Here is a 56,793-nt window from a genome sequence, read left to right as displayed (position 1 = left end):
CCACCGGATGGGCAGGAGGAGGACATCCAGAAACCGAACCTCTTCCACCAGAACCCCTGAGGAACCTCGTCATGCTCTGCACCCATTGCGGCGGTGACAATCCCGCTGCCTTCCTGCTCTGCGTCCACTGCCAGCAACCCCGGCGGATCACGCCACCCGCCAGCGGCCAGACCCGGACCATCCCCTTTCAGCAGCCGCCCGCCTATCAGCCTTTTCAGCCGCCACCCGCGTTTCAGCCAGCCGTTTTCCAGTCGGCCGCGCATCCGATTCACCGGAGTTCGCCGAACTTCGCCCGGGACGCCACCCGGTACATGTGCGCAGCCGTACAACTGGACAGCGCACTGAATCGGCGCATCCTGGCCGGCACCGTCGAACAACCGTTACGCGCGATCGCCTCGTCGCCCGGTGTCGACCTCGCGACCGTACTGAAATATGGCATCCATGCCCGTCGCCGGCAGCGGATCACCGACATCCTGCTGCTGTTGTTCCTTCCGTTCTGGCTGTTCTTCGGGCTCGGCCTGCTGCTCGGCTGGCTGGTCGTCGCCATCGAACGGTTCCGCACCTCCTACCGGGTCCTCGCCCCGAAGCTGCGGCACGCCGTCTTCGACCCGGCGCAGGCGCCCGAACCCGCCTCCGACCGGATACGCCGCCGCATCGCCGACATCGCCGCCCGCGACCGCGGCAACGTGACCCTCTACTCCGGATACGACCCGTTCCCCGGCTTCGGGGTGCGACAGAACGAGTGGTCGTTCGTCGCCGACATCAGCAAACCCGCGCACGGTGAGAAGATCCGCCGATTCAGCGTCGCCGAGGTGCACGACCACGTCGCGGCGGCGGTGAGCGGCCTCGACCTGCCCGGCGTGACAGTCGACGACAGGCTCTTCGTCGCAGGTTCCGACCTGCTCGACGACTCGATGCCGGCGGTCGCGTCGGAGTTGCTGCCCGACCCGCTCCAGGCGCCCCGGCAACAGGCCGACCGCTCGACCATCCGGCAGCAGTGGGACCACCCGCACGACCAGGCCCGCCCCTACCTGGCGCTACGGGTCACCGGCTGGGGCGGCGAGCTGGTGATGACCATGTTCGTGCGATTCGTGCAGTACCGCAACGAACAGCTCTACACCGAGGCCGACTACCGGCTGCTCGGGCCGATGCGCGCCGACTACCACTCGGTCGACGACCTGCGGGAACATCCGTCGCTGCGCCAGGTCAGCCGGATCGTGACGGCCGCGCTGCCGGCCGCGATCATCAGGCAGCTCCGCGCGCCGTTCGTCGTCCTCGCCGAGATCCTCGGCCCGCTGACACTGAACTCGGAGCGCCGCCGGATCCGGCGGGAGATCACCGAGGAGCGCACGTTCAACTACGGCGCTCCGATCGCCCCGCGGGAGATGGCCATGGACGACGGCTATCACCGCCACTTCCAGCGGGCCGACAAGGACCAGTACCTGCGGATCATCGAACGGAAGGTCCTCGATTCGCTCGAACAGTTCCTGGCTGCGCACGGCATCGACTCGTCGGACGTCCGGGAACGGCAGAGCATGATCATCAACAATGGCCTGCTGGCCACCGGCAACAGTCAGATCAAGGCCGAGAACGTGGCCGTCGGAATCAACGCCAGAGCGACCGCGATGATGAGCAAGGTCGCCGGAATGGGAAAGAGCTGACCACATGTCCTACATCAACAACGGGGTGCAGCTGGGCGGCAGCGCCCGGATCCAGGCCACCAACCTGGCCGTCGGTGTCGGCGCTCAGGCGTACAGCACGGGCAGCGACGACATCGCCGGCCGGCTCGACGAGGTCCTCCGCCTGATCGAGGTGCACCGGTCCGCTCTGGAGGAGCCCGACCTGGCACGGGCCGAGGTCGAGATGGCCCGCACCGAGCTGGCCGCCCGCAAGCCCCGGGCAGACCGGATCCTGGCCGCCCTGCAACGGGCCGGCGAACACGTGACAGCGGTGGGCGCTCTCACCGCCGCAGTCCAGGCCGTGGTCACCTCCGTCGGCAGCCTCGTCTGACACTCCCCAAGACCGCGAGCCGTCGCTCACCACTGGAATGCGTGCGGCTTTACCGTGCTGAGCGACGGCTGGGACCGCGAGCCGTCGCTCACCACTGGAATGCGGGCGGTTTTACCGTGGTGGGCGACGGCTCGCGGTCTTGGCGGACGGACTACGCCGGTGAGTTCTACCGGGAACGGGTGAGCGACAGCGGGCGGCCGTTCACGGTCAGGCGGAAACGGCTTCCCCGTAGGCCGACCGGGATCGGCTCGACTGCCACTCGCGGGCCGAACTTCGACAGGGTGATCAGCATTCCGCCGATCACTGCCAGGGCGATTCCCAGCCAGACCACGTTCATCACGCTCACCAGGATTCCGCCGAACGCGAGACCAGCGCCGGTGACAGGCAGCATCGACTGATACACGAACTTTCATTCCTCCCGTGAAACCCGGTTCGACTCAGGTGGCCGACCAGGAACCCTTCTTTCCGCGTACGAATGCGAGAAGGGCCTTGCTGTAAATGAATGTCAAAAGCAGTGTGTAGAGCTGCTCGGGAATGAACAGGGCGGCGTAGACGCGGGCGCGCCAGCCCATCGTCCACACCGACCACACCCGCTCGGCCAGCAGCACCAGCGACGGGATCGTCCAGTACCAGGCGAAGTCGACGCCGCCCAGCCAGGTCAGAGACACCGCGACGGCCAGCAGGTAGACGGCGGCGATGATCGCGGAGAGCAGCAGGCCCGCCTGCTGGCGCCAGTAAACCCATCGCATGTGGAACGGCATGCGGCGGCCGTACTGGGCGATGTTGCGCATCGCGCCCAGGTACCAGCGTTCCCGCTGGCCGACCAGTTTCGGGACGGTCTCCATCACGTCGGTGGTCGCCCACATCCCGGCCGGCGACAGCACCCGGTAGCCGCACGCCTGGAGGGCGAACGTCAGCTCGTTGTCCTCGGTGAGACTGTGCGTGTCGTAGAACGACCAGCCCTCCGGCAGCAGACGGCCGGCCCGGCGCTGGGCACGGACGTCGAGCAGCGCGCCGTACGAGAACAGCGTTCCGGTGCCGGTCAGCACGAACGCGCGGCTGTTCATGCGTTCGGCCACCTTGCCGTACCGGTGATACTCCATCCTCTGGAGGTAGCCCAGCAGGCTGTCGCACCGGCGGCCGGCGAACGTACCACCCACCCCGCCGACACCGGAGATCAGATACTGCTCGGCGACCTCGAGGAAACTCGGCGAGAGGGTGGTGTCGGCGTCCATGACGAGCATCGCCCAGTTCCACGGGTCGCCGAGGTTGGGTTCGAGCCGGTCGAGCGCGTAGTTGATCGCGCCGGCCTTCTTGTCGGGATTTCGGCCCGGGTACTCCATGACCCGTGCGCCGGCCAGTCGCGCGGCCTCGGCGGTGTCGTCGGTGCAGTTGTTCGGCACGACGACGATCAGGTCGGGCTGCCGGGTCTGCCGCTGGAGCGAGGCGATGGTCGCGGCGATGGCGTCACCCTCGTTGTAGGCGGGCACGATCGCCGCGATCTGCAACCGGCTCTGGTCGATCGACACGCGGCTGGTGTATTCGCCCGGGACCCGCTGGATGGGGGCGCCTGTTGCTCGATGCCGTGGAGCGCTGCGGGTGCCCGAAGCCATTGGTCCCATCCTTGGTCGCTTATCGATGTGGGTGTGTCCGAATGAAAGGTAGGCGATGTGCGGGCCATTGACAGTCGCGCATCAGGGGTCATCCAATCGGCGATGGAGTCGTGCGAATGGCGGGCGTGTTCCGGTCCGGAAATGCGAATCGCGGCCGTGTCCAGCGCTGTCCAGGATGGCGTCCATGGACAGCCGGCCGGTGCTTGATTGGCAGCATGACTCAAACCAGGAAGTGGCTGCGACGTGCGGCAGCGGTGTCCGCGTCGGCCGGTGTCGCGCTGGCCATAGCGCCGGCCGGCGCCGCGTCGGCTGATGCCCCACTCACCGCCGATGTCGTCTGTTATGCCGAAGGCGCCAGCTCGTTCGTCTGCTGGGTGAACATCGCCGGAGGTACGGCGCCGTACTCCACCGTCTGGAGTGGCGCCTCGTTCGGTCAGGTCTACACGACCGGGGCGAACGGCAAATGCACGCCGGGCCGGGCCTACGGCGTGTCAGTGACGGTCACCGACTCGGCGGCGGGCCTGGTGGTCGATCCCGCGCACTTCGTCTGCAAGGGGGGTCCGCCGATCTGACCGGCATCCCGGCCGCGCTGGCCCGGTGAGCCGAGGTGTATCGGCTCGCCGTGGCCGGCGACTCAGTCGTGGTTCGCTGCGTTGCCTGAGGGCGGGCACGATGTCAGGCGCAGGACGGGCGGCAGTTCGGTCAAGGCCGCGATCGATGGAACCGTGACGGGTGGCTCACCGCTGCGGGTGACAGCGATGCCCTGGTATCCGAGTTCGACGGCGGCCTCGACCAGTTCCGGGTCGTCGTCGACGAACAGGCAGACGGCCGGGGGCAGGCCCAACAGGTCGCTTCCCGCCGCGTACATGCGCGGGTCCGGTTTCCGGCAGCCGAGCACCTCCGAGATCACGAAGCCGGCGAAGTACTCGTGGAGATCCAAACTCCGGTACACGTCCTCCAGACTGGCCCAGTTGTCGGAGACGACACACATCGGCAGTCCCGAGGCGCGCAACTGATCGAGAACGGCACGCGTCTCGGGAAAGGGTTCGACGGCGGGCCGGGCGGGCGGCGCCTCCAGTTCGTGCAGAAGTTCCGGCGACGGATCGGCGATGCCCAGCACACGCAGCATCGCGCGGTGGTAGTCGGCTCGGCTGAACGATTCGGCTTCAGATCCGATGAGGAGCTCACCGGCGTCGAACGCTTCCGGGAGGAGCTCGACCCGTACCTGCGGATGATGCGCCAGCAGGATCTCCGCGAAATCGAACCGAGGATTCCACCGACCACCGACCGGCCGGATCAGGACACCACCGGAGTCGAAGAGAATCCCGAGAATGCGCTCCTCGAAAGCCACGATCCGCAACCTACCCGGCCAGCCGGCGCCGCGGCGTGTCATCAGGTGCGGGTGAACCGCCCGACCGTTGCGGCCGCCACCAGCATGCCGACCGCGATCGCCACCAGCAGCGTCGTCATATCGGCAAGGCCGGTCACCCCTTGGACCGGATGGCCGCCGATCCACGTCTCCAACCCCCGTAGCCCATGCGATCCAGGCGTGAGCACATAGAACGCGCCCAGATAAAGCACATAGGCAGGCGGACACCCGGGTCGCCGCCCCAGCAAGAGTGCCACCGCCATCATCACGAACGCGCCGAGAAACGTCCCGGCCGGATCGCCGAGCGCACGAGTCCCCACCTCGACAACCGCGGCGGTGAGCAGGACGAGCCCGAGCGCCCAGGGAAAGTCCCGCAACGTCATCGAAAACGTCAGCATCACCCCGACTGCGAATAGCACCCAGCCACCCCAAACCCCGAGCGGCCCAAGGTTTCCCGGCACCGTCACATCGAAAAGGATGTCGGCCGGCATCTGGAGCACGACGGTGGCCATCAAGGCCCCAAAGGCTAGGACAAAAAGCACGACGATGCTGTACGTGAGACGAGCCGCCCCCGCGGTCATGCGGTTGGCGGCCAGTTCCAGCGCGCTCGCGGTGATCGCATCCCCGGGAATGAAGTAGAACAGCGCCGGAACGATCAGCTGAATCGGCCCACCGGCGAGCAGGCCGTTCCGGTGAATGACAAGCACCACGATGGTGACCAGCAGCGAGGCCAGAAACGGTTCGATCAGGGCCAGCCGCCGACGCCCGCTGCCGCCGACCACGAGCAGCCCGATCAGCAGCCCGGTCAGTGTGGAGACGCCGACCTGCTGCCAGGTGGCCTGCACCGAGATGCCGAACCCGACGGTGAACGCGACCAGCCCGACCACCTGCCAGGGCTTCGACCAGCGCCCCGGAGCCCGCCGGATCTCAGCGAGTTCGGCCGCCGCCTCCACCGCAGACAGTTGCGAGCGTTCGATCCTCCCGAGCAGCCGTTTGACCTCAGCCACCTGATGCAGGAGAGGCACTCCGGGCGTACGAGCAAAGGACAGCGACCGACCTTCGACGGTGACAACCGCAGCGTCGGCCAGAAAGACCGCCTCCGCGTTGTGCCCATAGGCGCCCGCCACATCCCGAACGATCGCCGCACACCGCACCGTCCCCTCGAAACTGGACTCCAGCAGCCACTCGGTTAGCGGCCCGAGCAGCCGGCAGAGGTCAGTCGTGGTCGTCTCGGCCATGGCTCGGAAAGGTAGAGGGAACCACGGCGTAGCGGATCACCCACCGCGAATGGTTGCCGTGTCAGCGCGATCTCTGATCGGCTCGGCCAGCCTCGGGCCGAGCCGATTCATCTATCTTGATGGCATGGCGCGTGGCGGACGATTGCATCGGCATGGTCTCGCGTGCGTCGCCTGGGCATCTCTGGCAGGGGCGGCCGTCGGCAGCTACGTCGCTCTCCGTCAATGCCGCCGGTCACCGGTGCCCCAGCCCGACCCGGTCGTTGAAGGCCCCGACGAAAACCGCCCAGAAAGCACGCCGGAACCGCCAGAGGCGCCGGTGGTCCCGGAGCGGGGACTGTTCCAGGAACTGCTCCCATTCCTGCTGGGTGCGGTGCCGGTGCTGGTGCCGCTGGTGGCGATCGGTCTGTTCGCCGACTCTGCGGTCGCAGCCGCCGTGTTGTGGCAGGGCGGCCTTTCCGCGCTGTTCCTGGCCATGGTGCCTTCGCTGCTTCCGATGGTGGCGGGCGGCTCGATCCTCGTCATGCGACATGTCCTCGGGGGCCCGGCATGGTGGCGGAAGGTCGCCTTGACGGTCACTCTCCTGCTGCTCACCGTGGTGCCGATGAGCTTCGCGATCGTTCAGGCGATCGTCGTGTCAGCGACCGGCATGACGAGCATCCGGCGCCGACTGGCGAAAGCGCCAGCCGTCCTGCAAGGTGGCGCCGTCGTCTGCGGCACCGTCGTCCTCATCGTTGTGTGCGCCGGCGCCTGGCCTGGCCTACAGACCGCCGCCATCGGCCGGATCATCGCGGGCATCCCCGCGGAGATGATCGTCTACAACGACAGCATGGTCCGGCAACCGGCCAGAGTGCATGTCATTCAGGTGGATGAGCAGTTCACCACCGTGCTCGACGGCAACCCGCCGCATGTCGTGACGATCCCCAACCGCCTCATCTCTGTGCGGGTCGCCTGCCAGTACCCCAGAACGGAGTGGAACCACAGATCCGTCATCGAGATCGTCCGCGACCTTCTCAGCGACGGGCCACCGGCGACGATGGTGTGTGGAAGGTAGATCGACGAGCAGTCGTAGCATCCACGGGGTGCGACAGATCCTGGAGGCTGCCGGCCTCGAAAAACATACTGCGGAGCAGTACCCCGTCCACGACGAGACGGTGATCGTGGTCGACGTCGTCGGGGACGCCCACCAGATGTGGCGTACGGCGCGCGCCGGGCTCACCGACCACTATCCGGTGCTGGTGTCGCCGTCGTTCCTGGTCACCGACCCCACCTTTCATCACGCGCCGGCGCCCGCCGAGCTGATCACCAGCGCGGAGAGTTTCGACGTCGTGGACTTCCTGACCCGGCGGCCGGGTTCGCAGATGCCCGGCGCCCGCGGGCGGGACCCGGAGATCCTCGGGACCGGGGAGGAGGGCTACTACCTCGACTCGTACGACGTGGAGTCGTTCGGCGTACCCGAAGCGCTCGTCATCGTTCCCCGGCCCGAACCGTGGGCGGCTTTCGCGTACGTCAACGGGTATGCCGCCCTTTTGGGGCAGCGACCGGAAGTGATGCTGAGCGCGGCCCGGTCATGGTTCGAGAGGTATCGGGCGGAGCCCACGGTGATCGGCCTGGCCTGTGGTTTCACCGTGCCCGGCCGACCGGCCGACCCGGCCGACGCCGAACGCCTGGCGGCCGAACACGTGGGAGTCGCCGGGCTGACGGCGGGCACCTCAATCCGCGCCTACGCCCGGGCCTTGATGGAGCTCGACCACTGGAGGCTGTACAACCGGCCGTGACCGGAATGGCGCCAGCGTGGCCCGGATCGTCTCGGCGGCGCCCCGTGGATGCCCGCCCGCGCCAGCCGCTCGGCCGGCATTCCCGTCGAGCCCATCGTGAGATCGTAGGCGGTCAGGCGAACAGGGCGCTTCCCCAGAAGTCGGTGTCGCCGGTGAGGCCGGGTGGGCAGGCGAAGATGCCGGTGGAGACGTGCCGGACGTATTCGTTCATCTCGTCGCTGGCGGCCAGGCTGCGCTGGACCGGGATGAACGCCTTCCGCGGGTCACGCTGGTAGGCGATGAAGAACAGCCCCGCGTTGAGCCGGCCGAGCCCGTCGGAGCCGTCGACGAAGTTGTACCCGCGCCGCAGCATCCGGGCGTTGCCGTTGGTCTGCGGATGGGCGAGCCGTACGTGCGACGTCGTCGCCAGCAGCGGCTGCCCGTCGGCGCCGACCGAGTCGAAGTCGACCTCGTCGAACTCGCCGGTCATGCCCATCGGCGCGCCGGTGCCCTTCGTCCGGCCGATGATCATCTCCTGCTCGGCCAGTGGCGACCGGTCCCACGTCTCGATCAGCATCCGGATCTTGCGGGTGACCAGGTAGGAGCCGCCGGCCAGCCAGTCCGGGCCGTCGCCGGGCTGCACCCACAGGTGCTCACGCAGCAGGTCGGTCTGTTCGGCCTTGAGGTTGCGGGTGCCGTCCTTGAACCCGAACAGGTTGCGCGGCGTGTCCTGCCCGGTGGACGTCGACGACGTACGCCCGAACCCGAGCTGTGACCAGCGGACGCTGACCGCGCCCATCCCGATCCGGGCCAGGTTACGGATGGCGTGCACCGCCACCTGCGGGTCGTTGGCGCAGGCCTGGATGGCGATGTCGCCACCGGAGATGGCGTCGTCGATGGTGTCGCCGGTGAATTTCGGCAGCGGTTCGAGCGCCGGCGGCAGGTGCGCGGCCAGCCCGAACCGGTCTTTGCCGGTCGCGTCACGGAACAGGGTGGGCCCGAACCCGATGGTGATGGTGAGCCCGGACGGCGGCAGTCCGATCGCCTCACCGGTGTCGTCGGGCGGGGCCTCCGGGATGCCGTTGACCGCGCCGATCGCGCCGGCGTCCTTTCCGGCGGTCATCCGGGCGGCGGCCGCGGTCCAGTCCTTGAGCAGCTTGATCAGCCGGTCGCGGTCCTTGGTGACGACGTCGAAGGCGACGAAGTGCAGCCGGTCCTGGGCGGGGGTGACGATCCCGGCCTGGTTGGCGCCGGTGAACGCGACCGCGTCGGTGGCCGCGGCGGCCGCCGTGAGTTCCGGTTCGTCCTTGACCTGGGTGAGTGCGGCGGCGCCGGCCAGGCCGGCGGCCCCCACCCCGGCAAGGGTGAGGGCGCGGCGCCGCGAGACCCGGCTCATGCCTTCTTGGCGACCACGGCCGCCACCTGGCTGATCGGTTCGGCGAGGGCGTTGATCGCGTCGGAGAGTTCCTTGAGGTCGGCCTGCGACAGGTCGGTGTGCAACTTCCAGCCGTCACCGGACCGGTGCTTGGCCAGCGCCGCGTCGACGTTGGCGAACTCGGTGTCGAGGGTCTTGACCAGCGCCGGGTCGCGCTCCTCGAGGACCGGGCGCAGCGACGCGATGGCCGCCTTCGAACCGTCGACGTTGGCGTTGAAGTCCCACAGGTCGGTGTGCGAGTAGCGGTCCTCCTCGCCGGTGATCTTCCCGGCGGCGACCTCGTCGAGCAGCGCCTTCGCGCCGTTGGCGAGCTGGAGCGGGGACAGCTTCTCGGCGTCGGCCTTGGTGACGATCTCCTTGACGTCGGTCAGGAGCTGGTCGGCGATCGGGCCGGACTGGGAGATGTCGTTCTTCTGCCAGAGGTCTTGCTCGATCTTGTGGAAGCCACCGAACTTCAGGCCCTCCTCGGTGACCTCCTCGCGGCCGTCGATGCGCGGGTCCAGGTCACCGAAGATCTCGGCGACCGGCTCGATGCGCTCCCAGTAGGTGCGGGCGATCGGGAACATCGCCTTCGCGCCGGCGACGTCGCCGTCCTTGACGAGCTTGACGAACTCGGTGGTCTTCTCCAGCAGCGCCGCGGTCTGGCTCTTGACGTAGCGGGAGTAGCTGTCGGTCGCGGCCAGCAGCGCGGCGTCGTCGGTGAGCGGGGCGGCCGAGCCGGAGACGGTCAGCTGGCCCCGGATGCCCTTGCCGATCATCCCGGGCTTGCAGGCCGTCTCGTAGGTGCCGGCCGGCAGTTCGACGTGCAGGTTGCGGGACAGGCCGGGGGCGATGTTCTCCACCTCGGCCATCACGCGATCGCCTGGGGCGTACACATAGAACTCGGTGACCTTCTGGCCGCCGTTGGTGATGGCGAAGACGCTGGTCCCGGCGTCCACCTGGGTCTTGGCGACCTCGCAGGCGGTGTCGGTGGCCTTGACCGTGATCGGCCCGCCGGCAGCGGCGGTGTCCGTGGCGGCGTCGCCGCCGCTGCACGCGGCGAGCGACAGGCCGAGCGACCCGGCGGTCAGAGCGGCGAGGATATGCGAAGGGCGCACGGTTTCTCCTATTGCTGCGGTACGGGAGGTTACTGCGGTGCAGGGACTGCGGCCTGCTTACGGCCGGTGGGACGCAGGAAGAGCAGCAGCACGGGTACGGCGTACGCGAACCAGACGAGGGTCTCGACGACGGTGGCCGTGGGCGTGATGTTGAACATGCCGGTGAGCAGGGCCGTGTACCAGGCGGACGGGTCGAGGGTGCCGCTGACGTCGTAGGCGAGGGTGTTGAGTCCCGGTAGGACGCCGGATTCCTGCAGGTCGTGGACGCCGTACTTGCCGATGCCGGCGGCGACCAGGATCAACAGCACGCCGGTGATGGTGAAGAAGACCGTGAGGTTGATCCGGACGGCTGTCGCGTACATCAGGATGCCGATCACGATCGCGGTGGCGATGCCGCCGAGCAGGGCCAGCAGCGGCCCGCCGTTGACGTTCGCGCCCTGCACCGCGGAGTAGAAGATCAGCGACGTTTCGAGTCCTTCGCGGACCACGGAGAGGAAGGCCATCACGGCGACCGCGATCGAGCCGACGGCGAGCGCGTCGGCGAGCCGGCCGCGCAGTTCACCGGCGATGGTGCGGGCGGCCCGTCGCATCCAGAAGATCATCCAGGTGACGAAGACGACGGCCAGGATGGACGTGATGGCCTCGAACAGCTCACGCTGGTCGTAGTCGCGCAGCAGGGTGGTGGAGGTGTAGCTGAGGAGCGCTCCGAACCCGACGGACAGGGCGACGGCGAGTCCGACGCCGGCCCAGACCTGGGGGAGCCGGTCCTTGCGGTCGGCTTTGACGAGGAAGGCGACCAGGATGCTGACCACCAGGGTGGCCTCCAGCCCTTCGCGTAGGCCGATGAGGTAGGTGGCGAGCATGAGTCCCTCTCAGCTGAGGCTTGCCTAACCTTGCTCCTACAGACTGTAGATTAGGGTTGGCTAGCCTCACTGTCCAGGGTCGTCCGCCCCACCTCGGGCGGGGTGATCAGTGCTGGAAGGTCGGTCGTCAGTCTTCGCTGAGCAGGCGGCGCAACAATTCCTCGTCACCGGGCTGAAGCGCGGCCACGAAACGCCGCAGCACACTTGCCCGATCCTGGCCGGCGCCGAGAGCCGCGTTCATCCGCTCGGCCGCCACCGACGCCTCGTCGGTGAGCGGCGCATACCGGAACGACCGCCCGTCGCGATAGCGGGCCGCCATGCCCTTGTCGTGCATGCGGGTCAAAATCGTCACCACCGTGCTGTACGACAACGGCAGCCGCAGCCGATCGAGCACGTCCCGTGGGGTGAGCGGCTCACTCGCGCCCACCAGGACACGCAGGATGTCGGCTTCGAGCGCCCCGGCCGGCCGGCGCGCCGGGTTCCCCTCGTCATCGTGCGGCACGCGCGAAGCATAACGGCGCATCGACATCCACCCGCACGAACGGGTGCCGGATCTTGCCGAAACCCGACAGCTCGAGTTTCGCCATTCGGGCAGCGACATTGCAGGTCAGGGCCGAAGCCGAAGTGAGTTCCTGGTCAGTGTCATCCTCAACGAGACTCCGCGAGATCACCGCGAGGCCCATGGCCGCCCAGGGGTGATGCCGGAAGCGGACTGCCGAGGACGGGTCCACCAGCCGGAGCGGTGGTCAGCGCACACGTTCGCCGATTGCGTGCGTCTGCTTCGCTCTGACGACGACCGGCGCACACGTTGTGCCGTCCGTGTGCGCCGGTCGTCGTCCCGGCGAGGGTGAAATCGCACGTTGCCGCATTGTGTGCGCTGGTCGTCGCGCGCCGGCGACCACGCCGGCCGAACACCGGCGACCGAGTCTGGCGGCCGCGCGCTGGCGACCGGCTGAAAGAGGTCAGTGGTGGGTGGGGTGCTCGTGTCCGGCGTGGCCGGCCGGCTCGAGCTGGAACGTGGAGTGTTCGACGTCGAAGTGGCCGGCCAGGCAGGTCTGCAACCGGTCGAGCAGTTGCGGGGCGTGGCCGTCGTGGAAGCACGAGTCGTCGACGACGACGTGGGCGGTCAGCACCGGCAGGCCTGACGTGACCGTGTAGACGTGCAGGTCGTGGACCCCGGTGACGTGGTCGAGTTCGGTGATGTGCTCGCGGATCTCGTCCAGGTCGACGTCGGCGGGCGCGGCTTCGAGCAGCACGTTGACCGCCTCGCGCAGCAGTTTCACCGCGCGCGGGGCGATGATCAGGCCGATCAGGATGGACACGATGGCGTCGGCGCGGGTGAAACCGGTCAGGGCGATCACCGCGGCCGCCGCGAGCACACCGACCGAGGTGACCGCGTCGGTCGCGACCTCCAGGAACGCGCCGCGCATGTTGAGGCTGGCCTCGCGGGCACGGTAGAGCAGGGCGACGCCGATCAGGTTGCCGGCCAGGCCGATCAGGGCGAAGATCGCCATCCCGCCGGCGGCGACCGGGGCCGGCTCGATCAGGCGACGGATGCCCTCGACGAAGACGTAGACGCCCATGCCGGCCAGCACGAGGCCGTTGACGGCGGCGGCGAGGATCTCGGCCCGCGCCCAGCCGAACGTGCGGCGTCCACTGGCGGGCCGGGCGGCCAGCAGGGTCGCGCCGAGGGCGAGGGCGACTCCGCCGGCGTCGGCGAGCACATGCCCGGCGTCGGCGAGCAGCGCGAGACTGCCGGTGATCGCGGCGCCGGCCACCTGGACCGCGAAGACGACCACGGAGACCCCGAGTGCGGCGGTCAGCGCCCCGCGGTGCTGCCCGGTGGCCGTGACCGCGCCGTGGTCGTGGCTGTGCCCGTGTCCCATGACCTGCCCTCTCGCTGAACCATGCTCATATGCGTACACCACTATATATCATCAGCAGTGCGCGCAGGCGCAGGCGTCGCCGCGCCAGGCCTCCCGGCCCTCCTTGATCGCGACGGCCGCGATGACCAGGGCGGCGACCGGGTCGGCCCAGGACCACCCGAAGACGCTGTTCAGAGCAAGACCGATCAACAACACCGCCGAGAGGTACGTGCACAGCAGCGTCTGCTTCGAGTCGGCGACCGCGGACCGTGACCCGAGTTCGCGCCCGGCCCGCCGCTGCGCGTAGGAGAGTCCCGGCATCACCGCGAGCGAGACGGCGGCCAGGACGAGCCCGATCGTGGAGTGCCCGGCCTCCGCCCCGCCGGCGAGCGCCCGCACGGATTCGACGGTGACGTAGGCGGCCAGCGCGAAGAACGAGACCGCGATGACCCGCAGCGCCGCCCTCTCCCGCCGCTCGGGGTCACGCCCGGAGAACTGCCATGCCACCGCGGCCGCCGACGACACCTCGATGATCGAGTCGAGCCCGAATCCGATCAGCGCCGTCGACGACGCGATCGTGCCCGCGGTGATGGCGACGACCGCTTCGACCACGTTGTAGGTGATGGTCGCCGCCACCAGCCATCGCACCCGCCGGGTCAGCACCGCACGCCGGTCCAGGGTCAGGCCGGTCATCAGCAGCAGCCCTTCCCGGCCGAGTCGGCGCAGATCTCCGGGTCGACGGCCAGCACCAGGCCGAGCAGGTCACCCAGCGCGTGCGCGAGCCGCGGATCGGCGAGCTCGTAGCGGACCCGGCGGCCCTCGGGCACGGCGACCACCAGTCCACAACCACGCAGACACGTCAGGTGGTTGGACAGTTTCTGCCGGGTGCAGCCGAGCAGATCGGCCAGCTCAGCCGGATAACCCGGCCCTTCACGTAGCGCGAGCAGCAGCCGGGCCCGGGTCGGGTCGGACAGCGCATGACCGAAACGGGCCAGCACCGAGCCGTGCGTCAACATCTCCATGCTCACGACAGTACAGCGAATTCTGTACTGTCGTGGGGTGGGGTCGTGGTTGAATGCGGCTCGTGGGAGTCGATACGCGTGAGGTCGAGCTGTTCGAGGGCGCCCGTCCACGTCTGGAGGCCATCGCGTATCGCCTGCTGGGGTCGGCCAGCGACGCCGAGGACGTCGTGCAGGACACCTATCTGCGCTGGCAGGCGGCCGATCGGGAGCTGATCGAGACGCCCGAGGCGTGGCTGACGAAGGTGCTCACCAACCTCTGCCTCAACCGGCTCACCTCGGCCCGCGCCCGCCGCGAGACCTACGTCGGTCAGTGGCTGCCCGAGCCGGTGCTCGCCGGCGACCGGATGCTCGGCCCGTCCGAGACCGCCGAGCAGCGTGAGTCGGTCTCGATCGCGATGCTCACGCTGCTGGAGCGGCTCGCCGCCCGGGAACGTGTCGTGTACGTGCTGCGGGAGGCGTTCGGCCACACCCACGCGGAGATCGCCGAACTGCTCGACCTGACCGAGGCCAACTGCCAGCAGATCCTCCGGCGGGCCCGGCAGCACCTGGCCGCCGACCGGCGCCGGGTCGAGGTCGATCCGGCGGCGGCCCGCAAGGTGGTCGAGGAGTTCCTGGCCGCGGCGCTCAGTGGCCGGACCGACAATCTGGTGCGCCTGCTCAGCGACGACGTGATCAGCGTCGGCGACGGTGGTGGCGTGGTCTTCTCGCTGCCTGAGCCGATCACCGGCGTGGTACGGGTGGCGCGTTTCCTGGCCGGCCTGTTCACGCCGAGCGAGGCCAGGTGGGCGATGATCGGCGGCCGCCCGGTGCTGTTCGCCGCGGTGGTCAACGGCATGCCCGCGCTGGTGCTGGAGGTCGAGGACCGGGTGGCCGGCGTGGTCACCCTGGATGTGACCGCGGACGGCATCGCGGCCGTCCACGCCCAGGTCAACCCGGCCAAGCTCGAACGCGTACGCCGGCAGTGGGCCGTCGCCGAACACGGGGCGCCACTCGCCGCCGACTGGTGACCTGGATCACCCTGCGAGGGTGTCAGGATTCCCGTCGCTCTCCGGTTCAAGAGGCGCCACGAACCGGAGAGAAAGCGAGCCAGCTATGCAGCGTCACATCGTCGTCCTCGGAGCCGGGTACGCCGGAGCCAACGCCGCCGCCCGCCTGGCGAAGCGGCTGCACCCCGCCGACACGCGGATCACCCTGGTCAACGCCGACGCCGAGTTCGTCGAGCGGGTCCGCATGCACCAGCTCGCGACCGGGCAGGACCTGAAGCCCCGCGCCCTGACCGACGTGTTCGCCGGCACCGGCGTGCGGGTGCGGATCGGCCGGGTCGCCGCGGTGGACGCGGACGCCCGTACCGTAAAGATCATCGACGCCGGCGGACCCGCCGAGATCGCCTACGACACCCTGATCTATGCCCTCGGCAGCGCCGCCGCCGACGGCGGCGGCGAGCACGCCTACGACCTTGCCGGAAAGCGGTCCGCGCAGCGGCTGCGCGACCGCCTGGCCGAGTTGGCCGCGGGCGATCCGGTGCTGGTGGTCGGCGGTGGCCTGACCGGCATCGAAGCGGTCACCGAGATCGCCGAGACCCGGCCCGACCTGCACGTCTCGCTGGCCGCCCGCGGCGGGCTCGGCGACTGGCTGGGGGAGAAGGCACAACATCATCTGCGTACGGCGTTCGACCGGCTCGGCATCACCGTGCTGGAGCACACCGCGGTCGAGGCGGTCGAACCCGATCACGTGACCACCGCCGGCGGCCGGTCGATCCCGGCGCTGGTGACGGTGTGGACCGCGGGTTTCGCCGTCCACCCGCTGGCCGCGGCGACCACTCTCGACGTCTCGGCGACCGGGCAGATCGTCGTCGACGACACCATGCGGTCGGTCTCGCACCCCGACGTGTACGCCGTCGGCGACGCCGCGCAGGCCCACGGCGTGAACGGCACCCCACTGCGGATGTCGTGCGCGTCGGGGGTCCCGTCGGCGTACCACGCGGCCGACGCCATCGCCGCCCGCCTGACCGGCCGCCCGGTCCCGCCGAACCGGATCGGCTACACCGCCCAGTGCATCAGTCTCGGCCGCCGCGACGGCATCGTGCAGTGGGTGACCCCGGACGACAAGCCCAAGCCGTCCGCAGTCACCGGCCGGTCGGCCGCCCGCGTCAAGGAGCTGATCTGCCGGGCCGCGGCCTGGAGCATGTCCCACCCGACCTCGATGCTCCCGTCCCGTCGCCGCCGCATCCACCCGGCCACAGCGCCGGCGCCGGTCGCCGTCTGACCGGACGACCTGCCTGCCCGCACCGAGTGACGCGACCGTCCGAGGGCCTGCCGCCGGGCCCTCGGAAATTCGGTTTGGTGATCTTGGATCCTTGCTGGTGTGCCGTACCGTCAACCTTCAATTGCGCTGAGGAGTGGCACCGGTGGGAGAGTTCGTCGAGTTCCTGATGATCCATCCCGCTCTGGTGGAGCGGCCGGACCGCGTCCTCATGGTCGCCGGAGCCTTCGCTGTGGTGGGAGTCCTGGCCCTCGTCGCCCGCACGCGTCGGCTGCCGATCGCATCCCGGTCCTGGCCCTGCTTCGCGGTGGCCGTCCTGTGGGTGCTCTACGCCCTGTGGGAAGCCCACCTGACGGGTAAGGGCTTCAACATCCGGGTCGACCTCCTGCTTCTTCACCCCTTCCTGTCGCTGCTCTCGATATCGGCTCTGGTCAGCGTGCTGTGGCGCTCGCGAGTCCGCACTCCCGCCACCTCGGCCGAAGCCGTCCCGTAAGCCGGCAGCGGGTCCCACGAAACGGCCGTCCGGGTCTTGGTGAAATGCGCCTTTCGCATCGATGGAAATTGTGGGAACGTTTGCACGGCACTGTCACACGTGGCCTTCCGGCCGCGTCCATCGGGAGGAGAGGCCACGCGTGAGCCTGCCGACGAGAGTCCTGCAGATCGGTGCGGGCAACTTCCTGCGCGGGTTCGCCGACTGGATGATCCAGAAAGGCAACGACGCCGGAGTCCTGCACCATGGCGTGGCCGTCATGCGCGTGACCCCGCGCCACGACCCGCAGGCGGACCGGATCACCGGCGGCTTCAACGTGGTGCTCGACGGCACCCGGGACGGCGTGCCGTTCACCGAGACCACGCGCGTCGACGTGGTCCGGCAGTACGCCAGCGCCCACGACGACTGGGACGCCTGCCTCGCCATCGCCCGGCAGCCCGACCTGCGCCTGGTCGTCTCCAACACCACCGACGCCGGCATCGTCTACCTCGACGAGGACCCTGCCGCCCGGCCGCCGGCCTCCTTCCCGGCCAAGATGACCGCGTTGCTGCACGAACGCTGGCGGCACTTCGACGGCGACCCCGGCCGGGCGCTGTCGTTCCTGCCGTGCGAGCTCATCGAGGACAACGGCCAGGCTCTGCGGGCCGCGATCCTGCGGCACGCCCGGCACGCCACCTTCGCATCCGGCTTCGAACACTGGATCGCCGGCCACTGCCGGTTCTACGACACCATGGTGGACCGCATCGTCCCCGGCACCGTCGAGCCCGGCGGCCTCGACGTCCGCGCCGAGCACTACGCGAGCTGGGCGATCGCCGGCGACGACGCGATCCGCCACGAGTTCCCCCTCGACCGGGCCGGCCTGCCGGTTGAGTTTCTGAGCGACGTTCGCCCGTACCGCCAGAAGAAGGTCTCGATCCTCAATGGCGCGCACACCGCACTGGCCGCCGTCGCACCCGCCCTGGGCTGCCGAAGCGTCAGCGAGGCGATGGCCCATCCGGTCGCCGGCGGTTATGCGCGCCGCCTGCTCACCGACGAGGTCCTGCCGGCTCTGCCGGGAAAGCCCGCGGACCTTCAGCGGTACGCCGAAGCCATCCTCGAACGCATCGCCAACCCCGCCCTGGATCACCGGCTGGCCGACATCGCCCTCAACGCCACCGCCAAGTGGCAGACCCGCAACCTGCCGGTCTGGCGTGCCACCGGGACCGCGCCGCTGACCACGTTCGCCCTGGCCGCGCTGCTCACCGGATACGCCGGGGCGCTCGGTGACGTGCCGGTGCGCGACGACGCGGACGTGGTGGCCCGGATCCGGGCCGGCTTCGACCCGGCCGATCCGCTGCGGTGGGTCGCCGGGACGCTGCGCACGCTGGGCTGGGATCTGTCCGATCCGGAACGGGACCGGCTCGCCACCCAGACCGCCGAGCAGGTCCGCAGACTGCTCGATCTCGGCCCGGAGAAGGCGCTCCTAAGCTGACCCGGTGCTGTTACGTGAGCTGGAATATCTCGCCGCCCTGGCCCGGGAGCGGCACTTCGCCCGGGCGGCGGCCGCCTGTCACGTGTCGCAGCCCTCGCTGTCGGCCGCCATCCGGCGGCTGGAGCACGATCTCGGCGTACCCATCGTGCAGCGGGGCAGGCGTTTCGCCGGGCTGACGCCGGAGGGCGAGCGGGTGCTGCGGTGGGCGCACCGGATCCTCGCCGACGCCGAAGCGCTGCGCCAGGACCTGTCGGCGATGCGCGACGGGCTGACCGGCACGCTGCGGCTCGGCGCCATCCCGACCGCGCTGACCGCCGCGTCGCTGCTGACCACGCCACTGTGTGCCGGGCATCCGCGGGTCCGGGTGTCGCTGGAGTCGGTGTCGTCGCCGCAGGTGGCCCGGCTGCTGTCGGAGTTCGAGATGGACGTCGCCCTCACCTATCTGGAGGACGAGACCCTGACCGGCATGCGGACGATCCCGCTGTACGAGGAACGCTACCTGCTGCTGACCCCGGACGACGGGACGTACGCCGACCGGGACGCCGTGACCTGGGCGGAGGTGGCCACCCTGCCGCTGTGCCTGCTCAGCCCACGGATGCGGAACCGGCGCATCCTCGACGAACTGTTCGCAGCCGAAGGCGCCGTGCCGGTCCCCGCGGTCGAGACCGACACCGTCGGCGCCCTGTACGCCCACATCGCCACCCACCAGTGGTCCACGGTGATCGCGCACGCCTGGTTGCAGACCTTCGGCGTGCCGGACGGCATGCGGATCATCCCGATGCGCGGCCAGCCCCGCCGCCCCCGGATCGGCCTGGTCCTCGCCGAACGTGACTTCGAACCGGCCCTGATCCGCGCGCTGCTGGACGTGGCCGGCCGGGTCGACCTGCGTGGGCAACTCGACACCCTGGTGAAGCGGCATCTCCAGCGCAGATAGCCACCGTCTATCAACCGATAGCGACTAACGCTTTGACCAGCGGCTATGCCCGGCCCGACGGTGGAACGACATTCCTCCACCACCGAAGGAGCCGCCACCATGGCAAAGGTGCTGTGCGTGCTGTACGACGACCCGGCCGACGGATACCCGACCGCGTACGCCCGTGACGACATCCCGCGCATCGACAGCTACCCCGGCGGGCAGACCGCGCCCACACCCGCCGGCATCGACTTCACTCCCGGGCATCTGCTCGGCAGCGTCTCCGGCGAGCTCGGGCTGCGCCGCTTCCTCGAGGCGGCCGGGCACACCCTGGTCGTGACCAGCGACAAGGACGGCGACGGCTCGGTGTTCGACCGCGAGCTGGCCGACGCCGACGTGGTGATCTCGCAGCCGTTCTGGCCCGCCTACCTGACCGCCGACCGGATCGCCCGGGCCCCGAAGCTGAAACTGGCGATCACCGCCGGCATCGGCTCCGACCACGTCGACCTCGACGCCGCGATCGCCCACGACATCACGGTCGCCGAGGTCACCTACTGCAACAGCATCAGCGTCGCCGAACACGTCGTCATGATGATCCTCGGCCTGGTCCGCAACTACCTGCCGGCACACCAGGTGGTCCGGGACGGCGGCTGGAACATCGCCGACTGCGTCGCCCGCTCTTACGACCTTGAAGGCATGCACATCGGTACGGTCGCCGCCGGCCGCATCGGACTGGCAGTGCTGCGCCGGCTGCACCCGTTCGACGTGCAGCTGCACTACACCGACCGCCACCGGCTGCCGGCCGAGGTGGAGAACGAGCTGGGCCTGATCTGGCACGAGTCGGCCGCCGACATGGTCCCGCACTGTGACGTCGTCACCGTCAACGCGCCGTTGCACCCGGAGACCGAGGGCCTGTTCGACGAGAAACTGATCGCCACGATGAAACGCGGCACGTACCTGATCAACACCGCGCGCGCCAGGATCGCCGACCGGGACGCCGTCGACCAGGCGCTGCGGTCCGGCCACCTCGCCGGTTACGCGGGCGACGTCTGGTATCCGCAGCCGGCCCCGGCCGACCACCCGTGGCGCAGCATGCCGCACCACGGGATGACCCCGCACATCTCCGGCTCGTCGCTGTCCGCGCAGGCCCGCTACGCGGCTGGCACCCGCGAGATCCTGGAGAACTGGCTGGCCGGCACCCCGATCCGCGACGAGTACCTGATCGTCGACGGAGGCGCCCTGGCCGGCACCGGCGCTCACTCCTACTCCACCACCACACCGTCCTGACCGACGGCTTGCTGCTTCTTCTCGAAGGAGAGCTGGTTGTAGGGCGAGTCGCTGTAGGAGTCGATCTCGACATAGCCGCTGCTGCGGTAGAGCGCTATCGCTTCGCCCAGCGTGCGGTGGGTTCCGAGCCGGATGGTGTCGACGCCTTGAGTCGCGGCGTCGGTTTCCAGCCGGTGCAGGAGGCGTCGGCCCAGGCCGAGCCCGCGTGCCTTGGCATCGATCCACAGGTGCCGGATCTCCGCGGTGCGCGGGCCCAGCCGGGACCAGGCGCCGCAGCCGATCGGTTCGCCGTGTTCGCGGGCCAGCAGCAGGCGGCCGGTCAGGTCTTCGGGCCTGGTCAGGGTCGCCTGGTCGTAGCCTTCCGGGAAGAGTGCCGCCAGTTCGGCCGCATACCGCTTCAGGCAGCGCCACGCCTCCGGATCGTCGGCCGGCACGGGCGTGATCGTGATGGTCGCCAGGCGGAGCAGTCGCCGGACCTGCTTCTGGGCGGCCGCCAGCTCCTCCTGCTGCTCGGGGTCGAGCCCACCGAGCAGGGCGACGACGTCGGCGCGTGATCGCTGGTCGAGCGTGTCACGTTCCCGCCGGCCGGCCTCGGTGAGCTCGGCGATCCTGGCGCGGCCGTCGCCGGGATGGGGGACGACCTGGACCAGGCCCTGCTCCTCCAGGCCGCGCAGAAGCCTGCTCAGGTAGCCCGAGTCGAGACCGAGCTGGTCACGCAGCTCGCGAAGATCCCGCCGGTCGCCGATCTCCCAGAGCAGCCGGGACGGGCCGAGCGCCCGGTCACTGCCGAGGTAGCTGTCGGTGAGCAGGCCCAGGCGCTGGGTGTAGAAGCGGTTGAAGTCGCGTACCTGGTCGATCAGATCCAGCTCCATCCGCCGAGATTACCTGACCTAGGTCAGGTAATTCTCCCGATCTTGTGGAGTTCGGCGAGACGGGTGTGCCCCTCGAGTTTCGCCATTTCGGATCGTTTCGGGCGACGACCAGCGCACACAATGCGGCAATGTGCGATTTCACCCTCGCCCCAACGACAACAGGCGCACACGGACGGCACAACGTGTGCGCCCGTCCCCGTCAGAGCGAAGCAGGCGCACACGATCGGCGAACGTGTGCGCTGACCACCGCTGCGGCCGCGGGCACACCCTCGGCGGTGCGTCGTCTAGCGGTGCCAGAAACGGCGTTTCCGGGGGCGGGGAGGGGGTGCGGGCTGCTCGTCGCCGGTGTCCGAGGCCGCGCGAGCCAGGGCCGCGGCTGCGACCGCGCGGTCCTCGGGACGACAGCCCGGCGTGACGAGCATCAGGTGGGCCAGCGACTCCTCGATCGTGACCAGCCGGTCGGCCGCCACGGCCGCGTCAAGCCGGGCCCGGACCAGTTCGCGCACCTCAGGGCGCCGACCGGGGTCCCGGAAGGCGGCTGTCACCAGGGCGAACAGTGCCGCGTCGGAAACCCAGTCCTCGACACCGAAGGCGAGGTCGACCAGAACCGCCCGCCGTGTCGACTCCGGCCACGGCTCGTCCTCGCGGTGGCGCAGAATGCCGAGACAGGCCCAGGGCTGTAGCAGGCGGAACCAGTACGCCGGCGTCGATTTCGCCAGGTGCTCCCACCGGGGCATGGCAGGCGGCCCGGGAAGGTGGGCGAGCAGCCCGAGAAGTTGCTCCAGCGGCACCTCGCCGAGGGGTGCGGCCTGAACGAAGGCGGAGAGTGGCGACGCCCACGGCTCCCCGCCGACCTTGTGCAGGGTCCGGATCGCGGCATCCGACGGTGCCGGAACTGCTGGTGTCGGCTCGCTGCCCGCGTACCGCCAGACCGCATGTCGGCCGTTGCGCAACGGCAACCGGATGTCGGGTTCGGGGAAGTCGCCGACACCTATCTCCACCGGTCCGGTGATCCGCCGGCAGGCGGTCATCGCGCTGGGCGGCTCGGCTGCGGACAGGCCCAGCTCGGTCACTTCGAGATCCTCGCCCCGGGCGCGCCGGGCCCCGACCTCGTTGGCCACGTTGATGATGGCCTCACTCGGCATCGGCACCCAGTTGAGCCAGGTCCGCCGTGAACCGGCGAGCGCCACCAGAACGTCGGTCATCTCGCACGGGTGCGGATCGTCGAGCACCGCGACCAGGTCTGCGACGTCCCTGGAGGCTCGGAAGCGGATCGCGTGCCGGGCCGCGTCCTGATGCGCGAATCCCGGGTCGTCGGCCATCTGCCGCAGGTCGGCATCCACATCGCCGGAGAGCATGGCGAGGAGCCTAGCCTGCCGTCGAACCCGTAGACCCGAAATCCGCTCACACCGCGAGCTGACGCGTGTCACGTATAGATCGCCAACTGACCGGCGTCTATTCGCTTGCCGGCAGTGAATCGGCCGGGGCGACGATGGCGTAGGCCGAGAGCACGTCGGATTGGTTTCCCCGCAGGTCGACGATGATCGGTTCGGCTGGCAGGTCACCGATGCCGTTGACCGTCACCTCCCCGTCGCAGGGAACGTCAGTGGTGACCATCGCATCGTCGGAGGCGCCGGGCTTGCCGCTGCGCACCTCGACCGACAGCGTCTTTCCCGGTGTCGTCGACGAACAGGCAGCCTGCACCGCGTATTCCAGTCCGGCACGCGCATTGCGGCGCAGGACGGTCTGGTTGTCGGGGTGACCGTCGTTCTGGGCGAGTACCCGCCGAGACAGCTCACCGGCAACCTCGGAGGGCGGCTGGAGACGAACGGGTGGTGTGCTGGTGGAATCGGCGGTGACCGGGGAGGGCGCGTCCGCACTGTGGGGCGGAGTGGTCGGCGTCGGATGGTTCGTACATCCGGCGAGTGCGGCGGCCGTTAGCAGAGCGAAAAGCACGGCTGTCTGCCGAGAACCTGACATGGGCACATGGTGCCAACCGGCGGCAAGCCGGCCACGACCACCGCCGGACAGCAGCCGATGTGAGCGCATTCAGGAGCGAAGAGCCTTGCCATACCAGACTTCCATGTACGGTCCTGAGCAGTACGCCGGTATCTCGACGTAACCGTGGCGCTGGTAGAGCGATCTCGCCTCGATCAGGTCAAGGCGGGTGTTGAGAACCATCGTTCCCAGGCCGAGTTCGTGTGCCATGCCCTCCAGCTTCTCCAGCAGGAGGTCAGCGCCGCCACGGCCGCGGAACTCGGGGCGCACATAGATCCGGGTGAGTTCGGCGCGTTCCTGATCGAGTACCAGGAACCCGCCGCACGCGACCGGCTCGCCCGAGTGGCGGCCGACGACGAACCCACCCGACGGGGGGACGAGCCGCTCAGCACCGTCGCCGGTCAGTCCCTGATCGATCTCCTCGTCGGTGGCGGGTCGTCGCCAGTACCTGCCGGCGACCTCCGCGTAGTAGTCCCGGCGCAGGCCTCGGGCGTCGGGCGAGTCGAACGCCTCAGGTGTCACGATCCACGAAGTCACCACTATTTCTATCCCGCCGGCCTCATGTTCGAAGCGGTGTGGTGCGGTGGATCTGTCCGATCTACTGTCGGTCGGTGACTGACAAAATGGATCGCAAGCCGGTCAGGCAGCTTCGTCTCGTTGTCGAGGCGGAGGACTTCGCCGAGGCGGTGAGCTTCTACCGGGACGTGCTGGGCCTTCCCGAACAGGCCGCCTTCGCCGGTGAGGGTGACGCCCAGGTCGTGATCCTCGACGCCGGGCGGGCGACCTTGGAGATCGCCAACCTGGCGCAGAAGCGGATGATCGACGACGTCGAGGTCGGGCGTCAGGTGGCGCCGCGCATCCGGGTCGCCTTCGAAGTCGACGACACGGTCGCGCGCACCGCCGAGGCCACGGCGGCCGGTGCCACCGAGCTGGCGCCGCCGACGCGTACACCCTGGAATTCGCTCAACTCCCGGCTTGAAGCGCCGGCCGAGCTCCAGATCACGTTGTTCCAGGAGCTGGCGCCCCAGCACACCGTCGACCTCCACCGGCTCGTGAGTGCTTTCGACGAGGCCGAGTCACGCGGCGACACGGATTCGCTGGATGCCCTGCTCGCCGAGGACTTCCGGTCCATCGGCGAGCAGGGCTTCGTACTCGACAAGGGTCAATGGCTGGGCAAGTTCGCTGAGTTCTCCTACGAGAGCCTGGAGAGCAGTGACATCGAGATCTCCGGCTATGGCCACGCGGCCGTCGTCAGGTGTGTCCAGCGGAGCCGCTCGACCTGGCGCGGGCAGCCGATGGCGTTGACCGTCCGGGTCAGCCAGACCTGGGTCGAGCTGGCCGGGGGCTGGCGGCTGGCCGGCATCCAGTTCAGCGCTCTCGGAAATGATTGACGGCCTCGGCGAAGCAATCACGCGCCCACGTGGATGCCGGGGCGGCGGTCCGGGTCGTCCTCGTGTTCGCGGATGATCTCGCGGGTCACCGGAGCCGTGTCGCCTCGGCCGAGCAGGAAGTAGCGGACCATGTGGACCAGCGGGCTGCCCTCGGCCCAGGCGAAGTGGCAGTGCGGGCGGACCCCTGTGGTGTCGCGCAGCGCGAGCAGGATCGCGGCGATGGCGTTCGGGGCGGCCGGCGCCTCGGCACGCAGAATGCGGTGGCCGGCGACCTCGACCCCGTGGACCGTGAGGGTTTCGCTGAACGCGGACGGGTCGACCACGTCGATCTCCAGGAAGATCACATCGGCGGTGCCGGGTACCGGATTGTCGCCGCGCTGTTCGTGTTCCTTGGCGAGGTATTCCGCGGCGTCACCGGCCTGACGGCGGTTGGCGATCAGGGTGATCCGGCCGTCGTACGCGATGGTGTCGGTGATGAACCGGCGAGCGTCGTCGTCGAACTCGATGTGGTCGGCGCGCAGTTCGGTGGTGCGGGAGACCCGCGAGATCAGTGACACGACGATGATGCCGGCGATGAACATGGCGGAGATCGCCAGGCCGTCCGGCTTGTCGAGGACGTTCTCCACCAGCGCATAGCAGAGGATCGCGGTGAGCAGCCCGAACCCGGTGCCGGCGAGCGGCTGCCCGGCGCGGAAGGCGGTCACCGTGACGGCGAACGCCCCGGAGACCATCATCGCCAGGATGCCGGTGGCGTACGCGCCGGCCTGGGCGTCGACGTCGGCCTCGAAGGCGATGGTGATCGCGACGCTGATGATCGTGTAGACGAGCACGACCGGCCGCACCGCGCGACCCCACTCCGGGGCCATGCCGTAGCCGGGCAGGTACCTGGGCACGATGTTGACCAGCCCGGCCATCGCTGACGCCCCGGCGAACCACAGGATGAGTACGGTGCTGATGTCGTAGACGGTGCCGAAGACCTCACCCAGCTGCTCGTGCGCCAGCCACGCCAGGGCACGGCCGTTGGCGGCGCCGCCCTCGGCGAACTCGGCCGCCGGGATCAGCACGGTGGTGACCAGGCTGCTGGCCAGCAGGTAGACGCTCATGATCAGTGCGGCGCCGGTGAGCAGCTTGCGGGTGTTGTGGATCCGGGAACGCAGCCGCTGCTCGTCGTCGTCGCCGGTGGTGGCGACCAGCGGCATCATGCTGACGCCGGTCTCGAAGCCGGACAGGCCGAGCACCAGCAGCGGGAACGCGAGCACCGCGGGCACGATCAGATCACCGAGGCCGCCGCCCGCGGTGAGCGCAGTCGTCCAGCCCGACCATGCGCCGGGCGTCGTGATGATCTCACCGATCCCGACCGCGATGATCACGGCGTTGAGGCTGAGGAACACCGCCACCAGCGGAATGGCGACGCTGACCGCCTCGCTGAAGCCGAGCAGGAACACCCCGCCAAGGAGCAGGAGCAGAAACACTGTCAGCGGTACGGCGTACCCATGCAAGGCTTGTGGGGTGTGTGGGTTCTCCAGCAGGTGCAGGCTGGCGTCGGCGGCCGACAGGGTGATCGTGATGATCCACGACGTGGCGACGAATCCGAGCAGGACCAGCACGAACACCTTGCCCCGCCAGAACGGGAGCAGCCGTTCGAGCATCGCCACCGACCCGGCGCCGTGCGGGCTCTCCTTGGCCACCCGCCGGTACATCGGCAGCATCCCGAGCAGGGTCAGCACCACGATGATCAGGGTGGCCAGCGGCGACACGACGCCGGCGGCCGCGGCGGCGATCGCCGGCACGTAGGCGAGGCTGGAGAAGTAGTCGACGCCGGTCAGGCACATCACCTTCCACCAGGCGTGCTGCTCGGCGTGTGCCTCACCGGCGGCCGGGCCGACCGGCTGGACCTGGTGCCTGAGCAGCCACCTGGCCAGGGGTCCGCCGCGCTGCGGGCGCTGGGCCGGGGTGTCCACGATGGCGGGGATCGCGTACGTGGACGGGGCGTGACCCGGATCCGTCGGCGCGGCGTCGTCGGTGATCTCCATGGCTGAACTGTCGCCGACGCCACGGGGGAGTGCCCGTCGGCGGGCGTCAAAAAAGCGTTAACAAAACCGGGCCGGTCAGATGTCGAGGTCCTCCACCGACGGCTCGTCGTGGATGGTGCGCAGCGCGAGGGTGTAGAGCTCCGGCGGCAGCAGCGGTTCGAGCTCCTCGGCGGTGTCGACGACGGTGAAGTCGGCCTGGGCGGGGGTGCGCATCCAGGCCTGGTCGGGGGACCAGTCGCCGATCCAGCCGCGCCAGCCGGTCGACCACTTGCGGCTGCGCTCGGCGTTGGGCCCGACCGGGATGTGCAGTTCGGAACGGGAGTGGTGCACGGCGAAGCGGCCTTTGCCGGTGCGGAACAGCGAGTAGGTCTCGTCGCCCTCGTTGCCGGACGCGGTCCATTCGCCGAGGGCGACGCCGAGGAACCGTTTGATCGACGAGTTGCCGACGCCGACCTTCACGGTGATCTCGTCGAACCCGGATCGTTTGGCCCGCTCGATCTCGACCAGACGGCGCAGGGCGGTGACGATGGCGCCGGAGAGGTTTCCCCCGGTCAGTTCCTGGGCCTGCTGGAGCAGGGGCAGGTCGTCGTCGGCGATGTAGATGGTCTTGTTCGGCATTCGTCTCACCTCTGGACAGGAGTGTACTCATACGTGTACGACTACGTACATGCATACGTACACGGAACCGCCGGTGGAGGTCGAGGATCTCGCTGTCACCTACGGCCGGGTCACCGCCCTGGCCGGGCTGAGTCTGCGGATCGAGGCCGGCACCGTCATGGGTGTCCTCGGCCCCAACGGAGCAGGCAAGACCACCCTGATCAAGGTGCTTTCCACACTCCTCCGGCCGAGCCGCGGCACGGCCCGGGTGATGGGACACGACGTCGTGCGGGACCCGCTGCCGGTGCGCCTGGCCATCGGGCTCGCCGGGCAGTACGCCGCCGTCGACCCGGAACTGACCGGCCGGGAGAACCTGGAGATGGTCGGCCGCCTCTACCGGCTGCCCCGCGCCGAGGCCCGTCGCCGAGCCGGCGAGGTCCTCGAACGCTTCGATCTCACCGCCGCGGCGGACCGCCGGGCCGGCACCTACTCCGGTGGCATGCGACGCCGGCTCGACCTGGCCGCCAGCCTCACCGGCCGTCCACCGGTGCTGCTGCTCGACGAGCCGACCACCGGCCTCGACCCGCGTTCGCGCCAGGAGCTGTGGGCCATCGTGGACGAACTCCGCACCGAGGGAACCACCGTGCTGCTCACCACCCAGTACCTGGAGGAGGCCGACCGGCTCGCCCAGCGCATCGCCGTCGTCGACGCCGGAACAGTGATCGCCGAAGGCGCCCCGGCAGAGCTCAAGGCCGGCGTCGGCACCGACATCCTGCGGGTCCGGCTCGCCGAGCCGGGCACCCTCACGGCCGCGACACCGCTGCTGGCCGACCTCGCCGCCGCGGGCACGGCCGTCCTTTCCGACCCGTCAAACAGCGAGTTGACGGTACGGGTCGCCCGGCCCGACGCCTCGGTCGAGGCGCTACGGCGTCTCGACGACGGAGGGCTGCGCGTGGCCACGATCCAGGTCACCCAGCCCAGTCTCGACGACGTGTTCCTGACCCTGACCGGCCGTACCGCCACCACCGAGGAGTCCCGATGACCGTCACCCAGGCCCGTCCCGGTCTGACCGCGCACGCCGGACGGCAGCGGCTGACTCCCGCCGCGGTGCTGCACGACAGCCGGGTGCTGGCCGGCCGTCAGCTGCGCAAGACCCTGCGCCGGCCCACCTACATCGTGTTCTCGTTCATCCAGCCGGTGATCTTCGTGCTGCTGTTCCGCTACATCTTCGGCGGCGCGATCGACACCGGCGCCACCTCCTACGTCAACTTCCTGATGCCCGGGATCATCGTGCAGACCGCGGTGTTCGGCGCTCTGGTCACCGGGCTCGGCCTGACCGAGGATCTCGGCAGCGGTGTCGTGGACCGGCTGCGGTCACTGCCGATCGCGCGTTCGGCGGTGCTGCTCGGCCGTACCGCAGCGGATCTGATCATGAATGTCCTGACCTTGATCGTGATGATCGGTGTCGGGCTCCTGGTCGGGTTCCGGCCCACCCAGCCGGCCTGGCAGTTGGCGGCGGCGTTCGTGCTGGTGCTGGTGTTCTCGTTCGTCTTCTCGTGGATCAGCGCGTGGATCGGGCTGTCGGTGCGCAACCCGGAGACCGCCCAGTCGGCCGGTTTCATCTGGGTGTTCCCGCTGACGTTCGCCTCGTCGGCGTTCGTGCCGACCGAGACCATGCCCGGCCCGGTGCGGGTGTTCTCCGAGCACAACCCGGTCACGCTCGTCGTCGACGCGGTCCGCGGCCTGACCATCGGCGGCGTCGCCCCGGCCGGTCCCGCGGCCGGCGCGGTGCTCTGGTTCGCGGGCCTGCTGCTGATCTTCGTGCCGCTCACCGTGCGAGCGTTCCGCCGAGCCTGACGCCGTCCACGAGCCGGCTCCTAACGGCCGAGCCGGACCGGGAACGCCGGTGTGCCTGTGGTGAGCAGGGCCGTCAGCGGTGTGCCGAGGTCGCGGGGCGAGAACAGGTCAGGGCCGGTGTAGGCGACGATCTCGGCGAGCGGCCACCAGCGAAAGCCGGCCAGGTTCTCGTCGTGGGCGAGCCGCCGACAGTAGTCAGCCGACGTGCCCGTGTGGTGAACCCGTCAGCAGGCGGATCGCTTAGGCATTTCTTAAGTGGGACTGCTTGAAACTTCAATGACCTGGACCCTAGGTTCACTTCAACAGTTGAGTGATCCGAAGGGGCTTCGCCATGACCGAGACCGCCGCACCCGTTCGCCGCGCCACCTGGAAGGCCACGCTCGCCGCCGCTGCCATCGGTGCGGCCGGTGGCCTGATCGTCAACACGGTGATCGCCACCGCCGCCCGTGCGATGGGCGCCCCGGACGAGTTCCAGCAGCTCACCCTGGCGGTGTATGGGCCACTCACGGTGATCGGCGCGCTGATCGCCGCCGTCGCGTGGCGGCTCATCGTCAACCGCAGCCGCAACGCCGCCGGTGTGCTGCGGATCCTCGTGCCGGTCGTGCTGGTGCTCTCGCTCATCCCGGACGTGCTGCTGCTGTCCTCGAAGTCGCAGCCGGGCACCACCACCGGCGGCGTGATCGCGCTGATCCTCATGCACTTCGGGGTCGCCGTCGCCGCGGTCCCGGCCTTCCAGCGGCTGATGCCGCCGCAGACAAACTCTTGATCTTCGGCTGCGGACCGGTCAATATGTCCGCGGCTGTCACCCATCCACGGACTTCGACCGCCGTTCCCCATCGTTGATCCACGCGGACCAGCCGAATCCCTCTTCAGGCCACCCCGCAAGGAGCACCTCCGGCATGGCATCGAACCATCCCCACACCGGCATCCGCCGGTTCGTCACCGTCACGGTCAGCGCGTTCGCCCTGGTCGTCGCCACCTCGGCGGCGGCCTTCGCCGCGCCGCCGACCGAACTGCCCGGCAACGCCGACATCCTGGAACGGACCTGGCAGCCGGCGTACGACTACGACACGGACGGCTGCTACCCGACCCCGGCGATCGGGCCGGACGGCACCGTCAACGGTGGCCTCAACCCGACCGGCTCGCTCAGCGGCGAGTGCCACGACACGTCCGACCTGGACAACACCAACGGGTACGCCCGGTACCGGTGCAACAACGGGTGGTGCGCCATCGCGTACGGGCTGTACTTCGAGAAGGACCAGGCGCTCGCCAACAGCTCGATCGGCGGGCACCGGCACGACTGGGAGCACGTGGTGGTCTGGGTGCAGAACAACCAGGCCGTCTACGTGTCCACGTCGGCGCACGGCGAGTTCACCGTGCACCCGGCGAGCAGTGTCCTCTGGGACGGCACCCACCCGAAGATCGTCTACCACAAGGACGGCGCGAGCACGCACGCCTTCCGCCTCGCCGGTTCCGGCGACGAGCCGCCGGAGAACGCCTACGGCGCCTGGCAGTACCCGTCACTGGTCGGCTGGAACGGATACCCCAGCACCACGATCCGCGACACGCTGAGCAACTACGACTTCGGCAGCGCCAACTTCGGTCTCAAGGACGGCTATTTCGCCACCACCCTGACCCGGGCCATGCCGTCCGGGATCACCTTCGACCCGGGCTCCACCGCCACCAACGACCTCAAGCTGGTCAACCGGGCCACCGGCAAGTGCCTCGACGTGTACGACTGGTCGACCGCCGACGCCGGCGAGGTGCTCCAGTGGACCTGCACCGGCGGCGCTAACCAGCGCTGGCAGGTCGAGCCACTGGGCGACGGCACGAGCCGGCTCGTCAACGCCAACAGCGGCAAAGTCCTCGACGTGTGGAACTGCGGCACCGCCGACGGCACGAACATCGAGCAGTACACCTGGTGGAACAACGCCTGCCAGCGGTGGCAGCTGGTGGACACCGACAACGGCTGGTTCCGCCTGCTCAACCCGAACAGCGGCAAGGTCGCCGACGTCGCCGACTGCGGCAGCGCCGACGGCGTCGACGTCCGGCTCTGGACCTGGCTGGGCAACTACTGCCAGCAGTGGTCCTTGCAACCCTGACGCTAAAACCAGTCGGCCCGGCGGCCGATGAGACGGGCATGGCGGGTCCGCTGTTCGGTGATGCGCAAGTGGCCGGTGTGCTGCTGCGTGACCCGCTGCGGCTACGGGCGCTGCGTGCCACCGGCCTGCTGGACGGTGCCGGCGGCCCGGGCCTGGACCGGCTCACCCGGCTGGCCGGGCGGCTGGTGGGCGTACCGATCGCGGTGGTGTCGATGGTCGACGCGGAGCGTCAGGTCTTTCCGAGTGGAATGGGGGTTCCGCAGGCGTCCTCGACGCCGTTGTCGCATTCGTTCTGCCAGCACGTCGTGGCGGGTGACGGTCCGATGATCGTCACCGACGCCCGGTCCGATGCCCGGGTTCGCGACAACCCGGCGGTCGCCGAGTCCGGGGTGATCGCCTACGCCGGATTCCCGCTGCGCTCGCCGCAGGGCCAGCCGCTCGGCACGTTCTCGGTCGCCGACCGCCGGCCCCGCGCCTGGACCGACGACGAGCTGCACATCCTCGAGGACCTTTCGGTCGCGGCGGAATCCGAGATCGCGATGCGGTTGACGCACGCCGAACTGGTGTTCGAGTCACAGCGCCGGCAGGCGATCCTGGACGCGGCCAAGGAGACCGGCCGGCTGCGGACCATCATCGCCGTACAGCGGGAGGTCGCCGCCGCGGCCGCCGACCGGGACCGGATGCTGCCGCTGGTCGCCGAACGGGCGATGGAGGCGCTGCCCGGCGCGGACGCGGCGATGGTCGGCATGGTCGAGGGCGACGAGATCCACGCGGTGGCGGCGACCGGAGCGCTGCGCGCGTTCGCCGGAGCGCGGGTTCCGGTCGCCGGTTCGCTGGCGGGTCTGGTGGTCTCCTCGGGCACGACGTTGCGCTGCGACGACGCCGCCGACGACGACCGGGTCAAACGGGCCAACGGGATCTCCGCGACGGTCGGGTCGATGATCGTGGCGCCGCTGTTCGCCGACGGCCGGGTGTTCGGCACCCTGGGCGTCTCCAGCCCGCGGGCGCACGCGTTCGACGATGCGGACACCGAACAGCTGACCCTGATGGCGGACGCGCTGACCGGCGCGCTGCGGCACACCCAGACGAACTCGGCGTTGCAGGCCAGCGAGGCCCGGTTCCGGTCGGCGTTCGAGGCCAGCCCGCTCGGGATGGTGCTGACCGACCTGGCGCCGGGCAATGTCGGGGTGGTGCTGCGGGCCAACGCCGCGATGGCCGCGATCACCGGGTATCCCGTCGCCGCGCTGACCGGGATGCGGATCCACGAGTTCCACCAGGCGGACGAGTACGACGCGACAGACGACACCCTGCGGCGGCTGCGCGGTGGGGACACCGACCGGTTCACCACGGCCAAGCGGTACCGGCACGCCGACGGGCACACCCTGTCGGTGCAGGTGCACATCGCGGTCATCCGGGACGAGCAGAACCAGCCGCGGTACCTGGTCTCGCAGGTGGAGGACGTCACCGAGCAGCGGGAGGTCGCCCAGCAGCTACGGCAGCGGGCTCAACTGCTGGACCTGACCCAGGACGCGGTGATCGTACGGGACCTCGACGGCCGCATCACCTACTGGAACCCGGCGGCCGAGCGGATCTACGGCTGGACGGCCGACGTCGCGTGCGGCGACGACCTGGGCCGGCTGCTCGGTGCCGACTCCGCCGAAGACGTCGACGAGGCGCTCGACGCACTGGGCGTCTGGGCGGGTGAGCTGGAACATCGGCGTGCGGATGGCCGTACCGTGATCGTCCTGGCCCGGAAGGCCCTGCAACGTGACTCGGACGGCAGACCGGTGGCGGTCCTGTCGATCAACACCGACGTCACCGCCCGTCGTGCCGCCGAACTGGCTCTGCGGGAGAGCGAGCTGCGGTTCCGTACCCAGTTCGCGCACTCGGCGGTCGGGCAGGTCATCCGCGGCCCCGACGGCCTGATCCAGGAGGTCAACCCGGCGTTCGCGGCCATGATCGGCTATCCGGCCGAGGAACTGGTCGGCACCAGCGCCAGCCGGCACATCGCCCCGGACAGCGACCAGCGCCGGCAGCGGGCCCGCTCGCTGGCCGGCGTGCATGCCGGGCAGTCCGACTCCTACCAGCAGCAGTGCCGGCTGATCTGCGCCGACGGCCGGCTGCTCGACGTCGACGCCACGGTCTCGGCGATCCGCGACGACACCGGCCAGCCGGTCCGGTTCGTCGCCATGTTCCAGGACATCAGCGCCCGGGTCGCGGCCGAGGCGGCCCGGGACACCGCGATCGCCGACCTGGCCGGCCGCAACACCCAGCTGGAGGACGCCAACCAGCTCAAACAGGACCTGATCGGCATGCTCGGCCACGAGATCGGCAACCCGCTGTCGTCCATCCTCGGATACACCGAACTGCTCACCGAGAACGCCGGCGGCGTGCCGGCCGAGAAGCAGAAGGGCATGCTGGCGGCGATCGACCGCAACGCCCACCAGCTCGACGGCATCGTCCGCGAGGTGCTCACCATGGTCACCCTCGACGCCGGGCGGATGACCGCCGTCCCGGAGCCGGTGGCCGTCCGGCGGCATCTCGAGGACGCGCTGGCCAACACCGGCGCCGACGGCGCCGTGATCGACTGCCCGGCGGATCTGGTCGCCTCGGTGCAGCCGCGGCACCTCGCGCAGATCCTGACGAACCTGCTGTCCAACGCGGCGAAGTACGGCGGCGGCGCCACCGCGATCACCGCCGCCACCCGCGAGGCCGGGGTACGGATAGCGGTCCACGACGCCGGCCCGGGGGTTCCGGCCGAACTGCGTGAGCACCTGTTCGACAGGTTCAGCCGGGCCACCGGCACCGCCGCGACGGTCAACGGAACCGGGCTCGGCCTGTACATCGTGCGTGAGCTCGCCCGCGCCAACCACGGCGACGTCCACTATGAGCCCGCGCCCGGACACGGCTCGATCTTCGTGCTCACCCTCCCCCTTCCGTGATCTATGTCTCACTGTTAGGGGTCCTTACTGATTGATGAATGCCGCTACCTTTTCGATGCCGCTCCACATCGGAGCGACGAATCGCCGCTCTACACGGGGGCGGAAGAAGGAGAGGCAAATCATGCGCAGAAGGATCATCGGGGTCGCCGCGGCGGCCATCGCCGGTCTCGGTGGCGTGGCCGTCAGCCCGGTCGCGGCCCAGGCCGCCGTCAGCTGCGGCGCGCCCAACTACACGGCCAACTGGGTCGGCGTGACCTGCTCGGGCTCCGGCAGCTTCCGGGTCGGCGCCACCTGCCTGATCCTCGGATCCGGCGGCCAGTCATACCTCCAGTGGGGTGGCTGGAAGGCCGCGCCGACCACCAACTACGCCAACTGCCGCAGCGGCACCGCCCCGCTGGCGGGTTCGGCGCGCCTCCAGGTCCGCTGACCCGGTAGCCCCACCGGCGGCCCACCGCGCGACACGTTCGCCGGTGGGCCGCTCGCCCTTCCATGGCAATCCGGTGTCATGCCCGGTCGGCGATGCTGACTCGCCAGTCAGTCCGGCAACCCCGAAAGGCAAGGGCATGATCATCCCGTACGACCGGAGGCGGCTCCGCCGCAGCCTGACCGCCGCCGCGAGCCTCATGATCGTCGCGCTGTCGGCGGCGCTGGCCCCCGCCGCCCCGGCGGCGGCCGCCGAATTCCCGTTCTACCAGCTCCGCAACCTCAACCCGGGCGCACAGAGCCGTTGCGCCGGCGTCGAGGGCGGCGACATGCGCAACCTCAGCCGGATCATCCTGTGGACCTGCCTGCCGAACAAGGACCAGTTCTGGCGGGTCGACACCAGCAGCGCCCGGCACTCGATCGTGAACCTCAAGTCCTCGTTCTTCTGCCTGGGCGTCCTCGGCGGCAGCGGGGCACAGGGCGCGCAGGTGGTCGTCAACCAGTGCGACAGCACGCCCAACCAGACGTGGCGGCTGTGGCCGAGCAGCGCGTGCGGCGGCTACATCGTGGTCAACGAGCAGACCGGCTACCTGCTGAGCGTCGAGGGCCGCAGCACGTCCAACGGCGCGCCGGTGATCATGTGGCCGCACGGCAGCACCCCCGACCAGACCTGGTGCCTCCAGAACCCGGTCGTCGTCTGACACCCGCAGACTCCGGCCGACGTGGCGGGCGGCCGGAATCTGCCCTACTTTTCGGCAGGTGGATCAACCGTCGGCTCTGCTCGTCACCGGGACCGTCGGCTCGGGGAAGACCTCGGTGGCCGACGCGCTCGGTGACCTGCTGGCCGATGCCGAGCTTCCGAACGCGGTCATCGATGTCGACTGGCTTCGCCGCTCGTGGCCCGCTCCACCCGGCGATCGCTTCAATCGGGGCATCACCCTGCGCAATCTGCGTGCCGTCGCCCGCAACTACGTCGACGCGGGTGCGCTCCGGCTCGTTCTGGCCGGCGTCATCGAGAGTCGTGCGGAACGCGACGCGTACCGGATCGCCTTGGGTGTGCCTCTCGCGGTCTGCCGCCTGACCGTTGACCTGCCGACGGTCCGGCAGCGGCTGACTCGGCGTCACCAGGACGATCCCGACGGCCTGCGCTGGCACCTCGACCGGTCGGGCGAACTGGACGAGATCCTGCGACGGGCGCGGGTCGAGGACGTCACCGTCGAGGTGACCAGCAGGTCGGTGCGCCAGGTCGCCGAGGCGGTCCGGGACGCGGTCGGCTGGTAGGGCAGTTCCCGACCACCGCGGCCCCTCCGGCCGTCGCTGAGCCTGGTAAAGCGCCCGGCATTCCGGTGGTGAGCGACGGCTGGCGCTCTCCGCCGTCGCGTAGCGCGGTAATGCCGCCGTATTGCGTTGATCAACGTGAGTTGGGCGGCGTCGGTGAAGTCCCGGCTGGTCGTGGCCGCTGTCTATGGCGTTTGCGGGTTCAGGGGTGCAGGCCCGATGTGTTGATGTTGTGAGCCGGGTGCGCCGAAACGTTGCGTACAGCGCGGGTGGATCGCCGAGCGGTGCGGTATCGGTGCTTCCCGGCCTGAGTCGGCCGCCGGGCGGCACGGCGCGGTTGCTAAAACGGCCGGGAAGCAGCCACTGCGCGCCGCTGGGCGACCTCCTCGGCCCGGGAAGCAGCGGTGCTGTGCCGCTGGGCGATCGCCTCAGGCCCGGTAACAGCCGTGCCGCGCCGCTGGGCGATCGGATTCGGCTGTTGACCCGCAGAAGGCGGACGACCGTGGCGTGCTCCCGGCTTGGGGCGCTGATGTGCGCTGTGCCGTGTTCGTTCAGGTCGCGGCCGCCTGCCTCCGCCGACATCCAGTAAAGATCGACTTACGTTGAGTGACACTGTTCGCGTCAGCCGTCGCTTACCGCGGTAAAGCCGCACGCATTCCAGTGCTCAGCGACGGCTGGCGGTCCTGGCCGTGACCCCGCCGATTGAGGGCTTTTCAGTGGCTCAGGACGGCCTGGCGGACCCGGTGGCGGCGCAGGCTGAATGCGAGGTCGGCGAGCGAGATCAGGATGATCACCGCGACGATCTCCTTGGCGGTACGGTCGGCCGCCCCCGAGACGAAGACGGGGTTGGCCAGCACCCAGGTCAGCACCACGCAGAGGACCAGGCTCAGGCCCAGCTCGGTCTGGTCACTCCACGACGCCCGGCGTCCCTGTGCGATCACCGCCGCCTGGAGCAGCAGACTCAGCGCCAGCAGGGCGAGCACGATCGGTCCGCGTACCGCAAGGAAGTCGTTGTCGTAAGCCATGGCGTCGTAAGCCGCCGGCGCCGCGTGCCCACCGGAGACGACGCGCAGCATGGCCGCGGGGTCGGCGAGCGACAGCGTGCCCAGGATGTAGAAGGCGAGCGCCGCCGCCCGCCCGGCCCGGCTGATCCGGTCGGTCGGAACCGGCCGGGGTTTCCATGCCGCGTCCGGATGCCGCCGGCGCCACCAGGCCGCGACCGCGAACCAGGCGACGAGCAGCCCGAGCCAGGCGAACAGGAACGGTGTCGCCCGGTCGATCGCCGCAGCCAGGTCACGCTGTGCCGGCGCATGGTCGATGAGCTCGCCGAGCACGGCCCCGGCCAGGAGGAGAACGCCGCCGCCGAGGCCGAGGGTGAACAGCCGCCGGGTGTCGGACGGGTCGATGAGGACGATCGGCGCCCGGTAGCGGGCGGCGACGTCGGCGGGTCGCCCGAACCCGGCGAGCACGGCGGCGACGGCGTCGTCCCGGCCGGGCCGGGTCTCGGCGGCGTCGGCCACCTCCTGGGTGATCAGGTCACGGAGCTCGCGGGCCACGTCGGCCCGCTGCCGGTGGGGTGTCAGCAGCACGACCTCGGCCACATATCCGTCGATCATCTCGTCAGCTGTCATCGCCCCGCCCCTCGTCCAGGATGTCGTCCATCGCCTTGGTCATGCCGTGCCAGGTGGCGGTGAGCCGGGCGAGCAGGTCGCCGCCGGCGTCGCTGAGCACGTAGTAGCGCCGGGACGGCCCGTGGGTGGCGCGCCACTCGCTGGTCAGCACGCCCTGGCTCTCCAGTCGCCGGAGCAGGGGGTAGAGGGTGCCCTCCTCGATCGGCAGCCCGGCGGCGATCAGCGATTGGCGCAGCTCGTAGCCGTATCGCAGGGTCCGCAGCCGGGACAGCACGGCAAGCACCACGACCCCACGGCGAAGCTCGAGTTCGAGCTTGTCGTGCACGTCACCTACCATGTGCCACATCGTACTGTATGGCACACAGTAGCACGAGGGCTTTACATGACAGTTAAGTTAACTAATAATTAGACCTCCGTCGATCGATACGGAGGTTCCCTTTTGTCCCGCCCCCGTTCCCTCATCCTGTCCATGGCCGCCGCGATCACCACCGCCGCCCTGGCCCTCGTCGCCGTCAGCCCGGCCGAAGCAGCCGCCACCACCGCCACCTTCGCCAAGACCTCCGACTGGGGTTCCGGCTGGCAAGGTGAGTACACGATCACCAACGGCGGCACGTCCGCCATCACCTCGTGGAAGGTCGAGTTCGACCTGCCGGCCGGCACCGGCGTCGGCTCCTACTGGGACGCCCTGCTCACCACGTCCGGCCAGCACTTCACCTTCACCAACCGATCCTGGAACGGCACCATCGCCCCGGGCGCTTCAGTCAAATTCGGCTTCCTGGGTACGGGACCCGCCGCCCCCACCGGATGCAAACTCAACGGCGCGTCGTGCACCGGAACGACCGGCCCGTCCCCGTCGCCGTCCTCGTCGGTGACCACCCCGGTGCCCGGCGCCACCCCGCTGGCCCGCAACGGACAGCTCCGGGTGTGCGGCCGCCAGCTGTGCAACCAGATCGGCAAACCGGTCCAGCTGCGCGGCATGAGCACCCACGGCCTCCAGTGGTACGCGAACTGCGTCAACGACAGCTCCCTGAACGTGCTGGCCCGGGAGTGGGGCGCCGACGTCCTGCGGATCTCGATGTACATCCAGGAGGGCGGTTACGAGACCGACCCGGCCGGCTTCACCGCCAAGGTCAACGACTACATCCAGAAGGCCTACGACCGGGGCATGTACGCGATCGTCGACTGGCACATGCTCAGCCCCGGCGACCCCAACTTCAACCTGGCCCGCGCCAAGACGTTCTTCCAGCAGGTGGCGGCGAAGAACAAGGACAAGACCAACATTCTGTACGAGATCGCGAACGAGCCGAGTGAGGTGCACTGGTCGGCCATCAAGTCGTACGCCGATCAGATCATCCCGGTGATCCGCGCCCAGGACCCGGACGGTGTCGTGCTGGTCGGCACCGAGGACTGGTCGTCGCTCGGCGCCTCGGGCGACGGTCAGGGCGTGGCCCGCATCCTGGCGAACCCGGTGAACGCCACGAACATCATGTACACGTTCCACTTCTACGCCGCCTCGCACGACGACTACTACCTGAACACGTTCCGCGACGCGATCAGCAAGCTCCCGATGTTCGTGACCGAGTTCGGCACCCAGGAGGCGACCGGCGACGGAGGCAACAACTTCACCCGGGCCCAGCAGTACCTGGACCTGATGGCCCAGAACAAGGTCAGCTGGGTGAACTGGAACTACTCCGACGACATGCGCTCCGGCGCGGTCTTCACCGAGGGCACCTGCGCGGCCGGCGCCTATTCCGGCACGACCCGCCTGAAGCCGGCCGGCGCCTGGATCCGCGACCGGATCCGCACCCCGGACGACTTCTGACCCTGGTGACACGGCAGTCCAGGACGCCAGTGGCGCCCTGGACTGCCGACCGGAACCGCCATTCCGGCGACAGCCACACGCTTTGGTTCGCTTGATGCCCCCGTATTGCTCACCAAGCGCCGGCCTGTTGCTGATCACGCTAGGAGCCCCGCAGTTGATCGCCCAGAGCCAATTCGAGGGTGTCTTGACGGTGCCACTTAAGATCTCCGGACGTGAATGTGGCCATCCGGCTGGACCGGACCGGAGGGCTGGCCGGGCAGATCTATCGGCAGCTGCGTGACGCCGTCCTGGACGGCCGGCTCCGGCGCGACGAGGCACTGCCGTCCAGCCGCGAACTGGCCGAGCATCTCCAGGTCTCCCGCAACACGGTGACCGCCGCCTACGACCGCCTGGTCGCCGAGGGCTATCTGACCAGCCGTCCGGGCGCCGGAACCTTCGTCAACTCCCTGTCCCTGACCGAACCGGCCGTCCCGCAGCCGCCGCCGGGCCCGCTCACACCCCGCGCGCTGGTGCAGTCGATGCCGGTCCCGCCCGATTTCAGCACCGCGCCGGAGTTCGATTTCCGGGTCGGCGCGCCCGACTCCCGGCTGTTCCCGTACGCGTCCTGGCGCCGCCTGCTGGCCGACCAGTTCCGCCTGTCGGCGGTGGGCACCGGTATGCCTGTCGAACCGGCGGGGCATCTCGGGCTGCGTACCCTCATCGGCCGTCATCTTCGAACCGCCCGTTTCATCGAGACCGATCCGCGGGACGTGCTGGTGACCTGCGGGGTGCAGCAGGCACTCGATCTGATCGGGCGGGTGCTGCTCGAACCCGGCGCGACGGCGGCGGTCGAGGAGCCCGGTTACGCCCCGCCGCGACTGATCTGGGCGGCCCAGGGCGCCCGGGTGACCGGTGTCCCGGTCGACGAGCAGGGCCTGATCGTGGAGGCGCTGCCCGCCGACGCGCGGCTGGTCTACGTGACGCCGTCCCACCAGTACCCGACGGGTGTGGCCCTGTCGCTGCGGCGGCGGGTCGAGTTGCTGGCGTGGGCGCAACGGCACGACGCGGCGATCGTCGAGGACGACTACGACAGCGAGTTCCGCTACACCGAGCAGCAGCTGGAGCCGCTGCACAGTCTCGACCGCAGTGGCCGGGTCCTCTACGTCGGTTCGTTCTCCAAGGTTCTGCTGCCCACGCTGCGGCTGGGTTTCCTGCTGCACCCGCCGTCGCTGCGGCACGCGCTGCACGCCGCCAAGTTCCTCACCGACTGGCACACTGGCCTGCCGGTTCAGGCCGCCATGGCGGATTTCCTGGAGCAGGGCCTGTTCGTCAGGCATCTGCGGCGGGTCCGCCGGGTGTACCGGCAGCGTCACGACCGGATCGCGGCTGCGCTCGCCGGTCCGCTGTCGGCGCATCTCACGGCGGTGCCTTCGGCCGCCGGCTTACATCTGAGCGCGATGGTACGGGGCACCGGCGCCGCCGAAGCGCTGGTCCGGGCCCAGGCCGCCGGCGTGGGTCTGGCGAGTTTCCCGGAGATCGCCGCCGCGCCGCCCGACCCGCCGGGAGTGGTCTTCGGCTACGGCATGATCGACGAGCGCCGGATCGAGGAGGGCCTGGCCCGCCTCCAGCGCTGCCTGGACGCCGACTGAGCAGAGTGCACCTGGAGCGCAACCTCCGGGAGTGTCACGTCCGCCACACCTATGCCGATGAGTGACGAGGGGAGTGGCTGCGGGAAGGCGAGGATATGTCGGCACGGGTGGCATCGTGGTGGCTCTTCGGGCTGCTCGCTGTCGTGCTGGCCGGTCTGTCCGGTTTCGCAGTGTTCGGGTCGTGGCGGCAGTCCGCGATCGTCGACGAGCTCGCCCACGACAGCGCCAGCACCGACGCCTATCAGGAGGCGGCGTACGCGCTCAGCTGGGAGATGTCGCTGATCCAGGCGTCGCTGCGGGAACCGCACGGCGAGGAACGCTGGCAGCTCTCCGCCGTGCACACCCAGGCCCAGGGCGCCATGGAACGCATGGCGGTCGTCGACACCGAGCATTCGAAGGTCACCGCCGGGCTGGTCGAGGCGCACCGCAACCTGAACACCGAGGTGGCCACCTACCTGCGGGCGATCGACCTCGGTGACACCGAGACCGCCGAGCAGACCCTCGAATGGACCATCGAACCGGCCGCCAAGGCGATCATGGCCGCGGTGGTGTCCGAACGCCGGATGCATCTCGCGGAACACGCCGACCAGCAGGCGGCGGGACAGCACGAGTCCCGGATTCTGCGGTGGGGGAGCGCCCTGACCTTCCTGGCCAGCCTGATCGTGATCGTGCTGTTCGCGTACTCGGCGCGCGTACACCGGCGGCAGGTCGAAGCGACCGCCGGCACCGACCCGCTCACCACCCTGCCGAACCGCGTCGCCTTCGCCACCCGGACCGGCCGCGCGATCGCCGAGGAGGCCAGCCACCGCCGGCGCCGGGACCGGTCGCAGCGGGGACGGGTGACCGTGCTGGTGGTCAACCTCGACGGCTTCCGCGACGTCAACGAGCAGCTCGGCCACGGTGCCGGCGACCTGCTGCTCACCCAGGTCAGCCAGCGGCTGCGCGACTCGGTGCGGGAGCAGGACGTCGTCGCCCGGCTCGGCAACGACGAGTTCGCCGTACTGCTGCGCGACGCCGACCCGGCCATCGGCGAGGTCGTCGCCGCCCGGGTGACCAGTGCTTTCGACGAGCCGTTCCGGATCGGCGACCTGACCGTCGACCTGGAGGTCAGCATCGGCGCCGCCACCGCCGCGCCCTGCGAGGACGTGCCCACGCTGCTGGGCCACGCCGACTCCGCCATGAACCTGGCCAAGACCAAGCGCCTCGGCTTCCGCCGCTACGCGGCCGGCCACCCCGCCGACGACTCCCACGCCCGCCTCGCCCTGCTCGGCGACCTGCGCCGCGCCCTCGACAGCACCGGCGAGATGACCCTCAACTACCAACCGAAATTCAGCATCGGTACGGGCGCCCTGATCGGTGTCGAGGCGCTGGCCCGCTGGCAGCACCCGACCCGGGGACCGGTGCCGCCGGGCGAGTTCGTGCCCGTGCTGGAGACGACCACGCTGATCCACAGGTTCACCCACCAGGTGCTGACCCAGGCGTTGACGCAGGCCCGGACCTGGGCGGATGCCGGCCACCGGGTCCAGATGGCGGTCAACATCTCCACCCGGTCACTGCTGGACACCGGTTTCCCCGACCGGCTCGCCGAACTCCTGACCGAGACCGGCGTGCCCGGCGACCAGCTGTGCATCGAGGTGACCGAGCACAGCATCATGAGCGACCCGGACACCGCCATCGAGACCCTCACCCGGATCCGGAACCTGGGCGTCAAGACCGCGGTCGACGACTACGGCACCGGCTACTCCTCGATGTCGTACCTGCGGCTGCTGCCCCTGGACGAGCTCAAGATCGACCGCTCGTTCGTCAAGGACATGTGCACCGACCACAGCAGCCGCGCCCTGGTCGCCTCCACCACCGACCTGGGCCACACCCTCGGCCTGACCGTCGTGGCCGAGGGCATCGAGGACGCCGCGACCTTCGCCGCGCTGCGCGAGCTCGGCTGTGACCTGGCCCAGGGCTACCACCTGGCCCGCCCGATGCCCGCGCAGGCGCTGACCCGCCACCTCCGCGAACAGACCCTCCAGGCCGCCTGACCCGGTATCAAATGGGCCTGGACGCTGGCCGGATCACCCGTGGGGAGGCCGCAACGTGGTCGGGACCCGGCTACGGTTGGGCACTATGACGACCTACTCTGGTCCGGCGAGACTGACCCTCGCCAGCGGCACTCAGGTGTCCGGCATGGCTTCGCTCAGCACCAATCAGCGCGGAGGTGTCGCCGGCTGGGGCGGCACGTTCCGCCCGGACCAGAACAGCGAGGAGATCCGTAACGCTGGTGAGGGGTTTTCCCTGGAGTTGCCCTACGACCAGATCGGGTCGGTCTCCATCGTCGGTGTCCGGAAGTTGCTCGCGACGCAGATCCTGGTGACACTCGCCGGTGACGGCCCCGTTCCGTTCTGACCGTTCACCGACGCATCCTGGAGATCCTTACACTCTCGAAGTGACGGTCTGTTCGGGATCTTGAAGTCCTTGTAGCCCGCGTCAGTTCTTCTGTCCCGGGTGACCCGGTCGGCGGCTGCCGACGGGGGTGACGCCGGAGCAACGCGTCGAATCGCTTGCCGTGACTTGACGCGACTTGCAGCCCGTACCTCATCTTGATCAAGAATTGCGCAATTGCTCTTCCCCATCCTCGTCAGCGTCGGCCTCCATGGGCCGGTGCGGGCGAACCGAAGAGCAAGGGCGGCAGTGGACGTATCTCAGGACACCAGAACCAGATCGGCCGTGGGGCCACGCTGGACACTCGCGGTGGTGTGCATCGCGATCTTCATGCTCACCCTGGACGTGACGATCGTGTCGGTCGCGCTGGCCGGCATTCAGGACGAGCTGGACGCGTCCCTGTCCGCGTTGCAGTGGGTGGTCGACGGCTACACCCTGCCGCTGGCCGGCGGACTGCTCAGCGCGGCCGTCCTCGGCGACCGGATCGGCCGGCGGCGCATCTTCGTCGCCGGGCTGGTGATCTTCACGGTGGCGTCGCTGGGATGCGCCCTCGCCGGGACGTCGGCGACGCTGATCGCGGCCCGCGCCGTGCAGGGCATCGGCGCGGCGATGCTGTTCGGCACCGCGTTGCCGCTGCTCGGAGCCGCGTTCCCGGAGGCCGCCCAGCGGGCCCGGGCGGTCGGTGTGTTCGGTGCCAGCTATGCGGCGGCCACCGCGGCGGGGCCGCTCGTCGGTGGGGTGCTGGTCGACGGGCCTGGCTGGCGGTGGATCTTCCTGATCAACGTGCCGCTCGGCCTGCTGACCCTGCTCGGCTGTCTGCTGCTGGAGGAGTCCCGGCCGGACCGGGCGCCCCGCAACGACTGGGGTGGCGCGGTGCTGCTCAGCGGCGCCCTGCTGGTGCTGCTGCTGGCCCTGATCCGTGGTAACGACGACGGCTGGGGGAGCCCGCTCATTCTGGGCCTCTTCACGGCCGGGGCGGTGCTGCTGGCCGGTTTCGTCCAGTGGGAGCGCCGGGTCACCGATCCGATGCTGTCGCTGCGCCTGTTCCTGCGGCCGGCGTTCGCGGGCGTCGCCCTCCAGTCCTTCGCGACGGCCGCCACCCTGGTTGCGGCGACCTACTACCTCGCGCTGCACCTGCAGAACGTGGCCGGGCACTCGCCGCTGGGAACCGGTCTGCGGGTCCTGCCGCTGACCGCCACGGCGCTGGTGGCGGCGCCGGTCACCGCGGCTCTGGTACGCCGTACCGGCACCACACCGCCGCTGATCGGTGGTCTGCTGCTCGCCGGCGCCGGGCTGCTGTGCATGGCCTTCATCGACACGGACGGCTCGTCGGCCGTACTCACCGTGGGTTTCGTCCTGGCGGGCCTGGGCCTCGGGGCGGGCGCCGCGGCGACCGCCGCCGCCGCTCTCGCCGCGGTCGAGCCCACCGAAGCGGGCATGGCCACCGGCACCGTCAACACGATGCGCCAGATCGGCACGTCCGCCGGGGTCGCCGCGCTCGGAGCGCTGATGCAGGCGCAGGCGCGGGACAACGCCTCCGCGGAGATCGCCGGACTGGGCCCGGCGGTACCCCAGGACCTGCTGCTCAGCGAGATCGGCGCCGGCCTCGCCCGGCACGCCGGACAGTATCTGCCGCCCGGTGTACGTGAGACGGCTGCGTCGATCGCGACGTCGGCGACCGGCGACGCCGTCGGGGCCGTCTTCCTGACCGCCGGGGTGGCAGCCCTGGCCGCCGCCGCGCTGTGCGCGCTGCTGCTGACCCGGCGCACGGCCGCCCCTTCCTCCTCCCTGTGATCGATTGGCGAGATCGATGAGTTCACTGCTTCTGCCGGTAGTCGCTGTCCAGGCGATGTGGAAACGCCACCGGAAGGTGCCGATTCCGTCGGCCACCGGCCCCACTTCGGGGATGACGCCCGGCGGTGAGAAGGCCCTGCGGATCGCGGTGGTGGGCGACTCGCTCGCCGCGGGCTACGGCGTCGAGACGCACGATCAGGGTTTCGGCGGATCCCTCGCCCGCGATCTGAACGGGCTCACCGGCCACACGGTCGCCTGGCACGCGGTCGGGCAGTACGGCTCGACCATCCGCCGGGTCCGGCACCGGCTGCTTCCGAGGCTGACCGGCTCGTACCACATCGTCGTGGTGGTCGCCGGCGCCAACGACGTGCTCGGCGGCCGGCAACCACAGGAGTGGGCCGACGACCTGACCGCCGTCGTGTCGGCACTGAGCCGGGACACCACCCACGTCATGGTGGCGGGCATCCCACCCTTCGCGGAATTGCCGTGCATGCCCCGGATCCTCGGGCGTCACCTGGCGAAACAGGCGGAGGCACTCGACCGGGCCGCACAGCGGGTGTGCGCCGGGTTCGATGCCGTCACCTGGGTCGATGGGCAGGTGCTGTTGCCGTACCGTCCCGAATACTTCTCCCCGGACGGCTTCCACCCCTCGGCCGCCGGCTACCGCCGCTGGTCCGCGGCCGTGGCCGCGGAGATCCCGGTCCCGAGCGTCACCGGCCCGCGCTGATCGGCGCCGCCCTGCACCAGCGCCATCGCCTCGGCGTAGTGGCAGGCGGTGAGGTGGCCCTCGCCGTTGTCGGTGAGGGCCGGCGCCTCCTCGGCGCACCTCCGTCGCTCGCCGTCGCTGAGCTGCCCGGCGAACTTCGGGCACCGGGTACGAAACCGGCACCCGCTCGGCGGGTCGACCGGGCTCGGCACGTCGCCCGCCAGGATGATTCGCTGCCGGCTCCGCTCCTTGCGCGGGTCCGGCAGCGGGATCGCCGAGATCAACGCCTGGGTGTACGGGTGGGCCGCCCGCACGAACAGGTCCTCGACAGGCGCGATCTCCACGATGCGCCCGAGATACATGACCGCCACCCGGTCGGCGACGTGCCGGACCACCGCGAGGTCGTGCGAGATGAACAGGTAGGACAGCCCGAACTCGTCCTGCAGGTCCTCGAGGAGGTTGACGATGCCGGCCTGGACGGAGACGTCCAGCGCCGACACCGGCTCGTCGAGGACCAGCACCTTGGGCCGCAACGCGAGCGCCCGGGCCACACCGATGCGCTGGCGTTGGCCGCCGGAGAACTCGTGGGCGTACCGGTTGCCGTGCCCGGCTTCGAGCCCGACGGTGTGCAGCAGGTCGCGGACGGTCTCACGGCGGTACACGCCGTGGACGCGCAACGGCTCGGCGACCAGTTCGTGCACCGTCATCTGCGGGTCCAGCGACGCGTACGGGTCCTGGAAGACGATCTGCATCTCCCGGCGCAGTGGCCGCATCTGTGCACGGGACAGCGGCACGATGTCGCGGCCCCGGTAGTGGACGGCGCCGGCGGTGGCGGGAAGAAGGTTGAGCAGCAGCCGCCCGGTGGTGGTCTTGCCGCAGCCGGACTCGCCGACCAGGCCGAGGGTCTCGTGCGGGTAGATGTCGAAGTCGACGCCGCAGACCGCGTGCACGTCGCCGATCTGTCTCCGGAGGACGCCGCGCGACCGCACCGGGAAGTGCTTCACCAGCCCGCGTACCGAGATGATCGGGTTCACGAGAAGACCTCCTCGGCGGTGGCCGAGGCAAGCTCCGCGTGGAAATGACAGGCGGCGAGGTGCCGCCGGCCGATCGCCGGTGTCAGCTCCGGCTCGGCCTCCCGGCACAGGTCGCGTGCCTTCGGGCAGCGCGGCCGGAAAGGACAGCCGGGCGGCAGGTCGATCAGCGACGGCGGCGACCCGGTGATCGGGGTGAGCCGGCGCCGGCCGGACTCGTCGATGCGCGGCAGGCTGCCGAGCAGACCGAGGGTGTACGGCATGCGCGGCTCGTAGAAGATCTCGTCGACGGCGCCGGTCTCGACCAGCTTTCCGGCGTACATCACGTTGACCCGGTCGGTGTGCCCGGCGATCACCCCGAGGTCGTGGGTGATCAGGATCAGCGCCGCGCCGGTCTCCCGGCGCGCCGCCGCAAGCGCTTCGAGCACCTGCGCCTGCACGGTCACGTCGAGAGCGGTGGTCGGCTCGTCCGCGATGATCAGCTCGGGGTCGTTGGCCATCGCGATCGCGATCACGACCCGCTGCCGCATGCCGCCGGACATCTCGTGCGGGTAGCCGCCGGCCCGCCGCGCCGGGTCGGGGATGCCGACCACGTCGAGCAGCTCCACCGCCCGTCTCATCGCCTGCCTCTGACTGACGGCGTTGTGCGCACGGACCGCCTCGGCGATCTGGGCGCCGATTGTGTAGACCGGGTTGAGCGAGGTCGACGTGTCCTGGAAGACCATCGCGATCCTGCTGCCGCGTACCTTCGACATCTGGTCGTCGCTGCGGCCCAGCAGCTCCTCGCCCAGGAACCGGACCGACCCGGAGACCCGGGCGTTGCGGGGGAGCAGGCCCATCACGGCGAGCGAGGTGACCGACTTGCCGGAGCCCGACTCGCCTACGATGCCGACCGATTCGCCCCGGCTGACCTGGTACGACACGCCGCGGGCCGCTCGGACCAGGCCGTCCTCGGTGGGGAATCCGACGGTGAGGTCGTCGACCTCGAGGAGCACTGTCACCGGCGAGCCCCCGTCTGCTTGGGGTCCAGAGCGTCGCGTAGCCCGTCGCCGACGAAGTTGAACGTCAGGGCGATCAGGATGATGAACATGCCGGGGAAGTAGAAGAGCCAGGGCCGGGTGCTGACCGTGTCCCGGTTGATCGACACGAGCAGCCCGAGCGAGGTGTCCGGGGCCTGCACGCCGACGCCGAGGAAGGACAGCGCCGCCTCGCCGAGGACGGCGGTGGCGATGGTGAGCGTGGCCACCACGACGATCGAGCCGAGGGCGTTGGGCAGCAGATGCCGCAGGATGATCCGGGTGTTGCCCGCCCCGAGCGCGCGCGCCGCCTCGATGAACTCCTGTTCCCGCAGGGAGAGAACCACACCGCGGACCACCCGGCTGACGTACGGCCAGGTCAGCGCGCCGAGGATGACCGCGATCGACCACCACCGGCTGCCGTCGGCGCCCTGGACGGCGACCGCCGCGGCGACCGCGATCGTCGGCAGGGTCAGAACCACGTCGACGATGCGCATCATCAGGAAGTCGAGCCGGCCGCGGTAGAGGCCGGCGATCGCACCCCACAGCGTGCCGAGCACGGTCCCGATCAGCGCGATCGCGAGGGCGATCTTGAGGGACTGCTGGGTCCCCCGCATCACCTGCGCCATCGTGTCGTGGCCGATCAGGTCGGTGCCGAACGGATGGCCGAGCGACGGCGCCTGGGACAGATCGTCGGTGATGTCGGTGTAGCTGTACTTCCACACCAGTGGGCCGACGTAGGCGAACAGCACCACCAGCACGAACAGGATCAGGCTGGTCACCGCCGCCCGGTGCCGCACGAACCGGCGGAACACCAGCTCGGACTGTCTGCGCTCGCGGACGACGGCGGTGTCGGCCACCGGCCGGGCGGCGGCGTCACTCATGGCGGATCCTCGGGTCGAGCAGGGCGTAGAGCACGTCGGCGATCACGTTGCAGACGATGACGACGATCCCGGTGAGCAGGAGCCAGCCGGCCACGGCGTTGGTGTCGGCGCGGCCCACCCCGGTCAGCAGCATGCGACCGAGGCCGTTCCAGTTGAACACGGTCTCGGTGATCACGGCGCCGCCGAGGACCGCGGCGATGTCCAGCGCGGTGACCGTGACCAGCGGGATCAGGGCGGTGCGCAGCACGTGCCGGGTGAGCACGCGACGCCGGGTCAGGCCCTTGGCCCGGGCCAGCCGGACGTAGTCGGAGTCGAGCACCTCCAGCGTCGACGCCCGCTGGTAGCGGCTCCACGCCGCGTACGAGATCAGGGCCAGCGCGATCGTCGGCAGGATGAGGTGGCCGGCGAGATCCCCGGCTTTCGCGAGCGGGGAGAGGCTGTCGTAGTTCTGCGACTTCTCGCCGATCGTGTAGAAGACCGTGGTGCCGGTGGCCCTGTTGTAGCGCACCGCGAGGTCCTTGAGCACGATTGCGATCCAGAACGACGGCATGGCCAGGAAGACGAAGCCGAGGAACGTCGTGGTGTGGTCGAACCTCGAATACCGCCGGACGGCGCTCATCACGCCGGTGATCACCGCGAGGACCAGCGCCAGCAGCATCGCGACCACGACCAGGCGCAGCGTCACGACGGCTGAGCGGGCCAGGTTCGCCCCGATGTCGTAGCCGCTCTGCACCGACTCGCCGAAGTCGCCGCGCAGCACCCCGGTCAGCCAATGCCAGTAACGGACGGCGATGTTGTCGTCGAGGTCGAGGCGGGCGGTCTCCAGGTCGATGGTGTGCTGGGGCGCCGGCGGATTACGGAGCTTCAACGGTTCGAGGGGGTCACCGGAGAGAGCCACCAGGGCGTACGCGATGAAGGACGCCACGATGAGGACGGGTACCGCGGCGAACAGGCGCCGCACGACGTACGGAAGCAAGGTTTTTCTCCATCGAGCCGCGCGCACGGCTGTCCGGCCGGATGATCCAGTCGCGAGTATCTCGTCATTTGATGGCGTTCGCCAAACCTGCCGCGTCGCTGCCGGGAAGCCGACACTACGATTGATCACTTGACCTGCCTGGGCGAGGGTCGATCACGCTCGCCGGGGCTAGCATGCTCCGCGACGGTCGAGTCGATCCCTTGGTGTGGTGGCTGGTCAATGGTGGAGGTACGGGTACTCGGCCCGGTGGAGATCCGGGCGGAGGCGTCGGTGCTGTCCGGGGCGGATCGTCAGCTTGCGGTCCTGGGCATGCTGGTGTCGGCCCGGGGCCAGGTGGTGTCGGCGGATCGACTGATCGATCAGCTGTGGAACGGCGAGCCGCCACGCAGCGGTCTGGGCAGCCTGCAGGCCTACGTGTCGCGGTTGCGGCGCCTGCTGGAGCCGGACCGCCAGCCCCGCGCGACCCCTCGGGTCCTGGTCAGCAAAGCACTCGGGTACGCGTTACGGCTCGACGACGATGCGGTCGACGCGTGGGCCTTCGAGCGGGATCTGCGGCGTGTGTCCGAGCTGACGCCGGACCGGGCTCTCGAGATTCTTCAGGATCGGCTCGCCACGTGGCGGGGCAAGCCGTATGAACAGTTCGCCGACGAGGACTGGGCACGCACGGAGATCAGCCGCCTCGACGAGCTGCGCTGGTCCGCTCAGGAGAAGATGATCGAGGCCCTGCTGCGGGTCGGCCGGGCCGGCGACGCGGTGATCTCGGCGACGGCGCTGGCCGAGGCCCAGCCGTTGCGTGGCGAGGCCTGTCGTCTGTCGGCCCTGAGCCTGTGGGCCGCGAATCGCTCGGCGGAAGCCCTGAACCTGCTCCGCCAGCACCGGGGGCTCCTGGCCGAGGAACTCGGCCTGGACCCGGAACAACCGCTGGCCATGCTCGAGGCGGCCATCCTCGACCAGCGGACCGAGGTGCTCACCGACGCCGGGATCCCGCTGCACCACAACGCCGACGCTTCGGGGCACGGCAGACCCGGCGGGCCGGAGCCGGCTGACGTGGTGCGGCCGGCCCAGCTACCCAGGCCGAGCGCCGCGTTCGAGGGCCGTGCCGCGCAGTTGCACGAGTTGACCGCCCAGACCGAGGACGGCACCGCCTTCGCCCTGATCACCGGAGCCGGTGGGGTGGGCAAGACCACGCTGGCCCTGCGGTGGGCCCACGACGTCGCCGCGCGGTATCCGGACGGCCAGCTCTACGCCGATCTGCGGGGCTTCGGCCCGGAGGAGTCGCCGGCGGATCCGGACGAGATCCTGGCCGGCTTCCTGAACGCCCTCGGGGTGCCCGAACAACGCGTACCGCCGGCCTGGTCCGATCGGGTTGCCCTGTACCGCAGCGTGCTCGCCGGCCGGCGGATGCTGCTCCTGCTCGACAACGCACGCGACGCCGAGCAGGTGCGGCCCCTGCTGCCGGGTACCCCCGGGTGCGCGGTGGTCGTCACCGGACGGTCCGGCCTTGTCGGTCTGGTCCTGTCCGAAGGCGCCCGGCAGCTGCAACTCGGCCCGTTCGGCGACGACGAGGCCCGTGAGTTCCTGCGGGCCCGGCTGGGTGCCGCGGTGGCCGACGCCGACCCGGATGCCCGCGATTCGGTCATCGCCCGCTGCGGCGGGATGCCCCTGGCGCTGGCCCTGGTCTGCGCGCGCTCGGCGGCGCTGCCGCTGGCCGAGGTCGCGGCCGAACTGGTCGGCGAGGAGGGGCTCGACGCGTTCGAGGTGCCCGGCGTCGAGCACGACCTGCGTTCCGTCTTCTCCTGGTCGTACCGGCGTCTCGCCGATCCGGCGGCGGATCTGTTCCGCCGTCTCGCGCTGCATCCCGGCCCCGACGTGACGCTCGCCGCGGCCACCGCGGTGGCGGGCGGCGACCGGGCGGGCACGCGCCGGCTGCTGCGGCTGTTGTGTGACGCGCATCTGCTCGCCGAACGCCAGTCGGGACGATTCGTCTATCACGACCTGCTCAGGGCATACGCCGTCGAGCTCGCCAACCGGTTCGACCCCGGGGCGACCCGGCGGGAGATGCTGAGCCGGCTGGTCGATCATCACCTGTACTCGGCAGCCAACGCGGCAATGGCCAGCTACACCCTCCGCGACCGGCGGATCGGTGCAGCCCCGCCGCCGGCTTTTCCGGTGGAGTTCGCCGCGGGCGACGCGGATGCCGCCCTGGCCTGGCTCACGAGCGAATATCGCAACATCATGGCGCTGGCCCAGGCGTTGCCCGGGTACGCACACTACTTCGCCTGGACGCTGGCCTCGTTCCAGCAGGACGTCCGGATATCCGTGGACGACTCGATCACGCTGGCCACCGCCGGCCTGGCACACGCCGAACGGGAAGGTGATCTCTGGTGGGTCAGCTACCTGACCTACCTGATCGGGCGCGGTCACGTGCGGATCGGGCGGATCAACGAGGCGCGGGCGCCGCTGGAGCGGTCGATCGAGGTGGCGCGGGTTCTCGGTGATCCGATCCGGCTCGGAAATCCACTGATCACCCGGGCCATGGCGATCTATCGGCCGCTGCGGGTGCCGGCACCGGACGAGGCGGCCGCGGCCTACGCCTATGCCGTGGAAGCACGCGAGGTCCTCCGCGGGCTGACGGACTCGACCGGCATGGTCAAGATCGCCGAGCACTGCATCGAGACCGCAACCGTGTGGCACGACTATCACCAGCCGGGTGGACCGGAACGCGCCGTCGAGCACTTCCAGAAGACCGCCGAGGACGAGACCTCCATGGCCGTCGACGCCGCTGAGACGTGGATCGCCCTGGGGCTGGTGCTGCACGACTGCGGCAAGAACCGGGCTGCGATCGAGGCTTTCGAGACCGCGGCCCGGGTCGAGGGCAGCGAGGACGACTCGAGGCGCCTCAAGCCGCTGATCGGCCTCTATGCGTGCCACCGGGACGCCGGCGACGCCGATGCCGCGCGGCGGATCCGGGAGGAGGCGCTGCAGTTGGCGAAGACGGCCAGCTATTCCCTGGTCGATCGGCTGAACGCCGTTCTCGGGGCGGAGCGTTGACCCGAACACCACCGTGCCCGTTGTTCTTCACGCGCACAGGCGACCGGAGGAAAGATGGCTGTCCGTCCGACGGGGGTCGCGACCGCGGCCGCCACGCTGCTCGTCCTGGCCGCTTGCGGCGCCGGCGAGGACACCTCCACCGGGGAGTCGCCCGGGTTCGGCTCGTGCGGGCAGAGCCCGCTGACCTGTAACGCGGGGGAGACCAAGCCCGGCGGCACGCTGGTCTTCTACGAGGAGCAGGACATCGCCGGCTGGAACACGGCGGGCGCCGCCGGCGCGCACTACTACACCAGCGTGATGCTGGGGCCGATCCTGCCGGACGTGTACTACGGCGGCCCCGACAACCGCGTCCGACTCGACACGAATCTGATGGCCGAGGAGCCCGAGGTCACCAGCACCAGCCCGCAGACGATCGTCTACAAGATCAAACCGGAGGCGGTGTGGAGCGACGGCACCCCGATCAGCGCGGACGACTTCATCTATCAGTACCGGGCGCGCAACACCCGCGACTGCCCGGACTGCGCCATCGCCGGCAGCGCCGGCTATGAGCTGCTGGCGAGCGTGACCGGTTCGGACGGCGGCAAGACCGTGACCGCGACGTTCCAGCCCGGCAAGGTCTATCCGGACTGGAAATCGCTGTTCAGCGGGCTCTACCCGGCGCACCTGGCGAAGGCGGCCGGCGACGACGGCACACCGAAGGGCCTGGCGAAGTCGTGGGACGCGTTCGGCCGGACCCGGCCGACCTGGTCCGGTGGCCCGTTCATGATCGAGAGCTACACCGAGGGCCAGCAGCTGGTGCAGATCCCCAACCCGAAGTGGTGGGGCACCAAGCCGTCCCTGGAGAAGCTGATCTTCAGGATCGTGACCGACCAGTCGTCGCTGGTGCCGGCGCTGCAGAACGGCGAGGTCGACGCCGGTGACCCGCAGCCCAGCCTGGACATGGTCACCCAGTTGCAGAACCTGCCGGGCTTCAACTACCGGCTCAGCCCCGGGCTCTCGTGGGAGCACATCGACGCCAACCTGGAGAACAGGTTCCTCAAGGACCGGGCGCTGCGCGAAGCGATCTTCAGGGCGATCGACGTGCAGGGCATCATCGACCGTACGGTCGGCGCGTTCTGGAAAGAGGCGAAGCCGCTGCGCAACCACAACTTCGTGCCGGGGAGCCCGTACTACCAGGACGTGGTCAGCGAGACCGGCGCCGGGCTGGCCGACATCGAGGGTGCGAAGAAGGTGCTCACCGCGGCGGGCTACACCGGAGTCGGTGACCAGCTCAAGACCCCGGGCGGGGACCCGGTGACGCTGCGGTTCCGCTACAGCGAGGGCAATGTGAACCGGGCCGCCACGGCGGAACTGGTGCAGGCGACGCTCAAGCAGCTGGGCATCACCGTGACCATCCAGACCAGCAACACGCTCAGCGCGACCCTCGACACCGGCGACTTCGACCTGATCCTCTACGCCTGGGTGAACACGCCGTTCATCTTCCTGCAGGCGGAGCACCTGTGGGGCCGGAGCAGCCCGGGCAACTACGGTCACTGGGTCAACGACCAGGCGGACGCCCTGCTCAAGCAAGGTGTGCGAGAGGGAATCGACGAGGCCAGAGGCGCCGGTCTGCTCAACCAGGCCGACGCCCTGATGGCCAGGGACTACTTCGTCCTGCCGCTGTACCAGCGGCCGAATCTCCTGGTGGCGAAGTCCGACTACGTGAACATCCGGCCCAACTCGACCTCGACCGGGCCGACGTTCAACACCGAGCAGTGGGGGCTCCGGAAGTCGGCCGGCTAGCGTCGAGGGCCTGCTGCCGGCACTTGCAGCCGGGGCCGGGCAGACCGCAAGCCCTGCGCAAGTGCCCTGCCGGATTCTCCGTTCCGGATCGAGACGCGAGGATGCGTCGCGACAAGAGCGAATTGGCAGTCATGAAGAGGCGTTCCGGCACCCCACGTCCGATCACCCGCTACGGCGATCCCGTTCTGCACCGCCGCTGTGCCGAGGTGACCACGTTCGACGATGATCTCGCCCGGTTGGTGGCCGACATGTTCGCCAGCATGGCGGCGGCCAACGGCGTCGGTCTCGCCGCGAACCAGATCGGGGTCGACGCCCGTGTCTTCGTGGTCGACTGCCCCGACGCCACCGGTGACCACGTCGTCGCCCACATCGTCAATCCGGTGCTGCACCTGCCGGACGAGCGTGAACTCGACGATGACCGCGAGGGCTGTCTCTCCGTGCCGGGCGCTTTCGGTTTCCTGTCGCGGCCCGCGGTCGCCCACGTGACGGGCGTCGACATTACCGGCAAGCCGGTCCGCATCGACGGTACGGGTGTGCTCGCCCGGTGTCTGCAGCATGAGACCGACCACCTGAACGGGCTGCTGTGGGTGGACCGGCTGTCGGCTCGCCGGCGCAAGCAGATGCTCGCGGAGAGCGAGCAGCACCCGGGCGTGGGTGCGGGGACCCCGAACCACGCCGGCCCGGTCCAGGCCTTGCGGAAAACTCTACCTAGGTAGATATTCGAGGCATGGTTCGCGACAGACGTCCCTCACCGCAGACCGCGGCTGTGCTCAGCGCCCTCGCCACGTCCGGCGAGGGCTGGAGCCACGGTTACGACCTGTGCCGCAACCTCGGATTGAAGGCCGGCACCGTCTACCCGATCCTCATCCGCCTCACCGAGCGTGGGCTGGTGGAGACATCCTGGGAGACCGACCCGCCGCGCGGCCGGCCGGCCCGTCATCTCTACCGGCTCAGCACCACCGGCGCTGAATTCGCCCGCACCGTGGCCGCGACCGCCCGCGCCGAGCGGAGCACACCCGCCCCGGGCGCGGCCCGGCTCGCGCCCAAGACGACCTGACGGCACGACCTCGACGTACGGAGGCCTCGATGCTCGAATTCCTCTTCCTGCTGGTGGTGGCGATCCCACTGCCACTGCTCACGCTGATCGTGCTCGTCATCGTGCTGCGCCGCGCCGTTCGCAACGGTGGGGTGCGCGGGCTCGCCGCCCGCGTCGGCGCCGCCCTGCGCGTCGGCGCCGCCCTGCGCGGTGGCATCCGGCGCCCGGTGTGGCCGGCACTGCTCGCCGTCGTCGCCACGGCCGCCCTGCTGACCGCCGGTCTGGAGCAGTGGTATCTGGCCGTGGTGGACGACGGATCGCGGTGGGGCTTCGACGTGGCACTGCTGGCCGTCGTGCTCGGCCTGCTTCTCTCGGTCCTGACCGGCGGATTCGTCATGCTGACCGCGGCCGCCGTCGGCAAGGCCCGCGGATTCGGGGCGGGGACCGTCGCCGGGCTGCTCACCCTGCTGGCCGTCGCGGCCGGCGCGGCGGCCGCGCACTTCCCGCTGCGCGCGGCGTACCTGGCTGATCCGAGCGGGTTCCCGGTGGTGGAGAACCTCGGCGAAGGTGATCTGCTGATCCCGGGTGACGCCTTCCTCGTCGCGCTGCTCTGGGCCCTGCCCTGGCCCGCCCTCGGGGCCGCGCTCGGCGCCCACCGGGTCACCGCGGAAACGCCGGCGCCGGCCCACGACGTCTGGTACCTGCTGCTGAACCTGGCGACGACCGACCTGCCGGAGAACCGGGCCGCGTGGGGCACGGCGCTCCGGGCCGAGCTCGCCTCGATCGAGCCGCGGGCCGAGCGCCGCAGGTTCGCCCTCGGG

General features: G+C 69.9%; 55 protein-coding genes (1 of these 55 only partly in view). 32 read left to right on the top strand and 23 right to left on the bottom strand.

Annotated elements, in window-relative coordinates; translation table 11 throughout:
* The 3 genes in view from AB0E94_RS39985 to AB0E94_RS39975 are tightly spaced (at most 11 nt apart) and all read left to right on the top strand, a layout consistent with a single transcriptional unit that may run on beyond the window.
* Window positions 1–60, top strand: the final stretch of a protein-coding gene (locus AB0E94_RS39985; protein WP_360337331.1) for a hypothetical protein. The gene continues 177 nt to the left of window position 1, outside the view; 60 of the gene's 237 nt are visible here — the last part of the coding sequence; its start codon lies beyond the left edge, outside the window; it ends in the stop codon at window positions 58–60.
* A gap of 11 nt (window positions 61–71) precedes the next feature.
* Window positions 72–1,661, top strand: a complete 1,590-nt coding sequence (locus AB0E94_RS39980) for a hypothetical protein (RefSeq protein WP_360337329.1) — start codon at window positions 72–74, stop codon at window positions 1,659–1,661.
* A gap of 4 nt (window positions 1,662–1,665) precedes the next feature.
* Window positions 1,666–2,010: a hypothetical protein gene (locus AB0E94_RS39975; RefSeq protein ID WP_360337327.1), complete on the top strand. Its 345-nt coding sequence runs from the start codon at window positions 1,666–1,668 to the stop codon at window positions 2,008–2,010.
* A 166-nt stretch (window positions 2,011–2,176) separates the two neighbouring features.
* On the opposite strand, the gene AB0E94_RS39970 is transcribed toward AB0E94_RS39975, so the two are convergent.
* On the bottom strand, window positions 2,177–2,413 hold the full coding sequence (locus AB0E94_RS39970; protein ID WP_360337325.1) for a hypothetical protein: 237 nt from the start codon (window positions 2,411–2,413) through the stop codon (window positions 2,177–2,179).
* Between the two features lie 34 nt (window positions 2,414–2,447).
* Entirely contained in the window at window positions 2,448–3,539 is a 1,092-nt protein-coding gene (locus AB0E94_RS39965; RefSeq protein ID WP_360337323.1) for a glycosyltransferase, read from the bottom strand.
* Between the two features lie 299 nt (window positions 3,540–3,838).
* Between AB0E94_RS39965 and AB0E94_RS39960 the strand changes: the two genes are divergently transcribed.
* Entirely contained in the window at window positions 3,839–4,195 is a 357-nt protein-coding gene (locus tag AB0E94_RS39960) for a hypothetical protein (protein WP_360337321.1), read from the top strand.
* Between the two features lie 62 nt (window positions 4,196–4,257).
* Here the strand turns inward: AB0E94_RS39960 and AB0E94_RS39955 are convergent, their stop codons facing one another.
* Entirely contained in the window at window positions 4,258–4,974 is a 717-nt protein-coding gene (locus AB0E94_RS39955; RefSeq protein WP_360337319.1) for an HAD-IA family hydrolase, read from the bottom strand.
* Between the two features lie 41 nt (window positions 4,975–5,015).
* A complete protein-coding gene (locus tag AB0E94_RS39950) occupies window positions 5,016–6,230 on the bottom strand; it encodes a threonine/serine exporter family protein (RefSeq protein ID WP_360337317.1) in 1,215 nt (404 codons plus the stop codon).
* A 124-nt stretch (window positions 6,231–6,354) separates the two neighbouring features.
* Here AB0E94_RS39950 and AB0E94_RS39945 point away from each other — a divergent pair, with 124 nt between their 5' ends.
* Complete coding sequence (locus AB0E94_RS39945) at window positions 6,355–7,281, top strand: hypothetical protein (protein WP_360337315.1); 927 nt, start codon at window positions 6,355–6,357, stop codon at window positions 7,279–7,281.
* 28 nt (window positions 7,282–7,309) lie between these two features.
* Complete coding sequence (locus AB0E94_RS39940; RefSeq protein WP_360337313.1) at window positions 7,310–8,005, top strand: DUF4253 domain-containing protein; 696 nt, start codon at window positions 7,310–7,312, stop codon at window positions 8,003–8,005.
* Window positions 8,006–8,117: 112 nt separating this feature from the next.
* Here the strand turns inward: AB0E94_RS39940 and efeB are convergent, their stop codons facing one another.
* The 7 genes from efeB to AB0E94_RS39905 all read right to left on the bottom strand — a co-directional run bounded on the left by efeB (window position 8,118) and on the right by AB0E94_RS39905 (window position 14,272).
* The gene (gene efeB, locus AB0E94_RS39935; RefSeq protein ID WP_360337311.1) at window positions 8,118–9,380 is read right to left on the bottom strand and encodes an iron uptake transporter deferrochelatase/peroxidase subunit; all 1,263 of its coding nucleotides are present in this window, start codon (window positions 9,378–9,380) and stop codon (window positions 8,118–8,120) included.
* On the bottom strand, window positions 9,377–10,516 hold the full coding sequence (gene efeO / locus AB0E94_RS39930) for an iron uptake system protein EfeO (protein ID WP_360337309.1): 1,140 nt from the start codon (window positions 10,514–10,516) through the stop codon (window positions 9,377–9,379). Before efeO ends, efeB begins: the two co-directional genes overlap by 4 nt.
* A 29-nt stretch (window positions 10,517–10,545) precedes the next feature.
* Entirely contained in the window at window positions 10,546–11,379 is an 834-nt protein-coding gene (efeU, locus tag AB0E94_RS39925) for an iron uptake transporter permease EfeU (RefSeq protein WP_360337307.1), read from the bottom strand.
* Between the two features lie 127 nt (window positions 11,380–11,506).
* Window positions 11,507–11,881 carry a BlaI/MecI/CopY family transcriptional regulator gene (locus AB0E94_RS39920; RefSeq protein ID WP_360337305.1) on the bottom strand — a complete coding sequence of 125 codons (375 nt, stop codon included), beginning with the start codon at window positions 11,879–11,881 and terminating at the stop codon, window positions 11,507–11,509.
* A 460-nt stretch (window positions 11,882–12,341) separates the two neighbouring features.
* Window positions 12,342–13,265, bottom strand: coding sequence for a cation diffusion facilitator family transporter (locus tag AB0E94_RS39915; protein ID WP_360337303.1), 924 nt, complete (start codon window positions 13,263–13,265; stop codon window positions 12,342–12,344).
* Between the two features lie 51 nt (window positions 13,266–13,316).
* A complete protein-coding gene (locus AB0E94_RS39910) occupies window positions 13,317–13,937 on the bottom strand; it encodes a cation transporter (RefSeq protein ID WP_360337301.1) in 621 nt (206 codons plus the stop codon).
* A complete protein-coding gene (locus tag AB0E94_RS39905; protein ID WP_360337299.1) occupies window positions 13,937–14,272 on the bottom strand; it encodes a metalloregulator ArsR/SmtB family transcription factor in 336 nt (111 codons plus the stop codon). The genes AB0E94_RS39910 and AB0E94_RS39905 overlap by 1 nt, the downstream gene beginning before the upstream one ends.
* 47 nt (window positions 14,273–14,319) lie before the next feature.
* Between AB0E94_RS39905 and AB0E94_RS39900 the strand changes: the two genes are divergently transcribed.
* From AB0E94_RS39900 to AB0E94_RS39875, 6 genes are all read left to right on the top strand, one after another.
* Window positions 14,320–15,273: an RNA polymerase sigma-70 factor gene (locus tag AB0E94_RS39900; RefSeq protein WP_360337297.1), complete on the top strand. Its 954-nt coding sequence runs from the start codon at window positions 14,320–14,322 to the stop codon at window positions 15,271–15,273.
* Window positions 15,274–15,358: 85 nt separating this feature from the next.
* The gene (locus tag AB0E94_RS39895) at window positions 15,359–16,531 is read left to right on the top strand and encodes an FAD-dependent oxidoreductase (RefSeq protein ID WP_360337295.1); all 1,173 of its coding nucleotides are present in this window, start codon (window positions 15,359–15,361) and stop codon (window positions 16,529–16,531) included.
* A 142-nt stretch (window positions 16,532–16,673) separates the two neighbouring features.
* Window positions 16,674–17,021, top strand: coding sequence for a hypothetical protein (locus AB0E94_RS39890; protein WP_360337293.1), 348 nt, complete (start codon window positions 16,674–16,676; stop codon window positions 17,019–17,021).
* A gap of 61 nt (window positions 17,022–17,082) precedes the next feature.
* A complete protein-coding gene (locus tag AB0E94_RS39885; protein WP_360337291.1) occupies window positions 17,083–18,489 on the top strand; it encodes a tagaturonate reductase in 1,407 nt (468 codons plus the stop codon).
* 4 nt (window positions 18,490–18,493) lie between these two features.
* Window positions 18,494–19,423 carry a LysR family transcriptional regulator gene (locus tag AB0E94_RS39880; RefSeq protein WP_360337289.1) on the top strand — a complete coding sequence of 310 codons (930 nt, stop codon included), beginning with the start codon at window positions 18,494–18,496 and terminating at the stop codon, window positions 19,421–19,423.
* Window positions 19,424–19,522: 99 nt separating this feature from the next.
* On the top strand, window positions 19,523–20,689 hold the full coding sequence (locus tag AB0E94_RS39875) for an NAD-dependent formate dehydrogenase (protein WP_360337287.1): 1,167 nt from the start codon (window positions 19,523–19,525) through the stop codon (window positions 20,687–20,689).
* On the opposite strand, the gene AB0E94_RS39870 is transcribed toward AB0E94_RS39875, so the two are convergent.
* From AB0E94_RS39870 to AB0E94_RS39855, 4 genes are all read right to left on the bottom strand, one after another.
* Window positions 20,665–21,561 carry a MarR family winged helix-turn-helix transcriptional regulator gene (locus AB0E94_RS39870; RefSeq protein ID WP_360337285.1) on the bottom strand — a complete coding sequence of 299 codons (897 nt, stop codon included), beginning with the start codon at window positions 21,559–21,561 and terminating at the stop codon, window positions 20,665–20,667. The genes AB0E94_RS39875 and AB0E94_RS39870 overlap by 25 nt on opposite strands.
* A gap of 284 nt (window positions 21,562–21,845) precedes the next feature.
* Window positions 21,846–22,919 (bottom strand): hypothetical protein, encoded by a 1,074-nt coding sequence (locus tag AB0E94_RS39865; protein ID WP_360337283.1) that lies wholly within the window; start codon window positions 22,917–22,919, stop codon window positions 21,846–21,848.
* Between the two features lie 97 nt (window positions 22,920–23,016).
* Complete coding sequence (locus AB0E94_RS39860; protein WP_360337281.1) at window positions 23,017–23,610, bottom strand: hypothetical protein; 594 nt, start codon at window positions 23,608–23,610, stop codon at window positions 23,017–23,019.
* Window positions 23,611–24,096, bottom strand: coding sequence for a GNAT family N-acetyltransferase (locus AB0E94_RS39855; RefSeq protein ID WP_360337279.1), 486 nt, complete (start codon window positions 24,094–24,096; stop codon window positions 23,611–23,613).
* A 74-nt stretch (window positions 24,097–24,170) separates the two neighbouring features.
* Between AB0E94_RS39855 and AB0E94_RS39850 the strand changes: the two genes are divergently transcribed.
* Window positions 24,171–24,950, top strand: a complete 780-nt coding sequence (locus AB0E94_RS39850; RefSeq protein ID WP_360337277.1) for a DUF4440 domain-containing protein — start codon at window positions 24,171–24,173, stop codon at window positions 24,948–24,950.
* A gap of 17 nt (window positions 24,951–24,967) precedes the next feature.
* On the opposite strand, the gene AB0E94_RS39845 is transcribed toward AB0E94_RS39850, so the two are convergent.
* Together AB0E94_RS39845 and AB0E94_RS39840 are read right to left on the bottom strand one after the other, a co-directional pair.
* Window positions 24,968–26,983, bottom strand: a complete 2,016-nt coding sequence (locus AB0E94_RS39845; protein ID WP_360337275.1) for an amino acid transporter — start codon at window positions 26,981–26,983, stop codon at window positions 24,968–24,970.
* Window positions 26,984–27,058: 75 nt separating this feature from the next.
* A complete protein-coding gene (locus AB0E94_RS39840) occupies window positions 27,059–27,601 on the bottom strand; it encodes an EXLDI protein (protein WP_360337273.1) in 543 nt (180 codons plus the stop codon).
* Between the two features lie 49 nt (window positions 27,602–27,650).
* On the opposite strand from AB0E94_RS39840, the gene AB0E94_RS39835 reads away from it, so the two are divergent.
* The 8 genes from AB0E94_RS39835 (at window position 27,651) to AB0E94_RS39800 (ending at window position 36,185) form a co-directional block, all read left to right on the top strand.
* The gene (locus AB0E94_RS39835; RefSeq protein WP_360337271.1) at window positions 27,651–28,622 is read left to right on the top strand and encodes an ATP-binding cassette domain-containing protein; all 972 of its coding nucleotides are present in this window, start codon (window positions 27,651–27,653) and stop codon (window positions 28,620–28,622) included.
* Window positions 28,619–29,437, top strand: a complete 819-nt coding sequence (locus tag AB0E94_RS39830) for an ABC transporter permease (RefSeq protein WP_360337269.1) — start codon at window positions 28,619–28,621, stop codon at window positions 29,435–29,437. Before AB0E94_RS39835 ends, AB0E94_RS39830 begins: the two co-directional genes overlap by 4 nt.
* A gap of 331 nt (window positions 29,438–29,768) precedes the next feature.
* Window positions 29,769–30,203, top strand: coding sequence for a DUF6069 family protein (locus AB0E94_RS39825; protein WP_360337267.1), 435 nt, complete (start codon window positions 29,769–29,771; stop codon window positions 30,201–30,203).
* Window positions 30,204–30,336: 133 nt separating this feature from the next.
* A complete protein-coding gene (locus AB0E94_RS39820; protein ID WP_360337265.1) occupies window positions 30,337–31,539 on the top strand; it encodes an NPP1 family protein in 1,203 nt (400 codons plus the stop codon).
* A 38-nt stretch (window positions 31,540–31,577) separates the two neighbouring features.
* Window positions 31,578–34,481 carry a PAS domain S-box protein gene (locus AB0E94_RS39815; protein ID WP_360337263.1) on the top strand — a complete coding sequence of 968 codons (2,904 nt, stop codon included), beginning with the start codon at window positions 31,578–31,580 and terminating at the stop codon, window positions 34,479–34,481.
* A 121-nt stretch (window positions 34,482–34,602) separates the two neighbouring features.
* Entirely contained in the window at window positions 34,603–34,908 is a 306-nt protein-coding gene (locus AB0E94_RS39810; RefSeq protein ID WP_360337261.1) for a hypothetical protein, read from the top strand.
* 136 nt (window positions 34,909–35,044) lie between these two features.
* Window positions 35,045–35,605, top strand: a complete 561-nt coding sequence (locus tag AB0E94_RS39805; protein WP_360337259.1) for an RICIN domain-containing protein — start codon at window positions 35,045–35,047, stop codon at window positions 35,603–35,605.
* 58 nt (window positions 35,606–35,663) lie between these two features.
* Window positions 35,664–36,185, top strand: a complete 522-nt coding sequence (locus AB0E94_RS39800; protein WP_360337257.1) for an adenylyl-sulfate kinase — start codon at window positions 35,664–35,666, stop codon at window positions 36,183–36,185.
* 710 nt (window positions 36,186–36,895) lie between these two features.
* Here the strand turns inward: AB0E94_RS39800 and AB0E94_RS39795 are convergent.
* Both AB0E94_RS39795 and AB0E94_RS39790 read right to left on the bottom strand, forming a co-directional pair.
* On the bottom strand, window positions 36,896–37,813 hold the full coding sequence (locus AB0E94_RS39795; protein WP_360337255.1) for a hypothetical protein: 918 nt from the start codon (window positions 37,811–37,813) through the stop codon (window positions 36,896–36,898).
* Complete coding sequence (locus AB0E94_RS39790; RefSeq protein WP_360337253.1) at window positions 37,803–38,150, bottom strand: PadR family transcriptional regulator; 348 nt, start codon at window positions 38,148–38,150, stop codon at window positions 37,803–37,805. Before AB0E94_RS39790 ends, AB0E94_RS39795 begins: the two co-directional genes overlap by 11 nt.
* A 132-nt stretch (window positions 38,151–38,282) precedes the next feature.
* Here AB0E94_RS39790 and AB0E94_RS39785 point away from each other — a divergent pair, with 132 nt between their 5' ends.
* From AB0E94_RS39785 to AB0E94_RS39760, 6 genes are all read left to right on the top strand, one after another.
* Entirely contained in the window at window positions 38,283–39,635 is a 1,353-nt protein-coding gene (locus AB0E94_RS39785; RefSeq protein ID WP_360337251.1) for a cellulase family glycosylhydrolase, read from the top strand.
* Window positions 39,636–39,847: 212 nt separating this feature from the next.
* Window positions 39,848–41,263, top strand: coding sequence for a PLP-dependent aminotransferase family protein (locus AB0E94_RS39780; RefSeq protein WP_360337249.1), 1,416 nt, complete (start codon window positions 39,848–39,850; stop codon window positions 41,261–41,263).
* Window positions 41,264–41,370: 107 nt separating this feature from the next.
* Window positions 41,371–43,296, top strand: a complete 1,926-nt coding sequence (locus AB0E94_RS39775; protein ID WP_360337247.1) for a bifunctional diguanylate cyclase/phosphodiesterase — start codon at window positions 41,371–41,373, stop codon at window positions 43,294–43,296.
* Window positions 43,297–43,381: 85 nt separating this feature from the next.
* Window positions 43,382–43,660: a hypothetical protein gene (locus AB0E94_RS39770; RefSeq protein ID WP_360337245.1), complete on the top strand. Its 279-nt coding sequence runs from the start codon at window positions 43,382–43,384 to the stop codon at window positions 43,658–43,660.
* Between the two features lie 348 nt (window positions 43,661–44,008).
* A complete protein-coding gene (locus AB0E94_RS39765; RefSeq protein WP_360337243.1) occupies window positions 44,009–45,490 on the top strand; it encodes an MFS transporter in 1,482 nt (493 codons plus the stop codon).
* A gap of 16 nt (window positions 45,491–45,506) precedes the next feature.
* Window positions 45,507–46,217: an SGNH/GDSL hydrolase family protein gene (locus AB0E94_RS39760; protein WP_360337241.1), complete on the top strand. Its 711-nt coding sequence runs from the start codon at window positions 45,507–45,509 to the stop codon at window positions 46,215–46,217.
* Here AB0E94_RS39760 and AB0E94_RS39755 read toward each other — a convergent pair.
* Genes AB0E94_RS39755 through AB0E94_RS39740 form a run of 4 tightly spaced genes read right to left on the bottom strand, consistent with a single transcriptional unit; the run spans window position 46,151 to window position 50,103 of the window.
* Entirely contained in the window at window positions 46,151–47,230 is a 1,080-nt protein-coding gene (locus tag AB0E94_RS39755; RefSeq protein WP_360337239.1) for an ABC transporter ATP-binding protein, read from the bottom strand. The two genes, AB0E94_RS39760 and AB0E94_RS39755, sit on opposite strands and share 67 nt — an antisense overlap.
* A complete protein-coding gene (locus AB0E94_RS39750) occupies window positions 47,227–48,228 on the bottom strand; it encodes an ABC transporter ATP-binding protein (RefSeq protein WP_360337237.1) in 1,002 nt (333 codons plus the stop codon). Before AB0E94_RS39750 ends, AB0E94_RS39755 begins: the two co-directional genes overlap by 4 nt.
* Window positions 48,225–49,127, bottom strand: a complete 903-nt coding sequence (locus AB0E94_RS39745) for an ABC transporter permease (RefSeq protein ID WP_360337235.1) — start codon at window positions 49,125–49,127, stop codon at window positions 48,225–48,227. Before AB0E94_RS39745 ends, AB0E94_RS39750 begins: the two co-directional genes overlap by 4 nt.
* Entirely contained in the window at window positions 49,120–50,103 is a 984-nt protein-coding gene (locus tag AB0E94_RS39740; RefSeq protein ID WP_360337233.1) for an ABC transporter permease, read from the bottom strand. The genes AB0E94_RS39745 and AB0E94_RS39740 overlap by 8 nt, the downstream gene beginning before the upstream one ends.
* Window positions 50,104–50,322: 219 nt before the next feature.
* Between AB0E94_RS39740 and AB0E94_RS39735 the strand changes: the two genes are divergently transcribed.
* From AB0E94_RS39735 to AB0E94_RS39715, 5 genes are all read left to right on the top strand, one after another.
* The gene (locus AB0E94_RS39735; protein WP_360337231.1) at window positions 50,323–53,154 is read left to right on the top strand and encodes a BTAD domain-containing putative transcriptional regulator; all 2,832 of its coding nucleotides are present in this window, start codon (window positions 50,323–50,325) and stop codon (window positions 53,152–53,154) included.
* 54 nt (window positions 53,155–53,208) lie between these two features.
* The gene (locus tag AB0E94_RS39730; RefSeq protein ID WP_360337229.1) at window positions 53,209–54,936 is read left to right on the top strand and encodes an ABC transporter family substrate-binding protein; all 1,728 of its coding nucleotides are present in this window, start codon (window positions 53,209–53,211) and stop codon (window positions 54,934–54,936) included.
* A 101-nt stretch (window positions 54,937–55,037) separates the two neighbouring features.
* Window positions 55,038–55,652: a peptide deformylase gene (gene def, locus AB0E94_RS39725; protein ID WP_360337227.1), complete on the top strand. Its 615-nt coding sequence runs from the start codon at window positions 55,038–55,040 to the stop codon at window positions 55,650–55,652.
* 11 nt (window positions 55,653–55,663) lie between these two features.
* Window positions 55,664–55,993 carry a PadR family transcriptional regulator gene (locus AB0E94_RS39720; protein ID WP_360337225.1) on the top strand — a complete coding sequence of 110 codons (330 nt, stop codon included), beginning with the start codon at window positions 55,664–55,666 and terminating at the stop codon, window positions 55,991–55,993.
* Window positions 55,994–56,022: 29 nt separating this feature from the next.
* The coding region (locus AB0E94_RS39715; protein ID WP_360337223.1) for a hypothetical protein at window positions 56,023–56,793 on the top strand (771 nt) is incomplete at its 3' end.

Source organism: Actinoplanes sp. NPDC026670 (assembly GCF_040638175.1).
Classification (GTDB): Bacteria; Actinomycetota; Actinomycetes; order Mycobacteriales; family Micromonosporaceae; genus Actinoplanes.
This window is presented reverse-complemented; position numbering and strand designations above follow the sequence as displayed.

Bases quoted from the DNA above. Each gene is read 5' to 3' on its own strand.
- AB0E94_RS39980 (WP_360337329.1), top strand. From the start codon at position 72: ATGCTCTGCACCCATTGCGGCGGTGACAATCCCGCTGCCTTCCTGCTC.
- AB0E94_RS39975 (WP_360337327.1), top strand. From the start codon at position 1,666: ATGTCCTACATCAACAACGGGGTGCAGCTGGGCGGCAGCGCCCGGATC.
- AB0E94_RS39960 (WP_360337321.1), top strand. From the start codon at position 3,839: ATGACTCAAACCAGGAAGTGGCTGCGACGTGCGGCAGCGGTGTCCGCG.
- AB0E94_RS39950 (WP_360337317.1), bottom strand. From the start codon at position 6,230: ATGGCCGAGACGACCACGACTGACCTCTGCCGGCTGCTCGGGCCGCTA.
- AB0E94_RS39945 (WP_360337315.1), top strand. From the start codon at position 6,355: ATGGCGCGTGGCGGACGATTGCATCGGCATGGTCTCGCGTGCGTCGCC.
- efeB (WP_360337311.1), bottom strand. From the start codon at position 9,380: ATGAGCCGGGTCTCGCGGCGCCGCGCCCTCACCCTTGCCGGGGTGGGG.
- efeU (WP_360337307.1), bottom strand. From the start codon at position 11,379: ATGCTCGCCACCTACCTCATCGGCCTACGCGAAGGGCTGGAGGCCACC.
- AB0E94_RS39915 (WP_360337303.1), bottom strand. From the start codon at position 13,265: ATGGGACACGGGCACAGCCACGACCACGGCGCGGTCACGGCCACCGGG.
- AB0E94_RS39910 (WP_360337301.1), bottom strand. From the start codon at position 13,937: ATGACCGGCCTGACCCTGGACCGGCGTGCGGTGCTGACCCGGCGGGTG.
- AB0E94_RS39900 (WP_360337297.1), top strand. From the start codon at position 14,320: ATGCGGCTCGTGGGAGTCGATACGCGTGAGGTCGAGCTGTTCGAGGGC.
- AB0E94_RS39895 (WP_360337295.1), top strand. From the start codon at position 15,359: ATGCAGCGTCACATCGTCGTCCTCGGAGCCGGGTACGCCGGAGCCAAC.
- AB0E94_RS39885 (WP_360337291.1), top strand. From the start codon at position 17,083: ATGGAAATTGTGGGAACGTTTGCACGGCACTGTCACACGTGGCCTTCC.
- AB0E94_RS39875 (WP_360337287.1), top strand. From the start codon at position 19,523: ATGGCAAAGGTGCTGTGCGTGCTGTACGACGACCCGGCCGACGGATAC.
- AB0E94_RS39870 (WP_360337285.1), bottom strand. From the start codon at position 21,561: ATGGAGCTGGATCTGATCGACCAGGTACGCGACTTCAACCGCTTCTAC.
- AB0E94_RS39865 (WP_360337283.1), bottom strand. From the start codon at position 22,919: ATGCTCTCCGGCGATGTGGATGCCGACCTGCGGCAGATGGCCGACGAC.
- AB0E94_RS39860 (WP_360337281.1), bottom strand. From the start codon at position 23,610: ATGCGCTCACATCGGCTGCTGTCCGGCGGTGGTCGTGGCCGGCTTGCC.
- AB0E94_RS39845 (WP_360337275.1), bottom strand. From the start codon at position 26,983: ATGGAGATCACCGACGACGCCGCGCCGACGGATCCGGGTCACGCCCCG.
- AB0E94_RS39840 (WP_360337273.1), bottom strand. From the start codon at position 27,601: ATGCCGAACAAGACCATCTACATCGCCGACGACGACCTGCCCCTGCTC.
- AB0E94_RS39835 (WP_360337271.1), top strand. From the start codon at position 27,651: ATGCATACGTACACGGAACCGCCGGTGGAGGTCGAGGATCTCGCTGTC.
- AB0E94_RS39830 (WP_360337269.1), top strand. From the start codon at position 28,619: ATGACCGTCACCCAGGCCCGTCCCGGTCTGACCGCGCACGCCGGACGG.
- AB0E94_RS39825 (WP_360337267.1), top strand. From the start codon at position 29,769: ATGACCGAGACCGCCGCACCCGTTCGCCGCGCCACCTGGAAGGCCACG.
- AB0E94_RS39820 (WP_360337265.1), top strand. From the start codon at position 30,337: ATGGCATCGAACCATCCCCACACCGGCATCCGCCGGTTCGTCACCGTC.
- AB0E94_RS39815 (WP_360337263.1), top strand. From the start codon at position 31,578: ATGGCGGGTCCGCTGTTCGGTGATGCGCAAGTGGCCGGTGTGCTGCTG.
- AB0E94_RS39810 (WP_360337261.1), top strand. From the start codon at position 34,603: ATGCGCAGAAGGATCATCGGGGTCGCCGCGGCGGCCATCGCCGGTCTC.
- AB0E94_RS39805 (WP_360337259.1), top strand. From the start codon at position 35,045: ATGATCATCCCGTACGACCGGAGGCGGCTCCGCCGCAGCCTGACCGCC.
- AB0E94_RS39795 (WP_360337255.1), bottom strand. From the start codon at position 37,813: ATGACAGCTGACGAGATGATCGACGGATATGTGGCCGAGGTCGTGCTG.
- AB0E94_RS39790 (WP_360337253.1), bottom strand. From the start codon at position 38,150: ATGGTAGGTGACGTGCACGACAAGCTCGAACTCGAGCTTCGCCGTGGG.
- AB0E94_RS39785 (WP_360337251.1), top strand. From the start codon at position 38,283: ATGGCCGCCGCGATCACCACCGCCGCCCTGGCCCTCGTCGCCGTCAGC.
- AB0E94_RS39770 (WP_360337245.1), top strand. From the start codon at position 43,382: ATGACGACCTACTCTGGTCCGGCGAGACTGACCCTCGCCAGCGGCACT.
- AB0E94_RS39760 (WP_360337241.1), top strand. From the start codon at position 45,507: ATGAGTTCACTGCTTCTGCCGGTAGTCGCTGTCCAGGCGATGTGGAAA.
- AB0E94_RS39745 (WP_360337235.1), bottom strand. From the start codon at position 49,127: ATGAGTGACGCCGCCGCCCGGCCGGTGGCCGACACCGCCGTCGTCCGC.
- AB0E94_RS39735 (WP_360337231.1), top strand. From the start codon at position 50,323: ATGGTGGAGGTACGGGTACTCGGCCCGGTGGAGATCCGGGCGGAGGCG.
- AB0E94_RS39730 (WP_360337229.1), top strand. From the start codon at position 53,209: ATGGCTGTCCGTCCGACGGGGGTCGCGACCGCGGCCGCCACGCTGCTC.
- def (WP_360337227.1), top strand. From the start codon at position 55,038: ATGCGTCGCGACAAGAGCGAATTGGCAGTCATGAAGAGGCGTTCCGGC.
- AB0E94_RS39720 (WP_360337225.1), top strand. From the start codon at position 55,664: ATGGTTCGCGACAGACGTCCCTCACCGCAGACCGCGGCTGTGCTCAGC.